This is a genomic window from Streptomyces sp. 3214.6 (assembly GCF_900129855.1).
GTDB lineage: Bacteria > Actinomycetota > Actinomycetes > Streptomycetales > Streptomycetaceae > Streptomyces > Streptomyces soliscabiei.
Map to the genome: position 1 here is coordinate 4,456,134 of NZ_LT670819.1, position 57,671 is coordinate 4,513,804.

Here is a 57,671-nt window from a genome sequence, read left to right on the forward strand (position 1 = left end):
TGCTCAGTGCCCGCTTACGGCGCTCACGTCTTCCGGCTCGGACGGATCCGTGGCCCCACAGGCCCTGGCCGCACCCGCAGCAACCCACTCCGGCCCGTGCTTAGCGTCAGCCGCCAGGGTCTGGTGGCGGAGGACCTTGCCGACTCGGGCAAGCTCGTGGGTCTCGCGGTCCTCCCCAAGAAAAGCAGCATCGTCGAACAGCGGCGTGCCGTGGTCGGAGTCAGGACCTGATCGGCCGTCTGACCGTCGGCGAGTGGCTCGACCGGTGGCTCGACGGGAAGCGCATCCGCAAGTCGGGGCTCAGCCGCTACGAGACCGATATCCGGTTCCGCGAACAGCAGGACGCGGACCGCCAGGAGTGGAGATCAGCCTGGGTCGAGACCGGCATGGTCTTCACCCAGGAAGACGGCTCCTGGCTCCATCCCGGGAAGGTGACCGATCTCTTCGAGCGCCTCGTGGCCGCCTCCGACCTCCCGCCGGTCCGGCTGCACGACCTCCGGCACGGTGCGGCCACGCTCATGCTCGCCGCCGGCATCGACGTGAAGCGTGAAGATCGTGTCGGACACGCTCGGGCACAGTAACACCCGCATCACGCGGGACATTTACCAGAGCGTCCTGCCACAGGTCGGCAAGAACGCGGCCGAGGCCACCGCCAAACTGGTCCCGCTTCAGCGGAAGACCGAGGCGGAGGAGGCCCGTAAGGCCGCCAAGAAGGCCACGGGCAAGGCGAAAGCCGAGGCCAGGGCCAAGAAGAAGGACAAGCGGATGAAGCCCAAGAAGTAGGGCACCGGACCGCTCCCCTCACGCATCGCTCACGCAAGCCATCTCGCGGCACCCCGGCCGTGTGACGCGTCATGCCCGGAGCAACACAAAAGGCCAGGTCACGGCGAGTGAGTCCTGAGGCTTCGGCAGAGCCGCCTTCGGGATTCGAACCCGAGACCTACGCATTACGAGAACGCAAGATCATTACCCCAGGTTTCACTGGCCGTCCCTGTTTTTGTCATCCATGCAGGTCAGCAGGCATGGACGCGGCCGGGGCGCGTTGATCGTTCATGGCGTTTCACCGTCCTTCCGGCCCCATCCTGGCCCCAGGAATGTCCTGACAGCGGGCTGGCCATGCCCCGGCCAGGTGGGGTTCCAGTTCAGAGCCGGGCGGCAAAAGGGCGTCCAACACACCGGCCTGGCGACGCGAAGAGAGGCTCCGCCCCGCTATGGAAGGCATCCTTGACGTTGCAGATGTCCTGCAGGGCCGTCTTCGCGCGGGACCACTCGCCCACTTTGATCGAACTGGCGATAACCGGGCTGGCCATGCCAGCCGGCGGAGAGCCGAAGAGGGCCTCCTCCCCTGCGCCAGGGCGGAGCCGATGACCGTTCTCGCAGGTCAGCCGCGGGGCAGCACCGTAGCGCCTTGGCGCTGACCGGACTCGGTGTCACGAACCCGTCTCCCATCTGGGCACTACAGTCCTGGCGCATCGGCCCGACTCAACAGGGCAGGTCCTTCGCGCCGTCAGAAGCAGGGTTCTGGGGCCCTCGCTCCACTTCCTGTAGCGTCCTCAGGCGCGGAGCTGGGATGCTGGCGGGTAGAAGAAGTCACGAAGGCTGGAGGGGGTGGACCATGGCGTACTCGACTCGTATGGCTGCGGCCCTCTCTGGGGCCACGACCGGGCAGCTGCGATCTTGGCGACAGGACCGTGGCAACGGTCCCGTTCTTTGCCCTGAGCTCGCAGCCAAGCCGGCTCTGTACTCCTTCCGGGACGTGCTGGCGCTACGCGCGTTCGCGATCCTGCGTCAGGACGTGTCGCTGCAGAAGATCCGCAAGGCCCTGGCCACGCTGAAGCGGTTCGGCGAGTTCGAGCACCTGTCGAGTTACTCCCTGGTGGCTGATGGCGACTCCATCGTCCTGGTGGGCGACAGGAACGACGATCATGCGACCGATCTCGTCAAGCATCCCGGGCAGCGGGTGATCGCCACGATGGCTGACATCCTTCAGGAGTTCGCGCCTCGCGCCGGCGTGGTCGTTCCGCACCTTCTACGGCCCAAGCAGCATGTCAGCGTCGATCCTGAGACGCAGGGCGGGCAGCCTGTCATCACCGGCACCCGGGTCCCCTTCGATGCCGTGGCCGAGCTCGTGGAGGACGGCATCCCTCCCGAGAAGATCGCTGACTACTACCCCGGCGTGACGGCCGATGCCGCCCGTGACGCGGTGTCCTTCGCTCTCTACGTGGACAGTTACAGCCCGGGACCCCGCGCTGCCTGATGCGAATCCTCATTGACGAGAACGTTCCGGTGCAGATGCTGGAGATGCTCAGGCGGTTGTTGCCTGGGCATGAGGTGCGCCACGTCAGCGAGCTCAAGTGGTCCGGGAAGAAGGATCTCGCTCTCCTTCCTGACGCCGCGAAGAGAGGCTTCGAGGCCTTCCTGACGAAGGACGGGCGTCAGCTGGAGGACCCGTCGGAGACGGCCGCCATCAAGAAGTCGGGCATGCACCACATCCGGTTCAGTCATGGCCACAAGGGCATGGCGGGCCTGGGCCTGGCCATGGGGGCTGTGATCGCCTCGATGCCGATCCTCATCCGTGAACTCGAAGCAGCGGAGGGCCAGCAGCTCGTTCATGTCAAAGGGCTAAACCCCGGTAGCAAACAGCGGTTCGATCTGGTCGACCCCACGAAGGAACCGCCCCGCTACTGGCCTCGATAGCCCTTTCTGGCGGCGCTGCTCCACGTGCCTGGGTGCCGGCGGTTGCCGCTGCTTACGTCGCGCTCACCACCACCTCTGATCACCACATCCACCGGGAACGCGGAATCCTAATCGCTCGTCCCGCTTCCGCTCTTCTGAGGGTCACCGTGCAGGAGACCCAGCCGAACACAGAAATTGCCCCGAACAGGAGGCCGAGAACTTCCACCGTCACAGGCACCACGTGCAAGTGGCACAGCATCACGGCCAAGCCCTCAATTAGCAGGAAAAATACATTCCAACGTCGCTTTGCACGAACGACGCGCAGGTAGCGGGTAAACGTGTGCTGCGCTTCTGTCCTCTGGGCGTCCTCCGAGTCAAGGACACGTCGTTGACGCTCCTCCCAACGGCGTCGCAGCTCCGCTGACTCCTGGCTCACCGGCGCAGAGGGCGAGTTGAACACCACGTCGCCCTGGATGGCCCCGGACTGCACCACGGGCCCCCGACGTCGTCGCTCAACTCTTTATGTATGGACGGCTGTTCACTCATAGGGCGGAAGATACGCCCGCGACTCGCAAGATCGCCAAACGCGCCGATGTTCACCCCATGGCGGAGGCTACCGCGCAGGACCGGCTCGATGAGCTCGCCGAAGCCGACGGCAGTGCCGTTGCGGCTGTCACCGTTGTTCTTCCCGGCCGGGTCATGCTTTCTCGTAGCCCCAGACAGTCGGTGATCTCGCTATTCAGAGCGAACTCCATCACCCGCTTGGCCAGCTGCTACAACAGCCCGCCATCGTCGGCCAGTTGCAGGCCCTCGCTGCCGACCCGGTCAACCAGCATAGCGACGAGTTGTTCGTCCGCCGTGGCCGACGGCATCACACCGCCGGCTGGCTCCTCGACGGACTCGTGCTCGATCGCCGTCTTCCTCCCTTGGCGCCTCTTCTTGATTAGCAGATCCGCCTTGATTGGAAGCTCCCCACCGACGGCGAAAAACCACCCAATGCAGTCATCCGCTGACGTTGCCTCAACACTCCCACTGCGTCACCTACTGTCGCCAGCCACCCCAGATGGTCCCGCCGGAGAGCACTCCGGCGGGACCATCTATGCGACTACGGAACTTCTGCCTATTCGTTACTTTCGCGATGCCGAGTACCGCTCTTCGCCCAATAGATCATGCGATCCCTCGACCCGATTGACTTCGGCTCCGGTTCGCCAATTTTGATCGTATATTCGATCAATGGATGGTCACCGGAAAAAAGGGAGTCCAGCTCGAACGTAACTTCTGCGGCATCGTCTTCAAGTTCGCTCGATTGGCGATGAGCCCAGAAGATAAGTTCTACGCGCCCCTCCTCAACACGCACAGCCACGGCAATCAAATCATTCGAGATCAAGCCAAGGAGTGCCTGCACCGCAAGAAGCGTGATCTCGTTCTCGCGCTGATGCCTTTGGCTATCGATCACGGTGCACTCGCATTGGGGTTCATCGGCACAACACTCGGACTCTTGGTCCCCTTGATCATGAAAATATTCGTGGGCACTCCGAGACGATTCATCGCTGGATTATTATCGTAGCCCACGACGGAGGGGACTCTAATTTGAATATTTCCCGTCTTGGTTATTCCCATGATCTCCGCCGATCCTGAATGGTAGGCGTCGAGCACAGCCTGCGCGTCTGCGTGAGAATTGAAATAACCACCGCCCCTGTATCCGTTCCCTCCGAGAATGTGTCGATCTTGCTTCTGCTTGCTGATAGTCGATTTAACCTGCGGCAATTCGACGATATTGCCGGAGGAGTCGGCAATGAACCGCGGGCACGACGAGTTATGCACCAGAATCGGCGTAGAGCCTGCGACCACATAGTACGTGTGGATGTCTGCGACGGTGAGGTTGTACATGTCAGCCACACCCGGACGGGACAGCACGCCACTCAGCGTGACCTGGCTGTCGTCGGCGCTCTTGAGGGTGTGGCCCGGGGTGAGCCGGCCGGCCTCGACCCAGCTGTGGGTCGTGTCGTCCCAGAAGGGGTGGTGGGAGGTGGTGTGGATCGTGACGGCCTTGCCCTCCGGGCCGCGGACCTGGAGGTCGATGAGGTCGTTGTCGCGGTGGAGGAGTTCTGCGGTCACCTCACGTGGACTGCTTTTGCCGGTCTTGGGGTCGGTGGCGATGACCTTGTCGCCGATCCTGACTTCGGCGATGGGTTTGGTGGTGCCGTCGGCCATGAGGACTTCGGTGCGGGGGTCGAAGCTGTTCCGGCAAGCGCCGGCCACCTTGCTCTCGGCTCCCAGGGCACCGCCGAGATAGCCTAGGAACGCCTCGTTGACGTAGCCCTCGATGATCTTGCCTCTGGCGACTTCCTTGGCCTCGTCCGCACACTGCTCGGCGTGGTAGACGCAGTAGGTGGCCGCGATCTCCCTGGCCTCCGCGACGTCAGCGTCGTCGCCCTTGTGCAGCACGTAGAGGTATGCCTGACGGCAGCCCTCGCGCCCGTAGCAGGCGGAGCCCTCCATGGACGACTCGTGGACGGGGTTGTACCAGAACTCGTCGGTGAACTCCCCGTCCATCATGCTGGCCCAGTAGTTCTGGAGCTTGTCGATGTCGTTCGTGACGGGGGTGTTGGTCGCCACCCACGTGGCCTTGATGTGGCGGGGTGTGTTGGTGGGAGTGCTGCCCGAGCCGGCGTAGTCGTGCATCGCCGCGTCGGTGCTGGCTTTGTTGCCTGGGGTGGAGTTGAGACAGGAGGGGCAGTTGCGGGTTGGGCAGTCGGGGCCTGCGCACAGCCCGGAGGGGTCGCTGTAAGTGATGGGGTTGTTCTTGGCGTAGGTGTAGCCGTTCATCTGCTGCGGGTCGCCGGCCGTGAAGACCGGGTCGACCGACAGGAAGCGGCCGGTGGCGGAGTCGTACTCGCGGGCGCCGAGGTGGGTGAGGCCCGTGGCAGTGTCGGTGGTGCCGCCGACGAAGCCCTTGGTGCCGGTCCAGGTGGTGGGCTCGGTGCCGCGCAGTCCGCCGAACGGCAGGGTGCGGCGCTGGGTCAGCGCCTGGGTGTCGGCGTTGACGGACAGTTGGGCGGTGCCGTGGTGGTCGGCCAGAGTGAAGGAGACGGTTCCGTCGTTGGCCTGGACGGCCTGGTGGCCGCCGCCGAGGTCGAAGTAGCGGGTGCCCCTGGCTGTCGTGGCGCCCTTCGCCAGGGTGACCTCGGTGGTCCCGAGGTAGAGCGTGGTCTCCGTCGGGGTACGGCCGATCAGACGGTTGCCCCCCGCGTCGTACAGATACTCGGTGACCTTGTCGCTGCCGCCCTCGACCGGCTGGGTGACCTTCGCGAGGTGGCCCTCGGCGTCCCAGTCCAGGGTCTGGGAGGTGCCGTTGCCCAGCAGCCGGGTGTGGGTGTCGCCGGACTCGTCATAGGTAAAGCTGTCGGTGGACTTCACCGTGCCGGTGGTGGTGTCCACCGAGCCCAGCGTGTGCGGCCGGACCGCGCCCGGGTCGGGGTAGTGGTAGGTCCACGCGAGCGTCTGCCCCGAGCGCAAAGACGGAGGGCTGACCTTCACCCGCCCCAAGACGAAGAAGAGCCGCAACGCCGTCCCCATCCCGCCGCCGTTCATCCCCTACCTGCGCGAGCACAAGAAGCAACAAGATGTACAGCGAGCGGAGGCCGGTGACGGGTGGGAGGAACACAAACTCGTCTTCACCCGCCCGGACGGCCGTCCGCTCGATCCCCGACAGGACTGGGAGGAATTCAAGGAGCTACTGGCCGAAGCCGGAATCGACGACCGTCGTCTGTACGACGGAAGCCGTCACACCGCCGGCACGATCCTCAATGAACTCGGGGTCGACATGCCCACGATCATGGAGATCCTGAGGCACACCCAGATCAGCCAGACCCGCCGGTACGTGAAGGGACGGTCTCACCTCTCGAAGGACGCCATGCGCCGCATGGGAGACACCTTCATGCCTGGCCCGGAGCCTGGCCCGAAGCCCCCAGTTGAGACCAGAATTGAGACCACAGACAGCCGCGCGGCACGCGCTCAGCGCCGTCGCCGCATCCGATAAAAGCAAAAGCCCCAGGTCACGGCGAGTGAGTCCTGAGGCTTCGGCAGAGCCGCCTTCGGGATTCGAACCCGAGACCTACGCATTACGAGTGCGTTGCTCTGGCCATCTGAGCTAAGGCGGCGCGCTGTCCGCACCATGGTGCGATCAGCAACGTCGGTAAGTCTACACAGTTTCCGGGGGTGCTCCGAACACACCCCGGAAGCCCCGCTTCCGGGGTGGACGGCGGCGGCTACTTGCAGCGTTTGCCCTGCGTGGGAGGCGTTCCGTGCAGCAGGTAAGTGTCGATCGCGGAGTCGATGCAGGTGCTGCCGCGGCCGTAGGCGGTGTGGCCGTCGCCCTCGTAGGTGAGGAGGCGGGCCGAGGCGAGCTGGTGGGCGAGGGACCGGGCCCAGCGGTAGGGGGTCGCCGGGTCGCGGGTGGTGCCGACGACGACGATCGGGTCGGCGCCCTTCGCTTCGATGCGATGCGGCTCGCCCGTGGGCTTCACCGGCCAGTACGCGCAGTTCAGGGCGGCCCAGGCGAGGCCCTCGCCGAAGACCGGGGACGCCTTCTCGAAGGACGGAAGCGCCTTTTCCACCTGCTCGGGGGTGGCGAAGGCGGCGGGGAGGTCGAGGCAGTTCACGGCCGCGTTGGCCGACATCAGATTGGCGTAGCGGCCGTCGGGGTCCCGTTCGTAGTAGCTGTCGGACAGGGCGAGCAGACCCGCGCCGTCGTTCTCCTTCATCGCCGTGGTCAGCGCCTCGCGCAGCTGCTCCCAGGTGCTCTCGTCGTACATCGCCGCGATCACGCCGGTGGTGGCGAGGGCCTCGCCGAGCCTGCGGCCGTCCGGATCGCCGGTGGGGATCGGGTGCGCGTCGAGCTTCCGGAAGAAGGCCGTGAGGTTCTCGCCGACCTTGGCGGGAGCGGTGCCCTTCCGGCCGAGCGGGCAGTCGGGCCGGCGTGCGCAGTCCTTCGCGAACGACTGGAACGCCGTCTCGAAGCCCGCCGTCTGGTCCAGGTTCAGCGGGAGGGCGGGCAGCGACGGGTCCATCGCGCCGTCCAGGACGAGCCGGCCCACCCGGTCCGGGAACAGGCCCGCGTAAGTCGCCCCGAGGAACGTCCCGTACGACGCCCCCACGTACGTCAGCTTCCGGTCGCCGAGGATCGCCCGCAGGATGTCCATGTCACGGGCCGCCTCCACGGTGGAGACGTGCCGCAGCAGCCGCGGCGAGTGCGCGCCGCAGCCTTGCGCGAACTCCTTGTACGCGTCGACGAGTTCGCCGGTCTCCCGCTGGTCGTCGGGGGTGGTGTCCGTCTGCGTGAACGCGTCCATCTCACGCCCGTCGAGGCACTCCACGGGCTCGCTGCGGGCCACGCCCCGCGGGTCGACGGCGACCATGTCGTAGCGGGCGCGGACCTCGGCGGGGTAGCCGATGCCGGCGTACTGCTGGAGGTAGCCGACCGCCGAACCGCCCGGTCCGCCCGGGTTCACGAGCAGCGAGCCGAGCCGCTTGCCCCGCCCCGTCGCCTTCTTGCGGGCGACCGCGAGCCGGACGTCGCCCGCGCGCGGCTCGGCGTAGTCGAGGGGCGCCTTCATCGTGGCGCACTCGAAGCCGGGGACGCCGCAGCCGCGCCAGCTCAGCTTCTGCCCGTAGTACGGCGACAGCGCCGACGGCGTGGCCCGCGGCAGCGCGGCGAGCGCCGCGACGGCCGTCGAACCGGCGGAACTCGTCGACCCTCCGGCGGAGCAGCCGGAGACGAGCAGCGCGGCGAGCGAGAGCAGGGTGACGCCGGTACGGTGCCTGCGGGGGGAGCGCCTGAAGTACATCCAGCGAGCGTAACTCTGCGCGACGCGCCGAATGCCGTACGTACGGGAACCGCCACGGACGAGCTACCCCGTCAACCCGCCGTGGGCCATCACCCTCCCTCGCCGCCCCATGATCGATCCCTCGGGCGACGTCACCCGGCTCTGAGTGCCATCGTCATCGCCTCCACCGCCAGCAGCGGAGCCACGTTGCGATCGAGGGCATCTCTGCAGGCAGCGATGGCCTCGATGCGGCGCAGGGTGGTCTCCGGCCTGCTGTCGCGGGCGAGCCGCTCCAACACGTCCTCGGCGTCCGCGTTGGCGATCGCGACACGGGAGCCGAGCTGGAGGGCGAGGACGTCGCGGTAGAAGGCGGTCAGGTCGGTGAGCGCGAGGTCGAGACTGTCGCGCTGGGTACGTGTCCTGCGGCGCTTCTGTTTGTCCTCCAGGTCCTTCATCACGCCGGCCGTGCCGCGTGGCATGCGGCCGCCCTGGGCCGCGCCCAGCGCGGCCTTCAGTTCCTCAGTCTCCTTGCCGTCCATCTCCTCCGCGAGCTGCTTGGCGTCCTCGGTGGCCGCGTCGACCAATTCCTGGGCCGCCTTGAGGCAGCCGCCGATGTCACCGATGCGCAGGGGCAGCTTCAGCACGGCCGCGCGGCGCTCGCGGGCGGCGGGGTCGGTGGCCAGGCGCCGAGCCCGGTCGACATGCCCCTGTGTCGCCCGGGCGGCGGCCGCGGCCACGGCCGGCTCGATGCCCTCGCGCCGTACGAGCATGTCGGCGACGGCGTCGACGGAGGGCGTGCGCAGGTTCAGGTGCCGGCAGCGGGAGCGGATGGTGGGCAGCACGTCCTCCAGGGAGGGGGCGCAGAGCAGCCAGACCGTGCGCGGGGCGGGCTCCTCGACCGCCTTCAGGACGGCGTTGGCGGACTTCTCGTTCAGCCGCTCGGCGTCCTCGACGAGGATGACCTGCCAGCGGCCCGTGGCGGGCGAGGTGTACGACTTGCGGACGGTGTCGCGCATGTCCTCGGCGAGGATCTGCGAGCCGACGGCGGCAACGGTGCTGACGTCGGCGTGGGTGCCGATGAGCGCCGTATGACAGCCGTCGCAGAATCCGCAGCCGGGGGCGCCGCCCAGGGCCCGGTCCGGGCTCACGCACTGCAGCGCGGCGGCGAACGCCCTGGCCACCTGGGCGCGGCCGGCGCCGGGCGGGCCCGTGAACAACCAGGCGTGCGTCATCTTCGACGCCTCTGGCGGCGGCATGGCGGAGGTGGCCGCGGTGACGAGCGCGTCGGCGTCCCGAGCGGCAGCGGCCAACTGCTCACTCACCTTCTCCTGCCCGACGAGGTCGTCCCACACGGTCATGCGTCACGCCGCCCTTTCGTCACGTTTCGCGTTGCGGGTTCCATTGTGCGGGGACCCACTGACAATCGAGCGGCGAGCCGCACAACGCTCAGCGCCGACGTCCCCGGCCCCCGCCCCGGCCGCCCCGGCCCCCGTCGTGGCCGTGGTCGTGGCCGTCGTCGTGGCCGTGGCCGTCGTCGTCCCGGTGCGGGCCGAGCAGTTCGTCCGCCAGCGAGGGCAGGTCGTCCAGCGGGGTCTCCTCGGCCCAGTCCCGCCGGGGCCGCTGCCGGGGCGTGCCGCTCTCGTCGATCTGCGGCAGCTCGCGCGTACGGTCGTCGCCGCCGTCCGGCCGCGACCCACTCCGCTCGTCGCGGAAGTACCCCGGCGGCACCCGGTCCGAAGGGCTGTCGTCGCGCACCGGAGGCAGTACGGCCGTCTCGTCCTCGGGGCCCTGACCGCGCACCGGCGGCAGCACCGCCGTCTCGTCCGCCGCTCCCGGCGGCACCGACGGCTGCGGCAGCTCGGCCGTGACCTCGGCGTCGGCGCCCGCGGACGGCCGGGAGGGCTGCGTCCGCTCGGGTTCCTTGTCCATTCGGATCGGCGGCAGCACGGCAGTCTCGTCCACCGGCCCGCCCGACGCGTTGGTCGGCGTCACCACCGGCGTCGGCACCGTCGTCGCCTCCGGCGGGACCGCCGGGATCGCGGGATTCACGGTCGTGGTGGGACGCGGCGGCTTCGGGCCGACCTGCGCCGCCGCCGCGGCCTGCTCCGCCGCGCGCCGGGCCGCCTCGGCCCTCAGCAGCGCCTCCTCGGCCTTGCGCTGCTTCTCCAGACGCAGCGCCTCGGCCTCGGCGCGCAGCCGCGCCTCCTCCTCGGCCTGCTTGCGGCGCCGCTCCTCCTCCGCCCTGCGGCGGGCCTCCTCCTCGGCGCGGGCCTTCTCCTCCGCGAGGAGCCGGACCCGCTCCTCCTCGGCACGCCTGCGTGCCTCCTCGGCGCGCAGCCGGGCCTCCTCGGCCTGCCGTTCGGCCTCGCGCCGCTGCGCCTCCTCCAGCTCGCGCCGCTTGCGCTCCTCCTCCTCGGCGCGCAGCTTGGCGAGCTGCTCCTGGCGCTCGCGCTCCAGGCGCTCCTCCTCGGCCTTGCGGGCGGCCTCTTCCTCAGCCTTGCGGCGGGCCTCCTCCTCGGCCTTCTTGCGCGCCTCCTCCTGGGCCTTGATCTCGGCCTCGGACAGGGGCAGCAACTGGTCGAGGCGGTGCCGGACGACGGCCGTGACGGCCTCCGGCTCCTGAGCCGCGTCGACCACCAGGTAGCGGCCCGGATCACCGGCGGCCAGCGTGAGGAAACCGGAGCGCACGCGCGCGTGGAACTCGGCCGGCTCCGACTCCAGCCGGTCCGGGGCCTCCGTGAAGCGCTCGCGGGCGGCCTCCGGGGACACGTCCAGCAGAACCGTCAGATGCGGCACCAGGCCGTTGGTCGCCCAGCGCGAGATCCGTGCGATCTCGGTCGGGGACAGGTCGCGGCCCGCGCCCTGGTACGCCACGGACGAGTCGATGTACCGGTCGGTGATCACCACCGCGCCGCGCTCCAGGGCGGGCCTGACGACCGTGTCGACGTGCTCCGCGCGGTCCGCCGCATACAGCAGCGCCTCCGCGCGGTGCGAGAGCCCGGCGCTGGAGACGTCCAGCAGGATCGAGCGCAGTCGCTTGCCCACGGGCGTGGCCCCCGGCTCACGCGTGAGGACGACCTCGTGCCCCTTGGCCCTGATCCACTCGGCGAGCGCCTCCGCCTGAGTGGACTTGCCGGCGCCGTCACCGCCCTCAAGGGCGATGAAGAAACCGTTGGCGGCCGGGGTCTGCACCGGGTCGTCGCCGCCCAGTAGCGCGTCCCGCAGGTCCTGTCGCAGGGGGACGCCGGAGCGGTCGTCGACCTTGGCCAGCACCAGGGCGGCCACCGGCAGCAGCAGCGCGCCGACGAGCATCAGGGTGAACGCGGCGCCGCCGTGTGCGAACACGAACTTGCCGTGGTCCAGCCGGTGCGGCCCGATGAGGGCCGCCACCAGCGGGGCGATCACCGCGCCCAGCGCCACGACGACCCGCACGACCGCGTGCAGGTGTTCCGTCGTCCGCGTCCGGCGGTGTTCCTCCGTCTCCTGGTCGAGCAGCGTGTGCCCGGTGTTGGCGGCGACGCCCGCGCCGACGCCGGCCAGGGCCGAGATCAGCAGCACGCTGGTGACGTCCGGGACCAGCCCGGCGGCCAGCAGCGCCACGCCGGTGAAGGCGATGGCCAGCGCGAGCAGCCGGCGCCGGGACAGCGCCACCAGCACCTTCGGCGCCGTACGCACGCCGACGCCGACCCCGCCGGTCAGCCCGAGGACGAGCAGCCCGAACATCACCGGACCGCCGCCCAGGTCCTTGGCGTGCAGCACGGCCACGGCGACGGCGGCGGAGGTCGTCCCGGCGACGGCGGCGCAGGCGAGGACCAGCAGCGGGATCGCGCCCGTGCGGCCCGCGTCGACTCCGGAGGCCGCCCGGGGTCGACGCAGTCCTTCGAGCGGCGACCGCGCGCGCGGGGTGCGCACCGAGGGCAGTTCAAGGAACGTCACGATGGACAGGGAGCCGGCGAACAGCCCCCCGGCGACGTAGGAGGCGAGGGCCGCCTGGTGCTGGCCGAACCAGTCGATCCCGGTGCCCAGAAGATTGTTGAACAATGCCGCGACGACCAGGGTGGCCGCACCCAGCGGGATGGTCACGAAGCCCGTGCGCAGCGAGAGGCGGCGCAGGGCGTCCATGTGGTCCGGCAAGGGGCGTACGGTCGCGCCCTCCAAGGGTGGGGCGGGCAGCAGTGCCGGGGCCGCGCTCTCGCGGGCGACCGTCCAGAACCGCTCGGCGACACCGGTGACGAACACCGTGACGAGCAGCAGGGCCAGTGCGTCGTCCGGCACCCAGTCGATCCACAGGGGCGCGACGATCAGCAGCGCGGCGCGCAGGCCGTCGGCGCCGACCATGGTCCACCGGCGGTCGAGCGGGCCGTCCGGTGAGGTCAGTGACGTCAGTGGGCCCAGAAGGACGGCGCCGAAGAGCACGGTGGCCAGAATGCGCACCCCGAAGACGATCGCCACTGCGAACGCCACGCCCCGGTAGCCGCCTCCGAAGGAGCCCTCGGCGATGGCTGTCTGGAGGACGAGGAGGACGAACACCAGGAGTGCGAGGGCGTCTCCCACGCCGCCCACCAACTGCGCGCTCCAGAGCCGTTTGAGCTGCGGCTCGCGCAACAGGGCGCGCACGGCGCGCTCGCGGGAGTCCGCCACCAGGGCGTTGTCCGGGGCCGGGTGGTGGGCCGTTGGCTGCTCGGCTCGCGTCATGCATTCAGCCTATCGGCCGCGACTGACAGTCCGGGGCCCCCGTCCACGCGTACGACCGCCCCGACACCAAAGTGATGCCGGGGCGTTCGTTTCGCGAACCCGCCGTGAAGGAACCGTGGCTCGGCTCAGCCGTGCGATCAGTCCTCGACGGAGCGATCGGGCGCCAGTCCTTCGACGAGCGGTCGGTCCTTCGACGAGCGCCCAGCCCTTCGACGAGCGGTCAGTCCTCCGAGGGGGACGGGGAAGCCGTCGCCTTCCTCGCGACCGTCTTCTTCGCCGTCGCCGTCGTCTTCTTCGCGGTGGTCGTCTTCGCGGCCGTCTTCTTGGCCGCGGTCTTCTTGGCCGGGGCCGCCTTCTTCGCCGTCGCCTTCTTCGCCGTCGCCTTCTTCGCCGGAGCCTTCTTGGCCGTCTTCTTGGCCGGAGCCTTGGCACGCTTCTCGGCGAGCAGTTCGAAACCGCGCTCCGGGGTGATCTCCTCGACGCTGTCGCCGGAGCGCAGGGTCGCGTTGGTCTCCCCGTCGGTGACGTACGGCCCGAAACGACCGTCCTTGACGACAACCGGCTTTCCGCTGACCGGGTCCGCGCCCAGCTCCTTCAGCGGCGGCTTGGCGGCGGCCCGGCCACGCTGCTTGGGCTGGGAGTAGATCTCCAGCGCCTCTTCGAGGGTGATCGTGAAGAGCTGGTCCTCGGTCTGCAGCGACCGCGAGTCCGTGCCCTTCTTCAGATACGGCCCGTAGCGGCCGTTCTGCGCGGTGATCTCCACGCCCTCCGCGTCGGCGCCGACGACCCGCGGCAGCGACATCAGTTTGAGGGCGTCCGCCAGCGTCACCGTGTCCAGGGACATCGACTTGAACAGCGAGGCTGTACGCGGCTTGACGGCGTTCTTGCCGGTCTTCGGGGTGCCCTCCGGGAGCACCTCGGTGACGTACGGGCCGTAGCGGCCGTCCCTGGCGATGATCTGGTGGCCGGACTCCGGGTCGGTGCCCAGCTCGAAGTCGCCGCTCGGCTTGGCGAGCAGTTCCTCGGCGAGCTCGACGGACAGCTCGTCGGGCGCGAGGTCCTCGGGGATGTCCGCGCGCTGGTGGCCCTCGGAGTCCTTCTCGCCGCGCTCGATGTACGGGCCATAGCGGCCGACCCGCAGCACGATGCCGCTGCCGACCGGGAACGACGACACCTCACGCGCGTCGATCGCACCCAGGTCGGTCACGAGTTCCTTGAGGCCGCCGAGGTGGTCCCCGTCGCCGTTGCCGGCGTCGGCGGCGCCACCGTGGCCCGTACCCGTGCCCTCGCCGAAGTAGAACCGCTTCAGCCACGGCACGGACTGGGCCTCACCGCGGGCGATGCGGTCGAGGTCGTCCTCCATCTTGGCGGTGAAGTCGTAGTCGACGAGCCGCCCGAAGTGCTTTTCCAGGAGGTTGACCACGGCGAAGGACAGGAAGGACGGGACGAGTGCGGTGCCCTTCTTGAACACATAGCCGCGGTCGAGGATCGTGCCGATGATCGAGGCGTACGTCGACGGGCGGCCGATCTCGCGCTCTTCGAGCTCCTTGACCAGCGACGCCTCGGTGTAGCGGGCCGGGGGCTTGGTGGCGTGCCCGTCGACCGTGATCTCCTCGGCGGACAGCGCGTCGCCCTCGCCGACCTGGGGCAGGCGGCGCTCGCGGTCGTCCAGCTCGGCGTTCGGGTCGTCGGCGCCCTCGACGTAGGCCTTCAGGAAGCCGTGGAAGGTGATCGTCTTGCCGGAGGCGCTGAACTCGACGTCCCGGCCGTCGGCCGCCGTGCCGCCGATCTTCACCGTGACGCTGTTGCCGACCGCGTCCTTCATCTGGGAGGCGACCGTCCGCTTCCAGATCAGCTCGTAGAGCTTGAACTGGTCGCCGGTCAGGCCCGTCTCCGCGGGCGTGCGGAAACGATCACCCGAGGGGCGGATCGCCTCGTGCGCCTCCTGCGCGTTCTTGACCTTCCCGGCGTACGTACGCGGCTGGGCCGGCAGATAGTCGGCGCCGTACAGCTGCGTGACCTGGGCGCGGGCGGCGGAGATCGCCGTCTCGCTCAGCGTCGTGGAGTCCGTACGCATGTACGTGATGTAGCCGTTCTCGTACAGCTTCTGCGCGACCTGCATGGTGGCCTTCGCGCCGAAGCCGAGCTTGCGGCTGGCCTCCTGCTGCAGCGTCGTCGTACGGAACGGGGCGTACGGCGAGCGGCGGTACGGCTTGGACTCGACGGACCGGACGGAGAAGTTCGTGTTCTCCAGGGCGGCGGCCAGGGCGCGGGCGTTCGCCTCGTCGAGGTGAAGGATGTTCGCGCTCTTGAGTTGTCCCAGGGAGTCGAAGTCGCGGCCCTGCGCGACCCGCCTGCCGTCGACGGTCTGCAGGCGCGCGACCAGCGACGACGGGTCCGACGGATCACCGGCGCGGCCGGTCGCGAAGGTGCCCGTCAGGTCCCAGTACTCAGCAGAACGAAACGCGATGCGCTCGCGTTCCCGCTCGACGACGAGTCGCGTCGCGACGGACTGGACGCGGCCGGCCGACAGGCGCGGCATGACCTTCTTCCACAGGACCGGCGAGACCTCGTAGCCGTAGAGACGGTCGAGGATGCGGCGGGTCTCCTGGGCGTCGACGAGCTTCTGGTTGAGCTGGCGCGGGTTGGCGACGGCGGCCCGGATCGCGTCCTTGGTGATCTCGTGGAAGACCATCCGCTTGACGGGGATCTTGGGCTTGAGGACCTCCTGGAGGTGCCAGGCGATCGCCTCGCCCTCCCGGTCCTCATCGGTGGCGAGGAAGAGCTCGTCGGACTCCTTGAGCAGGTCCTTGAGCTTCTTGACCTGGGCCCGCTTGTCGGCGTTGACCACATAGATCGGCTGGAAGTCGTGTTCGACGTCCACACCGAGGCGGCGGACCTCACCCGTGTACTGGTCCGGCACCTCCGCGGCGCCGTTGGGAAGGTCGCGGATGTGCCCGACGCTGGCCTCGACGATGTAGCCGGGGCCGAGGTAACCCTTGATCGTCTTCGCCTTGGCAGGCGACTCGACGATCACGAGTCGGCGGCCGCCCTTCGCGGTCTCGCTGGTCGGGGACAACTTCGCTCTTCTCTCCGGTCGACTCTGGGGCCTCCCCAGGCCTTGCTCCCGGGGTCGGGTCATAGTGACGCTGCGGAGTGTGACGGTACATCCCGCCCCCGTGTCAAACGGGAAAAGCCCGCAACGGCCACTCGAACGGTAACCCGACTACCGCCATTCCTGCCGCCCGGAGTACCGACCGGCCCTTTTCCGTACGACCGGAACGCGTCCTCTCCTTTACCGGCGTGACCACGCTCACTCGGTCCGCACGGCGTCCGGCGCGATCTTCGAAGTCCGGCGCGAAGTCGGTCTCGGAAACGGCCCCGAAGACGCTCGGGACGTGGTCCCGGTGGTGGATTCAGAGGCGGGTGAAGCACCAGGTTCCGAGGGCCAGCGCGGCGATCGCGGCCACGGTCGCGAAGGTCGCCGATGCGACGGGGCTCACACCGTGGGCCACGGGTTCGCGGTGCCGCACCCGGACCGCGGTCCACATCAGCAGCGCGCCCCCGAACAGCACGAACGCCGTTCCCGCGAAGATCGCCGGCCCACTCTCCATGATCGTCTGCGCCCCTTCTCTCCCACCCGCGCATGCCCCAGCCCCGCGAGGCTGTCACGCGCGGGCGGCGCCCCGGCGAACCCGAGGTGAACGCGGCAACCACGGGCGGGGTCGGGGGTTGAGGGTCGGGGGTTGAGGGTCGGGGGTTGGTCGAGGGCTCCCTGGTGCTCTGGTTCCGTGGTTCTCTGGTTCTGGGCCGGACCCGGCGGACCCGGTGGACCCGGTGGACCCGGCAGAATCCGGTCGGTCACTCCGCCGGTTCGAGGAACCCCTGCTCCACCAGCAGGCGGATCTGGGCCGGAGTGCGGTCCCGCAGCAGCACCGGGTCCTCCCCCACGAGTTGGGCGATGGCGTCGAGAATCCGGCCGGCGGTCAGCGAACCGTCGCACACGCCCGCGAAGCCGGCGCCGACCGTGTCCACCTTGGTGGCCCGGCGCATGCCGCGGTGCTGGCGCAGCACGACGTGCTCCGGGTCCTCGGCGCCGGGCAGCCCGACCTGCTCCTGCACGACTTCCGTGACCAGCCGGAAGCGGCCTGCGAGCAGGGCCGCGTCGTCGTGCGCGCGCAGGTAGTCGAGCCGTTCGAAGTGCGCCACGACCGTGTCACCGAGCGGCTGTTCGACCGGATGCGGCCACTCCTCCACCGTGATCACGGGCTCCGCGGCCGTCGTCCTGCGCAGCGTGATCCAGCCGAAGCCGACGGCCTTCACCTTGCGCGCCTCGAACTCGTCCAGCCATGCGTCGTAGTGCGCCTGGTACGCGGCCTCGTCGCCCCGGTGGTCGCCGGCGTCCCTGAGCCAGAGCTCGGCATACTGCGTGATGTCCTGCACCTCGCGCTGCACGATCCATGCGTCGCACCCGCGCGGCACCCATGACCTGAGCCTGTCCTGCCAGTCCTCCCCTTCCACGTGCTGCCAGTTGGCGAGGAACTGCGCGAACCCGCCGTCGTTCAGCCGTTCCCCCGCCCCTTGAACGAGCGAGCGGCACAGATCGTCCCCGCCCATCCCGCCGTCCCGGTAGGTCAGGCGGGCGCCGGGCGAGATCACGAAGGGCGGGTTCGACACGATCAGGTCGTACGTCTCGTCGTCCCGGACCGGCTCGAAGAGCGAGCCCTCGCGCAGATCCGCGGCCGGGGCTGCGGACAGCGCGAGCGTGAGCGCGGTGATGTGCAGGGCGCGTGGGTTGACATCGGTCGCCGTCACGCGCGTGGCGTGCTGGGCGGCGTGCAGCGCCTGGATGCCGGAACCGGCGCCGAGGTCGAGGGCAGCGGAGACAGGCGTGCGGACGGTGATGCCGGCGAGGGTCGTCGACGCGCCGCCCACACCAAGGACGACGCCCTCGTCCTTGCTGCCGATGCCACCGGCGCCGCCGACCGCGCATCCCAGGTCGGAGACGATGAACCAGTCCTCGCCGGCCGGCCCGCCGTACGGCCGCACGTCCACGGTCGCGGCCACCTCGTCCTCCCCCGTGGGGAGGAGCCAGCCGCTCTCCACGCACGCGCGTACGGGCAGGAACGCCTCCACGCGCGCGTGCGGCACGGGCTGCTGGAGCAGGAAGAGGCGGACGAGTGTCTCCAGCGGAGTGTCCCCGCGGGTCGCGCGCAGCGCGGGCACGGTCTCGCTGCGGGCCAGGGCCGCGTAGGCGGGGGCGCCGAGTAGTTCGAGGAGACCGTCCGCGGTGAAGGAGGCCGCGAGCAGGGCCTCGCGCAGCCGCATGGCGACGTCGGGGCGGTCGACGGAGGGCAGGGAAGACAGGGTGGCGTTACTCACGCCCCCATTGTCTCCCGGCCCCCCTCACCCGTCCGGACGCCGGCCCCTGTCGTCGGGGCGTGGCCTCAGATCGTCATGGCGTCTCAGCTCGTCGTTGCGTCTCAGCTTGTCCGTTGCGTCTCAGCTTGTCGTCGCGTCTCAGCTTGTCGTGGCGCGGGCCGAGGCGGAGGTGGCCACCTTCTTGCAGCTGTCCTGCTTGGCCATGGCGTCCTTGACGTCGCCCTGCTCGAGGTTCTTCAGCGCAGTGTTTCCGCTCTTGCTGAGCTTGCCGAGGTCGGTGGCGATGTCCTGCAGGCCGTCGGCGAACTTCCCCTGGTCCTTCGTGTCCAACGCGTCGACCTGCTTCTTCAGGGCGGCGTAGGAGGTCGAGAGGGTGGTGAGCGCCGAGACGGCGTCCTTCTGCTTCTTCTCGCCCTCGTCGACGCCGGGCGGTGCCCCGGCCTTCTGGACGGCCTGGGCGAGCGCGCTGTAGGCGTCGGACATGTCCTGGAAGGCCTGCGAGTCGGTCTTCTGGACGTTCGCCGGGGCGTTGTTGTCCGTGGCGGCCTGCTTGATCGCGGCGTTCGCCGCGTCGACCTTCGCGTCCTGCGCGGGGAGCGCGTCGCAGACCTGCTTGGCCCAGGCGTCGAGCTCCTTGTTTCCGTCGTCACTGCTGCATCCGGACAGCGCCAGTACCAGTACCGCACCGCCGGACAGTGCGGCCGCGAGCTTCTTGTTCACCGGATTGGTCCCTTCCATGGCCCTCGGCCCCGGAACATACACGCCAACCGGGCGACACCCCCAGGACGAATGTCCTCTATGCAGCCTTTTGAAGCCATTTGCACCAAGAGAGAGAAGGCTCACGACACGGGCACACAAGCGACACAGCGGGCGGACGACGCGTCAACACGCGCCGTCCGCCCGCCGTTTGAACTGGGAAGGGGTGAGCGGATCTACGAAACCACCGCCGGATCGGGCGACTTGGACGCCGTTCCCGCGTTGTCTTCGTCACCTACGGCGATGCCGCGCCGCTTGGACACGTACACCGCGACCACGATGACGGCGAGCGCGAGGACCGCGATCACGATCCGCACGCCGACGCTCTTGTCGTCGCCGTAGCTGAACTTGATCACCGCGGGCGCGATGAGCAGCGCCACCAGGTTCATGACCTTCAGCAGCGGGTTGATCGCGGGACCGGCGGTGTCCTTGAACGGGTCGCCGACCGTGTCCCCGATCACCGTGGCCGCATGGGCCTCGCTGCCCTTGCCTCCGTGGTGACCGTCCTCGACGAGTTTCTTGGCGTTGTCCCACGCGCCGCCGGAGTTCGCGAGGAACACCGCCATCAGCGTGCCCGAGCCGATCGCGCCCGCCAGGAACGCGCCGAGCGCACCGACACCGAGCGTGAACCCGATGAAGATCGGCGCCATGACAGCTAGGAGTCCGGGGGTGGCGAGCTCGCGCAGGGCATCCCGGGTACAGATGTCGACGACCTTGCCGTACTCCGGCTCCTCGCTGTAGTCCATGATCCCGGGGTGCTCGCGGAACTGCCGCCGCACCTCGTACACCACGGAACCCGCCGACCGCGACACCGCGTTGATCGCCAGCCCCGAGAAGAGGAAGACGACCGCCGCGCCCGCGATGAGGCCGACGAGGTTGTTGGGCTGCGAGATGTCCATCATCAGGCTCATCGGCGCGCCGGCCCCGGAGAGCTTCTCGCCGACGTCCTGCGCGCCGGTCGTGATCGCGTCCCGGTAAGACCCGAAGAGCGCCGACGCCGCCAGCACGGCGGTGGCGATGGCGATGCCCTTGGTGATGGCCTTGGTGGTGTTGCCGACGGCGTCGAGGTTGGTGAGCACCTGCGCACCCGCGCCTTCGACGTCGCCGGACATCTCGGCGATGCCTTGTGCGTTGTCGGAGACCGGCCCGAAGGTGTCCATCGCGACGATCACACCGACCGTGGTGAGCAGACCGGTGCCGGCCAGCGCCACCGCGAACAGCGCGAGCATGATCGACGTACCGCCGAGCAGAAACGCACCGTACACGCCCAGCCCGATCAACAGGGCGGTGTAGACGGCCGATTCGAGCCCGACGGAGATCCCGGCGAGGACTACGGTGGCGGGGCCGGTCAGCGACGACTTGCCGATGTCGCGCACCGGGCGGCGGGTGGTCTCGGTGAAGTAGCCGGTCAACTGCTGGATGACGGCGGCCAGGAGGATGCCGATCGCGACCGCGACGAGGGCGAGGACGCGCGGGTCGCCGCTCTTGCCCTGGATCGCGGCGTCGGTGACACCGTCGAGGTCGGCGTACTTGCCGGGCAGGTAGACGAAGACCGCGACGGCCACCAGCACCAGCGAGATCACCGCGGAGATGAAGAAGCCCCGGTTGATCGCGGACATGCCGCTGCGGTCGGCGCGACGCGGGGCTACCGCGAAGATGCCGACCATGGCGGTGAGCACGCCGATCGCGGGCACGAGCAGCGGGAAGGCAAGCCCGGCGTCCCCGAAGGCCACCTTGCCGAGGATCAGCGCGGCGACCAGGGTCACGGCGTACGACTCGAAGAGGTCGGCCGCCATGCCCGCGCAGTCGCCGACGTTGTCGCCCACATTGTCGGCGATGGTCGCGGCATTGCGCGGGTCGTCCTCCGGAATGCCCTGCTCGACCTTGCCGACCAGGTCGGCGCCGACGTCGGCGGCCTTGGTGAAGATGCCGCCGCCGACCCTCATGAACATGGCGATGAGGGCCGCACCGAGTCCGAAGCCCTCCAGCACCTTCGGCGCGTCGGCCGCGTACACCAGCACCACGCAGGCGGCGCCGAGCAGACCGAGCCCCACCGTGAACATGCCGACGACGCCGCCCGTACGGAATGCGATCTTCATTGCCTTGTGCGAGACGGTGGTGAGATCCTTTTCGGGTTCTCCTTCTGCCGGCGTCGCTTCTCGGGCCGCCGCGGCGACGCGCACATTACTGCGCACGGCGAGCCACATGCCGATATAACCGGTGGCCGCGGAGAACGCCGCGCCGATCAGGAAGAAGATCGATCGTCCGGCGCGCTGTTTCCAGTCGTCCGCGGGCAGAAGCATGAGCAGGAAGAACACCACGACGGCGAAAACGCCGAGTGTGCGCAACTGCCTGGCCAGATAGGCGTTGGCGCCTTCCTGGACCGCCGCCGCGATCTTCTTCATGCTGTCGGTGCCCTCGCCGGCCGCGAGCACTTGACGCAGTAGCACGCCCGCGACCACGAGCGCAGCCAGCGCCACGACCGCGATGACCACCACGAGCAGGCGGTTGCCGTCGGTCAGCACGGCGGCTGCGAGGGTTGTGGGGTGGTCCAACCGCTGAGGGGTAGAAAGCCCCGCCATTCGTCCTCCTTGACGCTTGGGCTGAGCTCAAGATGTGGACGGATTGTAGGTACCGCAACCTGATCAAAACAGTGCGCGGTAAACGGAATTCGCCGTCGCACGCAAAACCCGCACGATCGCGTGCGGTAATGCCTTCAAGGCATTGTCGTTCGTGAATTGGTTCACGATATTCGTGGCGAAGATTCACTCGTCAAGATTCACTCCGCCAAGATTCACGCACTTCACTCACCGAGATTCCAAGATTAACTTCACGGAACCACTGTAAGCGCGGTCTTCAAGGTCCGCACATGCCGAAGGGCCCTACGAGGTAGGGCCCTTCGGGTGAACCGTTGCGCGTGACTCGGTCGGCCGGAGTCAGGCCAGCGTCGCGGCAGCCGACGCGCTCGGCCAGGTCATGCGGATGAGTCCGCCGTGTTCCCCGGCGGTGACCTCGACGTCGTCGACGAGGCCGCTGATGACCGCGAGGCCCATCTCGTCCTCCTCGGTCTCCGCGTCGGCCTCCCCGCCGGAGCCGGGCACCCGGTCGCCGGGAGCCGAACGCGGCGCCTCGTCGCCGACCTCGATGGAGAACTGCTTCTCCTCCTCGATCAGCAGCACCTTCACGGGCGCGGTGATGCCGCCGCTCTGGTGCAGTCCGACGGCACGGGTGCAGGCCTCGCCGACGGCGAGCCTCACCTCGTCGAGGACGGCCTCGTCCACTCCGGCCCTGCGCGCCACCGCTGCCGCCACCAGTCGGGCGGTCCTGACGTGCTCGGGCAGCGCGCTGAAGCGGAGTTCAACGGTGGCCATGCGTCCCCCTCGGAACTACGGGCGTGCTGTCGGGGGGCCGGACCACCGAAGCCCGGCCCCCCATGTTGTTCGACCAGCCGTGCCCGGGCCGCGCTCGGCGGCCCGGGACGGAGTGGTCAGTCGGTGGCAGCGACCGCTTCGTCGACCGAGGTGTGAATCGGGAACACCTTGGTCAGACCAGTGATGCGGAAGATCTTCAAAATACGCTCCTGGTTGCAGACCAGCCGGAGCGAGCCCTCATGGGCACGCACCCGCTTCAGTCCGCCGACCAGCACGCCGAGCCCGGTGGAGTCGAGGAAGTCCACGCCCTCCATGTCGACGACGAGGTGGAAATTGCCGTCGTTCACCAGCTCGACCAGCTGCTCGCGCAACTTGGGCGCGGTATATACGTCGATTTCGCCACCGACCTCGACGACCGTACGATCGCCGACGGTACGGGTCGACAGGGACAGGTCCACGGATCCTCCAGCACCTTGCTATCGAGCGGTCGCCCCTCGGGACACCTGGGCAGGAGCCCCCGGGACGGTACGCCAGCCGCGATGGCATTCAATCACTTACCGGCAGGCGTGCACGACGCCTTGGCTCCATTGTCCGTCACGCCAGTGACACACTCGGTGCCGATGGCCAAGAATCACCGATCCGATCGAACCTCGCCCGAGGCCGCGCCGCGCCTGTCTCCGGGCGCGATCCTGGACCGGCTCGCCCCGGGGCCGAACCGGGCGTCGCGCATCACTCATACGGAGCACTTGCCCCCGCGTGCGGGCCGCCATGCCGTCTGGCCCGACCGGATTCGTTCTGAGGTCATCGCGGCCGTGCAGGCCTGCGGCATCGAACACCCCTGGGCCCACCAGGCCCGCGTCGCCGAGCACGCCCTGGACGGCGACTCGGTGGTCGTCGCCACGGGCACCGCCTCCGGCAAGTCCCTGGCCTACCTCGTACCGGTCCTCTCGGCCCTCCTGGACGGCTCCGAGGCCCCGAACGGCCGCGGGGCCACCACGCTCTACCTCGCCCCCACGAAGGCCCTGGCGGCCGATCAGTGCCGCTCTGTGAAGGAACTTTCACAACCTCTCGGCAACGCCGTACGGCCGGCCGTGTACGACGGCGACACTCCGTTCGAGGAACGGGAGTGGATCCGCCAGTACGCCAACTACGTCCTGACCAATCCGGACATGCTGCACCGGGGCATCCTGCCGTCCCACCCCCGCTGGTCCTCCTTCCTGAAGTCTCTGAAGTACGTCGTCATCGACGAGTGCCACACCTACCGCGGCGTGTTCGGCTCGCACGTCGCCCAGGTGCTTCGCCGACTGCGCCGACTGTGCGCCCGCTACGGCGCCTCGCCGGTCTTCCTGCTGGCCTCCGCGACGGCCGCCGAGCCCGCGGTGGCCGCCGGCCGGCTCACCGGCCTCCCGGTGGTCGAGGTCGCCGACGACGCCTCACCCCGCGGTGAACTGGTGTTCGCCCTCTGGGAGCCTCCTCTCACCGAGATGCTGGGCGAGAAGGGCGCGCCCGTCCGGCGTACCGCCACCGCCGAGACCGCCGACCTGCTGACCGACCTCGCCGTCCAGGGCGTGCGCACCGTCGCCTTCGTCCGCTCCCGGCGCGGCGCCGAGCTGATCTCGGTGATCGCCCAGGAGCGCCTCACAGAGGTCGACCGCTCACTCGCCCGGCGTGTCGCGGCATACCGCGGCGGCTACCTCCCCGAGGAGCGGCGCGCCCTGGAGCAGGCCCTGCACTCGGGCGAACTCCTCGGTCTGGCCGCCACGACCGCCCTGGAACTCGGCATCGACGTCTCCGGTCTGGACGCCGTCCTCATCGCCGGCTACCCGGGCACGCGCGCGTCCCTGTGGCAGCAGGCGGGCCGGGCCGGCCGCTCCGGGCAGGGGGCGCTGGCGGTGCTGATCGCCCGGGACGACCCCCTGGACACCTTCCTGGTCCACCACCCGGAGGCGCTGTTCGACCGCCCCGTCGAGTCGACGGTCCTCGACCCCGACAACCCCTACGTCCTCGCCCCGCACCTGTGCGCGGCGGCCGCTGAACTCCCGCTGACCGACGAGGACCTGCCCCTGTTCGGCCCCGAGACCGAGGCGCTGCTGCCGCAGCTGGAGGCCACGAAGCTGCTGCGCCGCCGCACCAGGGCCTGGCACTGGACGCGCCGGGAACGGGCGGCCGACCTGGCGGACATCCGCGGCGAGGGCGGCCGACCGGTCCAGGTCGTCGAGTCCGGCACGGGCCGACTGCTCGGCACGGTCGACGCGGGCGCCTCCCACACGACCGTCCACGAGGGCGCGGTCCACCTCCACCAGGGCCGCACGTACCTCGTGCGTTCCCTGGACCTGGAGGACTCCGTCGCCCTGGTCGAGGAGGCCAACCCGTCGTACTCGACGGTCGCCCGCGACACGACGTCGATCTCCGTCCTGGAGACGGACCTCGAAATCCCCTGGGGCCAGGGCCGGTTGTGCTACGGCTCGGTCGAAGTCACCAACCAGGTCGTCTCCTTCCTGCGTCGACGTGTCATCACCGGTGAAGTCCTGGGCGAGTCGAAGCTCGACCTCCCTCCTCGTACGTTGCGCACCCGCGCGGTGTGGTGGACGGTCACCGAGGACCAGTTGGACGCCGCCCGGATCAACCCCGAGATCCTCGGCGGGGCCCTGCACGCCGCCGAACACGCCTCGATCGGCATGCTGCCCCTGTTCGCGACCTGCGACCGCTGGGACATCGGCGGCGTGTCGGTCCCGCTTCACCCCGACACGCTGCTGCCGACGGTCTTCGTCTATGACGGCCATCCCGGCGGCGCGGGCTTCGCGGAGCGCGCCTTCCACACCGCCCGCGCCTGGCTGACCGCCACCCGTCAGGCCATCGCCTCCTGCGAGTGCGACGCCGGCTGCCCGTCCTGCATCCAGTCCCCCAAGTGTGGCAACGGCAACGACCCGCTGCACAAAAAGGGAGCCGTACGCCTGCTCACGGAACTGCTGCGGGAGGCTCCCGAGGAGAAGGCCGAGACGGGGGAACATGAGGCGAAAGGGACACGGGGGACCCGGGAGCCGTAGGGGGCACAGGGGACGGGCCCGGCGGCGCCGGCGGCACCGCGTCCGCCGGGCCCGCCCGCGCCCTGACCTCGGCCGCGAACAGTCCCCGTCCCGACGCCGCCGTCACGTCCGAGATCTCGCCGACGACGGCGCACCGCACCAGTCGCGCGCCCTGTGCCCGGGCCACCCGGTCCGCCCGGGCACAGGCCTGCTCGACGCCGTCCGGCCAGTGGTCGGCTGCCGCGAGCGCCGCGAGGTCGGCGCCGCCCGCGGCCCGGTGCCGGGCCACCACGGCCTGGCCGAGGGCGAGCACGGCCCCGAACACCACACACAGCACGGCGATCGCACCGACGCTCCACACGCTGGCGGAGCCGCGGTCCCCACGCCCACGGCGCCCGCGACGGCCACGGCCCTTCATGACCCCGTCTCCGCGCCCGGCGCCGCTCCCACGGCCTCCTCCGCCGCCGCCACGGCCTCTTCCCGCACCTCGAAGGGCAGCATCCCTCGCAGCACCGGCGGCTTCGCCACGACCACCACGCGGACCTGGTCGCCCTCGCGGCCGACCGTCACCTGAGCCCCGCGCGGCGCCGTCTCACGGGTCACCTTCAGGACCACGTCGGCGGGGTCCTGCCGGGCCGCCGCCCGAGCGCCGGTCCTGGCCGCGTCCACACACTGGATCTGAACGGCCATCGCGAGCAGCCCCCACACCAGCGCCAGCGCGAACGCCGCCAGCACCGGCAGCGCGACGGCCGACTCCGCCGTCACGAACCCCCGGTCCCCGCCGAACGCCCGTCGGCCCGCGCGCCGGGGCTCTGGCCGAGGCTCACGCGCCCGCACTGAGCGCCCGTTTCACGATGTCCTGGAGCTGGGCGTCGACCGCGTCGCTCGTCACCACCTGGTAGAGGAGCACCGCGAATCCCACGGCCGCCACGATCCCCATCGCGTACTCGGACGTCACCATCCCCGCGTCCTTGCGCGTCGCACGCGCCCTGCACACCAGGGCGCACATCCGCGCCCGCATTGCCTTGTACATCTCAACCCCCGTGAGGTTCAGTCGTGTTGGTCTGTCGTGTTGGTCTGTCGTGTCGGTCTGTCGTGTCGGTCTGTCGTGTCGGTCTGTCGTGTCGGTCTGTCGTGTCGGTCTGTCGTGTCGGTCTGTCGTGTTGATCCGTTGCGTTGATCTGCGTCTCGCGCCGCTGCTGTCCCCGCGTCACTGCTGTTCTCGCGTCACTGCTGTTCTCGCGTTACTGCTGTTCTCGCGTTACTCCCGTTTCGGCGTTCGCCGGTATCGCGCCGTCATCGCCCACCCCCTTCCAGAACGCCGCCCGCGAGCCCGATCACGATGGGCAGCACGCCGATCGTGATGAAAGCGGGCAGAAAGCACAGGCCCACCGGCGCGGTGACCATGACGGCCGCCCGGCGCGCCCGCGCCGTCGCGGCACGCGCCCACTCGGCGCGGGTGTCGGCGGCGAGTCGCGCGACGGGTCCGGCCGCCGGCAGCCCCGACACATCGGCCCGCTCCAGCAACCGGGCCAGGGCCGCCGAGCCCGGCAGCGAGGCCAGTCGCCGCCACGCTGTGCCCGGTTCACCGCCCAGCCGTACCTCTGCGGCACCCTTCGCCAGTCCCTCCCCTACGGGACCGCCCAGAGCCTCGCCCACGGCCTGCGCCGCGATGACCGGACCGGCGCCGGCCGCGATGCATGCGGCCAGCAGGTCGGCGGCGAGCGGGAGTTGCCGCGCGGCGAGCCTGGCGTCGGCCTCGCTCACCGCCCCCGCCGCCTGTTGCCGGCGACGCCAGCGGCCGAGCCCCACCGCGCCGATCAGCCCGAGCAGGAGACCGGCGACACCGCCGACCACCACCCATCCGGCGCCCACCACCGACACCTCGGGAAGCCATCGCCGTACGGCCTCCCGCACGGGCGAGGTCCGGACCTCCGCCGCCGTCTCCGCGGCCAGCAGCTCGGCCAGGCGCCGCCGTGCCCTGCGTTCGCGTCGCACGGTCTCCAGCCACCGCCCCAGCCACCAGAGGACCGCCGCGATCCCCACGGCCGCCCCCAGCCTGTGGACAACTTCCGCACTCATGCCACCTCCGTCCATGTCACCCATCCGTCATCGCCGCCGTCCACGCCGTCCACGCCGTCCGCCCGCCCCGTCACGTCGCCTCCGCGGTGCGTACGATCCGCAGCGCCCACCACATCCCCGCGGCCTCCAGCACACCGCCGACGAGCAGGCAGCCCAGCCCCGCTCCGGTGTGCAGCAGGACGCGCAGCGGATCGGCGCCGAGCGCGGCCCCCAGCAGGAGGCCCAGGACCGGCAGGCCGGCGAGCATCACCACCGTGGCCCGCGGGCCCGCCAACTGAGCGCGCAGATCGGCCCGTTGGTCGCGTTCCGCACGCAGCGCCTCTTCGAGACGGTCGAGTCCGGCCGCCAGGCCCGCGCCCTGGTCCACGGCCACCCGCCAGCAAGCGGCGAGCCCCAACAGCCCGTCGGCCCCCGGTTGCCGGGCAGCGACGGAGAGAGCCTTGGGTACGTCCCCACCGAACCGCGCCGCCGCCAGCACCGGCGCCTGCGCCGCGCCCAGCCCTCCGGAGTCCCGCGCGGCCCGCTGCAACGCCTCCCCGGGCTGCCGGCCGGCGAGCACCTCCCCGGCCAGTGCCGCACACAGCGCGATCACCGCGTCTCCTCGGCTCTCTCCGGCCCGTCGTTCCTGGGCGGCCCGCCGCGCCCGGCGCAGCAGCGGGACCCCGGCCGCCCCCGCGAGGACCGGCAGCACCGAGCCGCCCAGCACCGCCAGGACCAGTCCGGCCACCGGCGCCCACCACTCCGGCCGCCACCGTCCCCGGAGCCTGAGCAGTTCGCCGGTCAGGCACCGCCACGACGGGGGACCGCTGCCGACCACCCCGCCTCCGGCCAGCAGCAGCTGCGCCCGCCTGGCCCCCGAGTAGGGTCCGCCCAGCAGCCAGGCCGCCGCCCCGGCACAGGCCACCGCCGCGGCCATCGGCACCTCACTCATCCCACTCACCCGTGCCTTCGTCGTTCTCGTCGCTCAGCAGCTCCCGCAGCCGCTCCCAGCCCCGTTCGCGGGCGAAGGCGTCCGCCCGCCACCGCAGGGCCGGTACGGTCCGCACGAGCCCTGACGGGTCCCGTTCCAACACGTGCACCTCGGCGATCCGCCGCCGCCCGGCCGGGTCGCGTACGAGGTGCAGGACCACCGACAGGGCGGCCGCCAACTGGCTGTGTAGCGCCGCCCGGTCGAGCCCGGCCGCCGTGCCGAGCGCCTCCAGCCGGGCGGGGACGTCCGCGGCGGCGTTGGCGTGGACCGTGCCGCAGCCGCCCTCATGGCCCGTGTTGAGCGCGGCCAGCAGGTGGACGACCTCCGGCCCGCGCACCTCGCCCACGACGAGCCGATCGGGCCGCATCCGCAGGGCCTGCCGCACCAGGTCCTCGAGCGTGACGAGCCCCGCTCCCTCCTGGTTGGCGGGTCTGGTCTCCAGGCGGACGACGTGCGGATGATCCGGGCGCAGCTCCGCCGAGTCCTCCGCGAGCACGATCCGCTCCCCCGGCCCGACCATGCCGAGCAGCGCGCTCAGCAGGGTTGTCTTGCCGCTGCCGGTGCCGCCGCTGACCAGGAAGGACAGCCGTGCCCGCACCAGGGCCCGCAACACCCGGTCGCCGCCCGGCGGAACGGTGCCAGCGGCCACCAGTTCGTCGAGCGTGAACGCGCGCGGCCGTACGACGCGCAGTGCCAGGCAGGTGCAGCCGACGGCGACCGGGGGCAGCACGGCGTGCAGTCGTGTCCCGTCGGGCAGCCTGGCGTCGGCCCAGGGCCGGGCGTCGTCCAGGCGCCGTCCGGCCACGGCGGCCAGGCGCTGTGCGAGGCGTCGTACGGCCGCGGCGTCGGGGAAGGAGACGCCGGTCAGTTCCAGGCCGCCGCCCCGGTCGACCCAGACCCGATCCGGGGCCGACACCAGCACGTCGGTCACCCGGGGGTCGGTGAGCAGCGGCTCGAGGGGCCCGCTGCCGATCAGTTCGGAGCGCAGTTGCTCGGCCGCTCCGAGGACTTCCGCGTCGCCGAGGACCCGCCCCTGTTCGCGCAGCGCCTGGGCCACGCGCGCGGGTGTCGGCTCTGCCCCGCTCTCGGCGAGCCACTGCCGTACGCCGTCGAGCAGGGTCCCGGACGCCCGGATGCGTTCAAGCCCGAGCGGGGTGTTCATGAGCCACCCGCCTCGGTCAGCGCGCGCTCCCAGAACTCCTTGCAGAAGCGGGCGAGGGGCCCGCGTGCGCTCGCGCCCGGCGGTGCCTTGCCGCCGTCCGGGCGCAGCAGTGCCGACTCGACGGGCACCTCACCGGCCAGTGGCAGTCCGAGCAGCCGGGCCACCTCACTGTCGTCGAGGCCGGGCGCGTAGGGGCCGCGCACCGCCACCCGCAGGTCGCGCAGGACCATGCCGACGGCGGAGGCCACGCGTCCACCCGCCGCGACGGCGCGCAGTTCGGCGGGGACCACCAGGAGCCCGAGGTCGAGTTGGGCCAGGACCTCGGCGACTGCGTCGTCGACGCGGCGCGGCAGGTCGACGACGACGGTGCCGCCCCTGCGCCGGGCCGCCGCGAGCACCGCGCGCACGGCCTGGGGCGCGATGGCGACACAGTCGCCCCGGTCCCAGCTCAGCACCCGCAGCGAGTGCAGGCTCGGCAGGGACTCCTCTAGAGCGCCGCCGCCGACCCGGCCGCGCGAGGCCGCGAACGCGGGCCAGCGCAGGCCTTCCGCGCTTTCGCCGCCGAGGAGTACGTCGAGTCCGCCGCCCAGTGGATCGGCGTCCACCAGGAGGCTGCGCAGCCCCTCGCGCGCGGAGGTGACGGCGAGGGCGCACGCGAGCGTGGACGCTCCGGCGCCGCCGCGGCCGCCGATGACGCCAACGGTGAGCGCGGGCCTGCCGACTCCTTCGGCGACGTCGGCGATGCGGTCGACCAGCCATTGTTCGCCGTCGGGGAGCATCAGGACGTGGTCGGCGCCGATCTCCACGGCGCGCTGCCACACCCCGGAGTCGTCCTGGTCGCGTCCGACGAGGACCACTCCTCGTCTGCGGGCGGCCCCGCGCACCCGGCGTGCCGCGTCGTCGCCGACGAGGATGAGCGGCGCGGACTCCCAGCCGCCCCGCTGGTGCGGCACCGAGTGGTGCACCTCGGGTGTGGCACCGGCCGCGGCGCACAGGCGCAGCAGGTCGTCGAGGAGTTCCGCGTCCTCCGTGACGATCAGTGGCTTGCCCGGCCGGCCTCCGGCGGTGGGCGGCGGGTCGTGTGTGACGGCTCCGGTCACGATTTCCATCCCCCTTCGCTGCGGGTCGCGCAGTCCCTGCGGCCCCGCGATTCCCAAACGTGTGAAGAACCGCATCCGGTCTCCATATGAACGGCCGGCAGAAACCGACCGCACACGTCCGGCAAACGGAACCGGTCATGTGAAGTCGGCACGAGCGGACGTGTCGGAATCACGGTGCAGCGAACCCGGAAATCGTGTGGATCTTGGTGGAAAACTGTGGATGAGTGGGCTGTTGTGAATATCGCCATCACCCACACCGGTGAGCCCTGCATCAGCCTGTGTACAACTCCCACAGAGCAGCCCGACGACTACGCACAGTGAAGATAGGCGGGCATGCGAAAGAGGCGGCCGGAGCCGCCTCGGTGCGGCGCCACGACCGCATACAGAAGGAGAAAACCCACCCGGACATGCGACGACCCCCGCCGGGGGGGAGAGCGGGGGTCGTCTCCACGGCCGACTCGGGGGGGGAGGAGCCGGACCGGGTTAGCACGGTCGCGAACGATCCGTGACTTCCATGGTGTACCCGAGAGCCCTCTCAGGCAAACCCACACGCCCACCTTACGCCGAATGGGCTGCCCCTATGCTCTTGCTTGTGGAAAACCACTCCTTGCCTCGCACAGCTGCCTTCTTTGACCTGGACAAGACGGTCATTGCGAAGTCGAGCACGCTCACCTTCAGCAAGTCGTTCTACCAAGGCGGCCTGATCAACCGCAGGGCCGCCTTGCGGACCGCATATGCCCAGTTCGTCTTCCTCGTGGGCGGTATGGACCATGACCAGATGGAGCGGACCCGCGAGTACTTGTCCGCCCTCGTGCGCGGCTGGAACGTCCAGCAGGTGAAGGAGATCGTCGCCGAGACCCTTCACGACCTGATCGACCCGCTCATCTACGACGAGGCGGCCTCCCTGATCGAGGAGCACCACACCGCCGGCCGTGACGTCGTCATCGTGTCCACGTCCGGCGCCGAGGTGGTCGAGCCGATCGGCGAACTGCTGGGCGCGGACCGCGTGGTCGCCACCCGGATGGTCGTGGGCGAGGACGGCTGTTTCACCGGCGAGGTGGAGTACTACGCCTACGGGCCGACGAAGGCGGAGGCGGTCAAGGGGCTGGCGGAGTCCGAGGGATACGACCTCTCACGCTGCTACGCGTACAGCGACTCGGCGACGGACCTGCCCATGCTGCAGGCCGTGGGGCACCCGCACGCGGTGAACCCGGACCGGGCCCTGCGCCGCGAGGCCGTCGCGCGTGGCTGGCCGATTCTCGACTTCCACCGGCCGGTGCGCCTCAAGCAGCGCATCCCCAGGTTCTCCGTACCGCCCCGCCCCGCGCTCGTCGCGGCCGCGGCCATAGGCGCGGCGGCGGCCACCGCGGGTCTCGTCTGGTACGCCAGCCGGCGTCGAGCGGCAACGCTGCCCGTTTAAAACCCGTTTGGACGCAAAAGCAAAGAACTGGTGCCGCCACTTCCGCTTGTCCGGGTCCTGGAGTACAAAGGAGTTAACGGCCCGCGAGACCAAGGACATCCGAGAGGATCACCTTAATAACGCATTTGGCCCCACGGACCGCGCATGACCACTGGGCACCCACGCGACGTCGACCCGTCGATTACGGGCCAGCCGCACCAGGTCACGGGCGAAGTTCCCGGCCTGATGGGCAACATATCGAGGACGCTTGGTAACCGGGTGAGCATGCCAGCGGCGGTACGAGGACTCGTACCGCCGCAACCCTTTGTGAGGCCCCTGCGCGGGGGCCTTTCTCATGGCTTTGCGGTGGATTTTCCGTGACCGTGCTCAACGCGCGCGTGGAGTCCTATGCCGCCCCGCGTTGCAGTGCCTCGCAGACCGCCGTCGACTCGCGGGCGCCCAGCTCGACCGCCCTCCCGCAGTGCGTGATCCAGGCCGCCATGCCGTCCGGGGTACCGGAGACATAACCGTCGAGTGCGGCCAGATAGGCCGCCCGCCCCAGCTCCGCGTGCCCCACCTCGGCGGGGCAGACCGACTTGGGGTCGAGGCCGCTGCCGATGAGCACGATGCGCTCGGCGGCCCGCGCGACCAGGCCGTTGTGGGACGTGAAGGGGCGCAGGGCCAGCAGCTCGCCGTGCACGACGGCGGCCGTCACCAGGGCGGGAGCGGACCCTCCCGCGATGATCAGCTCGGACAGCCCTTCCAGGCGTCCGGCCAGCTCGGCAGCGCTGGGCAACGAAAGCTCGACCAGCGGCTCGTCGACCACCTCGCCGGACTGCCGCGGACGTCCGACCTCGTCATCGTTGCTCGCCGCGGCCACCAGGTGCAGCCGCGCCAGCACGCGCAGCGGCGACTGCCTCCAGATGGACAGCAGCTGGCCCGCCTCGGCGGTCAGCCGCAGAGCGGCGCCCATGACCCGCGCCTCGTCGTCGACGCCGAAGTCGGTGCGCCGGCGCACCTCTTCCAGCGCCCAGTCCGCCCCGGAGAGCGCCGCCGAGCCGCGGGCGCCGCGCAGGGCCGCCTCGGAGGTGATCTCGGTGCTGCGGCGGCGCATGACCCGGTGGCCGTAAACCCGGTCCACGGCCTTGCGCACGGACTCCACGGACTCGGCCACACCGGGCAACGAGCCCAGGGCCGCAAGCGGATCGGCGGACGCGCCTGTCGTACTCATGAGTACGACATTACGCACCCCGGGCGCGCGCCCCACGAAGGAGTGGTCTTCTTCACGCCCGCCTGCCACATACAGCTATCACCCCACTACCCTTGGTGAACATGAAAATTGCTTTCGTCGGGAAGGGCGGCAGCGGCAAGACCACCCTGTCCTCCCTGTTCATCCGCCACCTCGCCGCCACCGGCGCCCCCGTGATCGCGGTCGACGCGGACATCAACCAGCATCTGGGGCCCGCCCTCGGCCTGGACGAGGCGGCGGCCGCCGCACTGCCCGCGATGGGCGACCGGCTGTCACTCATCAAGAACTACTTGCGCGGCTCCAACCCCCGCGTCACCTCCGCCGAGACGATGATCAAGACGACACCGCCCGGCGAGGGCTCCCGGCTGCTGCGGGTGCGCGAGAACAACCTGGTGTACGACGCCTTGGCCCGGCCGGTGGAACTCGACGGCGGCGCCGTCCGTTTGATGGTCACGGGCCCCTTCACGGACGCCGACCTGGGGGTCTCCTGCTACCACTCCAAGACGGGAGCGGTGGAGCTGTGCCTGAACCACCTGGTGGACGGGCGTGACGAGTACGTCGTGGTCGACATGACGGCGGGCTCGGACTCCTTCGCCTCCGGCATGTTCACCCGCTTCGACGTCACGTTCCTCGTCGCCGAGCCGACCCGGAAGGGGGTCTCCGTCTATCGCCAGTACAAGGAGTACGCCCGCGACTTCGGCGTCGAGCTGAAGGTCGTCGGCAACAAGGTGCAGGGCCAGGACGACATCGACTTCCTCCGCGCCGAGGTCGGGGCCGACCTGCTCGTGACGGTCGGGCACTCCGACTGGGTACGCGCCATGGAGAAGGGCCGGCCGCCCCGGTTCGAGCTCCTGGAGGACACCAACCGCCACGCCCTGCGCCTGTTGCGGACGACCGTCGACTCGGCGTACGAGCGGCGCGACTGGAAGCGCTACACACGGCAGATGGTGCACTTCCATCTGAAGAACGCCGAGTCCTGGGGCAACGAACGCACCGGGGCCGACCTGGCGGCGCAGGTCGACCCCGGGTTCGTCCTCACCGAAGCGGTCACGGCCTCGTGTGACGGCTGCGTGACCGCTACCGCCTGACCGCCGGTGCCCCCGGCGCGCCCTTCGGTGCCGGGGCGGGGCCGCCGGGCAGGAAGGACGCCCAGCCCTGCTTCGGGGCCTCGCCGACCTCCAGCGTGCGCAGCCTGGCCAGGGTCTGCGGGTCCTGGGCGTCCAGCCAGTCGGCCAGCTGGCGGAAGGAAACGCAGCGCACGTCCGGTTTGTTGCAGACCTTCTCGACGACCTCCTCGATGGCGCGCATGTACGTGCCGCCGTTCCAGGACTCGAAGTGGTTGCCGATGATCAGCGGGGCGCGGTTGCCGTCATAGGCCCGGTCGAAGCCCTTGAGCAGGCCGTCCCGCATCTGGTCGCCCCAGAACCCGTACTTGTCGGGGTCGCCCTGGGTGGCGGTGCCGGACTGGTTGACCATGAAGTTGTAGTCCATGGTGAGCTGCTCGTAGGTGTGGCCGGGGAAGGGCACGAGTTGCATCGACAGGTCCCACAGGCCCTCCTTCTTGCCGGGCCAGACCTGGTTGTCGACGCCGCTGGTGTCGTAGCGGAAGCCCAGCTCGCGGGCGGCCCTCATGAAGTTCCTCTGGCCTTCCAGACAGGGGGTGCGGGCGCCGACGAGTTCCTTGTCGTAGTCGAAGGGCAGCGGAGCGGCGTTCTTCATGCCGGTGTTGCTCTTCCAGGTCTTCACGAACTGCTTGGCCTGGGCGATCTCGTCCTTCCACTCCTCGACCGACCACTCGCCGACGCCGCCGTTCTTCCCGCAGAAGTGGCCGTTGAAGTGGGTGCCGATCTCGTTGCCCTCCAGCCACGCCAGGCGCAGCTGCTTCACGGTGTCGGCGATGCCCTGCTCGTCGTTGAATCCGATGTCGGAGCGGCCCGGCGAGTGCTGCGGCGGCTTGTACAGGTCGGCCTTCTCCTCCGGCAGCATGTACACGCCGCTGAGGAAGTACGTCATCGTCGCGTGGTTGGCCTTGGACACCTTGCGGAAGTGGGAGAACAGCCGCTGGCTGTCCTCGCCCGCGCCGTCCCAGGAGAAGACCACGAACTGCGGCGGCTTCTCGCCCGGCTTCAGACGCTCCGGTCGCGGCAGGTGGGGCTGTGCCCCGGTGTAGGCGGTGGAGCCGTCGCCGATCAGGCGGACCGCGCTCTTGGGCGCCGGGGCGGGCTTCGCCTGCTGCGGGCCCGGTACCCCCGGCTTGGAACCATGGGAACCGTCGGTTCCCGTCGCGCAACCGGCGAGCGATGCGGCGACAGCCGCTGCGACCACTGCGCCCGCGGCGATCCTCTGGGTGGCGGCCATCCGGCGCCCACCTTCTTCCTTCTCTCGGCCAACGCCGACGAGGGCGTTCTCTGATGACGCGCCGGAACGAGCCGGCGGCGTCGTCAAGGTCGCACGAGACCGAGAAGGAATTAGTACGACAAGCCGATAAAAGGACCGCTTCACCCTTGCGAGTGATTAACTGCCCCATTTGCCACAAAAATCCATGCTTGACCTTTACTCTGCATTACGATTCGTTTACCGAGCGTTGATTTTCATCCCGCCGCTGCACGCCGTGACCCACGGCCGCGACCGCCCCCGCCACAGCCGGGGGACCCCCAGTTCCGCGACCGCGCTGCCCCGGAGGAGACGGGAAACATGTCTGCCTGCGCCCCCACCCGCACTGCCCACTCGACGCGCACCGAGCGCACCCACTCACCCCACAGCCCCCCACCGGCCCCGCACCGCCGCTTCCGCATCGCGGGCGCCGACCTGTCCGCCTCGATCGCGGTCTTCCTGATCGCCCTGCCCCTGTCCCTCGGCATCGCCCTCGCCACCGGCGCCCCTCTCCAGGCCGGCCTTGTCGCCGCTGCCATCGGAGGGATCGTGGCCGGCTGGGCAGGCGGTTCACCACTCCAGGTCAGCGGCCCCGCAGCGGGCCTGACCGTCGTCACCGCCGACCTCATCCAGCGCTACGGCTGGCGGACGACATGCGCCATCACCGTCCTCGCCGGACTCGCCCAACTGGGCCTCGGCTGTCTGCGCGTGGCGCGCACCGCCCTCGCCGTCAGCCCCGCCATCGTGCACGGCATGCTCGCCGGCATCGGCGTCACCATCGCCGTCGCCCAAGTGCACATCGTCCTCGGCGGCAGCCCCCAGAGCTCCGTCCTCGACAACCTCCGCGCCCTGCCCGCCCAGTTGGCCCGACTGCAGCCCGCGGCCGTGGCCGTGAGCGCACTGACCCTGACCCTGCTGCTGCTCTGGCCGCGCATCCCCGGCCGGCTGGGCCGTCTGCTGCACCACGTGCCGGCCGCGCTCGTCGCCGTCACGGGCGCCACCGCGACCGCCGCGCTCACCGGCCTCACCCTGCCCAAGGTCGACCTGCCCTCCTGGAGCAGCCACGCCCTGGCCGGGCTGCCCGACGGGCCGGTGCTCGGGATCGCCGCCGCCGTCCTCACCACCACCCTGGTGTGCAGCGTGCAGTCACTGCTCGGCGCGATCGCCGTGGACAAGCTGATCGCCTCGCGCCCCGGTCTGCTCGGCTCCCGCTCCACCCGCGTCGGCCGCTCGGACCTGGACCGCGAGCTGCTCGGTCAGGGGGCGGCCAACATCGTCTCCGGCGCACTCGGCGGACTGCCGGTGGCAGGTGTGGCCGTGCGCAGTTCGGCAAATGTCCAAGCCGGTGCCGTGAGCCGGAACTCCACGATGCTGCACGGCGTTCTCGTAGTAGTCGCCGCGCTGCTGATGGTCCCGATCCTGGATCTCATCCCGCTCGCCTCACTCGCCGCCCTGGTGATGGCCGTCGGCATCCAGATGGTGTCCCTGCACCACATTCGCACGGTGACGCGCCACCGAGAGGTGCTGGTGTACGCCGTCACCACCCTCGGCGTGGTGCTCCTCGGCGTCCTGGAGGGCGTCATGCTCGGCATCGCCGTGGCCGTAGCCGTCGCCCTGCACCGCCTTACGCGCACCCGCATCACGCACTACGAGAAGGAAGGAGTCCATCACGTACACGTACGAGGCCAGTTGACGTTCCTCGCCGTGCCGCGGCTCAGCCGCATGCTGCACCTCGTGCCCCAAGGCACCCAGGTCGTGGTCGAGTTGGACGGCTCCTTCATGGATCACGCGGCGTACGAGTCCCTGCAGGACTGGCAGAAGGCGCACACCGCGCACGGTGGCTCCGTGGAGCTGACCGGCCGCCGCACCGGCACGGCGCTCGGCACCGGAGCCGCATTCGAGCCACACGTCGATACCGACACCGACACCGACATCGACACCGGCACCGGCACCGGCACCGGCAGGGGTGACGGCTCCAGAGCCGAGGAGAGCGAGTCGACCGCTCCCCGAGGTCTCGGCCAGGTTCCCACCGCAGACACCGCCATCGCCGACTGCCGGTGCCGCCCCTGGACGCCGTGGCGCAACCACCAGTGCGAGGTGCCACGGGAAATGACGACGACAGCGGCGCCCCGGCCGCCCATGACGGCGGACTCCACGGACACGCCGAGCTCGACAGAGCCGCCGGACACGGCCCAGAGGAAGAGAAAGGAGAGGACCGAGCCCGAGGAGACAACCGAGCTCGCCGGACATGCCGGTCAGGCCACGCACGCCGGGCATGCTGGGCACGCCGAGAGCGCCCAGCACGTCGAGCAGACCATGAACGCCGAGCTTGCCGGTCATGCCGGGCACACCGAGAACCCCAAGCACGCCGGGCCTGCCGGGCCTGCCGGGCCTGCCGGGCCTGCCGGGCCTGCCGGGCCGAGTGGACATCAACTGGTGCGTGGCATCAGCGCGTTCCAGCGCAACACCGCGCCGCTGGTACGGGGCGAGCTGGCGCGGCTGGCGCGGGAGGGGCAGCAGCCCACCCAGCTCTTCCTCACCTGCGCCGACTCACGACTGGTCACCTCGATGATCACTTCCAGTGGTCCCGGCGATCTGTTCGTGGTCCGCAACGTGGGCAACCTCGTGCCCCCACCCGGCGAGGAGAGCGGGGACGACTCGGTGGGGGCGGCCATCGAGTATGCGGTGGACGTGCTGAAGGTGCGGTCCATCACGGTGTGCGGGCACTCCGGGTGCGGTGCCATGCAGGCGCTGCTCGCCTCCGAACCCGGCGGCCCCCGGACCCCGCTGAAGCGGTGGCTTCGGCACGGCTTGCCCAGCCTGGAGCGGATGGGCGACGACAGCCGCCCCTGGGCCCGGCTGGCCGGGCGGGCACCGGCGGACGCGGGCGAGCAGCTCTGCCTGACCAACGTGGTACAGCAGTTGGAGCACCTGCGGGCCCATGAGTCGGTGGCCCGAGCCCTGCGGGCCGGGGCGTTGGAGCTGCACGGGCTGTACTTCCACGTGGGCGAGGCACAGACGTACCTGCTCACCGGAGGGAACGGCGGCGAGCTGTTCGACCATGTGGGAGTGACGGACCTGACGGCGTGACGACGGGCGGCGTCCGCCGAACCCCTCTCCTCGGCCGGCGCCGCCCAAACCCAAGCCCAACCCTCAACCCCGCCCCCACCCACGCCCACACACCCTCACCCCCCACGCACACGCACACGCACACGCACACCCGCACACGCACCCGCACCCGCACCCGCACCGGGGAACGGGTGTGAAAGGCGTTACACCGGCTGAACTCCGATCGGTCGCCGTCCGTGGGTATCAATGGCCCCGGGTACCGGTTACCGCTGCCCCGGACGCCCACCAACAGGTCTAAACCAATTTTTCGTCGGCCCTTGTCACCGGGCCCCTGGGTCTGATGAGCTGTGGCCTGGGACACAACGGACACGGACACCCTTCGAGAGGGAGATGTCGTGAGCAACGAAAGCCTGGCCAACCTGCTGAAGGAAGAGCGCAGGTTCGCGCCGCCCGCCGAGCTGGCGGCCGACGCCAACGTCACGGCGGAGGCGTACGAACAGGCCAAGGCTGACAGGCTCGGCTTCTGGGCCGAGCAGGCCCGCCGACTGACCTGGGCCAAGGAGCCGACGGAGACGCTGGACTGGTCGAACCCGCCGTTCGCCAAGTGGTTCAAGGACGGCGAGCTCAACGTCGCCTACAACTGCGTCGACCGGCATGTCGAGGCCGGGCACGGCGACCGGGTCGCCATCCACTTCGAGGGCGAGCCCGGCGACAGCCGCGCCATCACCTACGCCGAGCTCAAGGACGAGGTGTCCAAGGCCGCAGGCGCCCTGCTGGAACTGGGAGTTCGCAAGGGCGACCGGGTCGCGGTCTACATGCCGATGATCCCGGAGACGGCGATCGCGATGCTGGCGTGTGCCCGGATCGGCGCCGCGCACTCCGTCGTCTTCGGCGGTTTCTCGGCGGACGCGCTGGCCACCCGGATCCAGGACGCGGACGCCAAGGTCGTCATCACGTCCGACGGCGGCTACCGGCGCGGCAAGCCGTCCGCGCTGAAGCCGGCCGTCGACGACGCGGTCGCGCGCGTGGACAACGTCGAGCATGTGCTGGTGGTCCGGCGTACCGGCCAGGAGGTCGCCTGGGACGACAGCCGTGACGTCTGGTGGCACGAGATCGTGGAACGGCAGTCCACCGAGCACACGCCCGAGGCGTTCGAGGCCGAGCACCCGCTGTTCATCCTCTACACCTCCGGAACCACGGGGAAGCCGAAGGGCATCCTGCACACCTCCGGCGGCTACCTCACGCAGGCCGCGTACACGCACCACGCCGTCTTCGACCTCAAGCCGGAGACCGACGTCTACTGGTGCACCGCCGACGTCGGGTGGGTGACCGGGCACTCGTACATCGTGTACGGCCCGCTGGCCAACGGCGCGACGCAGGTCATGTACGAGGGCACGCCCGACACCCCGCACCAGGGCCGCTTCTGGGAGATCGTGCAGAAGTACGGGGTGACGATCCTGTACACGGCGCCGACGGCCATCCGTACGTTCATGAAGTGGGGCGACGACATCCCCGCGAAGTTCGATCTCTCCTCCCTCCGCGTGCTCGGCTCGGTCGGTGAACCGATCAACCCCGAGGCCTGGATCTGGTACCGCAAGCACATCGGCGCCGACCGGACCCCCATCGTCGACACCTGGTGGCAGACCGAGACGGGCGCGATGATGATCTCGCCGCTGCCCGGCGTCACCGAGACCAAGCCCGGTTCCGCGCAGACTCCGCTGCCCGGCATCTCCGCGACCGTCGTCGACGACGAGGCGAACGAGGTGCCGAACGGCGGAGGCGGTTACCTGGTCCTCACCGAGCCGTGGCCGTCGATGCTGCGCACCATCTGGGGGGACGACCAGCGGTTCCTCGACACCTACTGGTCCCGCTTCGAAGGCAAGTACTTCGCCGGGGACGGCGCGAAGAAGGACGACGACGGGGACATCTGGCTCCTCGGGCGCGTGGATGACGTCATGCTCGTCTCGGGGCACAACATCTCCACCACGGAGGTCGAGTCGGCCCTCGTCTCCCACCCGTCCGTCGCCGAGGCGGCCGTGGTGGGCGCCGCCGACGAGACGACCGGGCAGGCCATCGTCGCTTTCGTCATCCTGCGCGGCACGGCGAACGCGGAGGACGAGAGCCTCGTCGCCGATCTGCGCAACCACGTCGGCGCCACGCTCGGGCCCATCGCCAAGCCGAAGCGGGTCCTGCCGGTCGCGGAGCTGCCGAAGACCCGCTCCGGCAAGATCATGCGTCGGCTGCTGCGGGACGTCGCGGAGAACCGCCAGCTCGGTGACGTCACCACGCTGACCGACTCCACGGTCATGGACCTCATCCAGTCGAAGCTCCCGGCAGCGCCGAGCGAGGACTGACAAGGGCCGAGCGAGGACTGAGTACGTCGTTGCAGGGCACCCGGTGGCAGATGCGCGCCGGGTGCCCTTTTCGCACCTAACGTAGGAATCACCGGATTCCTCCCAGCGCACTTTAGGTAGACTAAACAAAATAGGTGCGCCGGGAAGTCTGGTCGGCATGTGCTCAGTCCTGCCCACCGACCGGAGGTCCCCACCGTGCCCGCGCCCCGCACCCCAAGTCCCCGCAAGGTCCTGGGACGGCTGTCCCTCCCCGAACGGAACTTCGTCGCGGAGGCGTTGCGTGCCGAGACCGTCGGCGGTGTCCTGCTCCTCGTAGCCGCCGTCACCGCGCTGATCTGGGCGAACATCCCGGCGCTGCACGACAGCTACGAGAGCGTCGGCCACTTCCACCTCGGGCCCCATGCCCTCGGGCTGAACCTCTCCGTCGCACACTGGGCCGCCGACGGCCTCCTCGCGGTCTTCTTCTTCGTCGCCGGTATCGAGCTCAAGCGCGAGCTGGTGGCCGGTGACCTCAAGGACCCCAAAGCCGCCGCGCTGCCCGTGGTGGCCGCGCTCTGCGGGATGGCCGTACCGGCGCTCGTCTACACGCTCACCAACCTCACCGGCGGCGGCTCCCTGGGCGGTTGGGCGGTGCCCACCGCCACCGACATCGCGTTCGCGCTCGCCGTGCTCGCCATCATCGGCACCTTCCTGCCGAGCGCGCTGCGCGCCTTCCTGCTCACCCTCGCCGTCGTCGACGACCTGTTCGCCATCCTGATCATCGCGGTGTTCTTCACGAACACCATCGACTTCGCGGCGCTGGGCGGCGCTGTCCTCGGGCTCGTCGTCTTCTGGCTGCTGCTGCGCAAGGGCGTGCGCGGCTGGTACGTCTATGTGCCGCTCGCGCTGGTGATCTGGGCGCTGATGTACAACAGCGGCGTCCACGCCACGATCGCCGGTGTCGCGATGGGCCTGATGCTGCGCTGCACCACGCGCGAGGGCGAGGAGCGCTCCCCCGGCGAGCGGATCGAGCATCTCGTCCGGCCGCTCTCCGCCGGTCTCGCGGTGCCGCTGTTCGCCCTGTTCAGCGCGGGTGTGGCGGTCTCGGGCGGCGCGCTCGCGGATGTGTTCGCCCGGCCGGAGACGCTGGGCGTGGTCCTCGGTCTCGTCGTCGGCAAGACGGTCGGCATCTTCGGCGGGACCTGGCTGACCGTCCGGTTCACCCGGGCCTCGCTCAGCGAGGACGTCGCCTGGGCGGACGTCTTCGCCGTCGCGTCCCTCGCGGGCATAGGCTTCACCGTCTCGCTGCTGATCGGGGAACTAGCCTTCGAGGGCGACGCCGCGCTCACCGACGAGGTCAAGGCCTCCGTCCTGCTGGGCTCGCTGATCGCGGCGACCCTGGCGACGGTCCTGCTGAAACTGCGCAACGCCAAGTACCGGCGGATGTGGGAGGCGGAGGAGCGCGACGACGACCTCGACGGCATCCCTGACGTCTACGAGCAGGACGACCCGGCGTACCACCTGCGGATGGCGGAGATCCTCGACCGCAAGGCCGCCGAGCACCGCCGGATCGCCGCGGAGATCGCCCGGCGGAGCGCCCAGGGGGAGGCCGAAGCGCGCCACGGGCTTGCCGAAGTGGCGGGCGGGGCGGGCGAGGAGGGCGACCGTCCGGCATGATCTGACGGGACGGTACAAAAGAATCCAGAACGAGTGCAGCAGCGGATACACGTAGCAGCAGAAAAGGGAGAACGCGATGAGCGCACCCGACGGCAGCCCGGTCGGCGCCGAACGCAGCATCGGCCAGCTGTTCGCCTCGGCGACGACCGAGTTGTCGGCGCTGGTGCACGACGAGATCGCGCTGGCGAAGGCGCAATTGAAGCAGGACGTCAAGCGTGGCGCGATGAGCGGCGGGGCGTTCTCGGTGGCCGGCGCGGTCCTGGTGTTCTCCCTGCCGATGCTGAACTTCGCGCTGGCGTACGGCATCCGGACCTGGAGCGACTGGAACCTCGCGGTCTGCTTCCTGCTGTCGTTCGCGGCGAACGTGCTCGTCGCGCTCGTGCTGGTGCTGATCGGCGTGCTCTTCGCGAAGAAGGCGCAGAAGGGCAAGGGCCCCCAGAAGGTCGCGGCGTCCATGAAGGAGACCGCGGGCGTCCTGCAGAACGCCAAGCCGCACCCGCGGCCCGAGCTCCCGCAGGATCGGGTCCCGGCGGCCATCGAGGCTGTGGGACGCTCGTCGTCATGACGGACCCCGCCACTCCATCGGCCCAGCCCGCTTCGGTCGTACGGCCGGACACGGTCTTCGGCGTCCAGGTCACCCACCGCGAGGTCGCCGCGAACGGCGCGCGGTTCCACATCGCGGAGCTGGGCGACGGTCCGCTGGTCATGCTCGTCCACGGTTTCCCGCAGTTCTGGTGGACATGGCGGCACCAGCTGGTCGCGCTGGCCGACGCGGGCTTCCGGGCCGTCGCGATGGACCTGCGGGGCGTGGGCGGCAGCGACCGTACGCCCCGCGGCTACGACCCGGCCAACCTCGCCCTCGACATCACCGGCGTGATCCGCTCCCTGGGCGAGCCGGACGCCGCACTGGTCGGCCACGACCTGGGCGGCTATCTGGCGTGGACGGCGGCCGTGATGCGCCCCAAGCTCGTGCGGCGGCTCGCCGTCGCCTCGATGCCGCATCCCCGGCGCTGGCGCTCGGCGATGCTCGCCGACGTGCGGCAGACGACCGCGAGCTCCCACATCTGGGGGTTCCAGCGGCCTTGGATCCCCGAGCGGCAGCTCACCGCCGACGACGGCGAACTGGTGGGCCGACTGATCCGGGAGTGGTCCGGGCCGCGACTGCCGGAGGACGAGACGGTGGAGACGTACCGGCGTGCGATGTGCATCCCGTCCACGGCGCACTGCGCGGTGGAGCCGTACCGCTGGCTGGTGCGCTCGATGGCCCGCCCGGACGGCATCCAGTTCTACCGGCGCATGAAGCGGCCCGTGCGCGTGCCCACGCTCCACTTGCACGGCTCCCTCGATCCGGTGATGCGCACCCGCAGTGCGGCCGGCTCCGGCGAGTACGTCGAAGCGCCGTACCGCTGGCGGCTGTTCGACGGTCTGGGCCACTTCCCGCACGAGGAGGATCCGGTCGCTTTCTCCACGGAACTGGTCAATTGGCTGAAGGATCCCGAACCCGATCGGTGACCACGCCATCGCGCCCGGTATCCGGACCTGAACAGCTGTACTACGAACAGCCAAATGCCCGGCGCATAGGCCAATTGGCGGGCCCGAGGGCGGTTATCGACCTTGGGGCAGGGGCAGACGTCGGGGTATGGGCTGGACGCACGACTACAGTGACGCAGCACGCAACCGCCGCTCGGCCAGTGGCCTGAGCCCCCACCAACGAGGTGCCGACCCGCAACTGCCGGGTTCCGACCTCCGGGTGGGCATTCCGCGCATCCTGCGCCGCCGTGCCCGCTGGGTGTCGGTCCGCCTGCGTCACCCACGAGGCTGACCCGCCCAAGGGCCTGCGGGACCGGTCGGAGGACGCAACAGGCGCTCCGAGAGCGCAATCTTCGCCTCCGAGAGCGCAATCCTCGCCAACCCTCAGAGAGAGCAGCCTTCGCTCAGAGGGCGCAGCTGTCGCTGTCCACTTCCTGGCCCGCGGTACGTCCCGTGTCGATGTCCTGCTGGATCTCGTCCGCGGTGAGGGCGTAGCCGGTGTCGGCGTCGTCGAGGGACTTCGCGAAGACCACGCCGTACACCTTGCCGTCGGTGGTGAGCAGCGGGCCGCCGGAGTTGCCCTGACGGACGGTCGCGTACAGCGAGTACACGTCACGGCGCACGGTGGTGCGGTGGTAGATGTCCGGTCCGTTGGCCGTGATGCGACCGCGTACGCGCGCGGCACGGACGTCGTACGACCCGTTCTCCGGGAACCCGGCGACGATCGCGTCGTCGCTGCTCGTCGCGTCCTTCGTGGTGAACTGCAGTACGGGCGCGTCGAGATCCGGTACGTCAAGGACGGCGATGTCGCGCTTCCAGTCGTACAGCACGATCGTGGCGTCGTACTTGCGGCCCTCGCCGCCAATCTGGACGGTGGGCTCGTCGACGCCGCCCACGACGTGCGCGTTGGTCATGACGCGGCGCTCGCCGAAGACGAAGCCGGTGCCCTCCAGGACCTTGCCGCAGCTCTCCGCGGTGCCCATGACCTTGACGATGGAGCGCTGCGCGCGCCTGGCCACCGGGCTGTTCGCCAGGGCCGGGTCGGGCGGCTGGACATCGGTGATCGGCTCGTTGGAGAACGGGCTGAAGACCTGCGGGAAGCCGTTCTGCGCGAGGACGGAGGAGAAGTCGGCGAACCAGGTGTCGGCCTGGTCGGGCAGCGCCTCGGACACCCCATGGAGCACCTTGGAGCTACGGACCTCCTTGCCCAGCGTGGGCAGGGTGGTGCCGGCGAGCGCGGAACCGATCAGCCAGGCCACCAGCAGCATCGCCACGACGTTGACCAGCGCGCCGCCCGTGGCGTCCAGCGCGCGGGCCGGGGACCAGGTGATGTAGCGGCGCAGCTTGTTGCCGAGGTGCGTGGTGAGGGCCTGGCCGACCGAGGCGCAGACGATCACGACGATGACCGCGACGACGGCAGCCGTGGTGCTCACCTCGGAGTTGTCGGTCAGGGCGTCCCAGATCACGGGCAACAGGTAGACGGCGACCAGGCCACCGCCCAGGAAGCCGATCACTGACAGGATGCCGACGACGAAGCCCTGGCGGTAGCCGACGACCGCAAACCATACGGCCGCGACCAACAACAGGATGTCCAGCACGTTCACCGCTTCGCGCCTCGCCTCATCAATTCACGGTCACCACAGGTCGGCCGGGGGTCTGGCCCGCCGCGAAGCGGCAGCGGGACAGAGCATCCCCCAAGCAGACACAGCACGGTGGACACCCTGTCATGACCGCCAGTCGAGCGGGACCTGCTTCTCGCGGTCCCAGGGGTGCTCCCAGCCCGCGAAGTGCAGCAGACGGTCGATGACGCCGGCCGTGAACCCCCATACAAGGGCGGATTCGACCAGGAATGCAGGGCCGCGGTGGCCGCTGGGGTGCACGGTCGTGGCCCGGTTGTCCGGATTTGTGAGATCCGCCACGGGGACCGTGAAGACGCGGGCCGTCTCGCCGGGGTCGACGACGCCCACCGGGCTCGGCTCGCGCCACCAGCCCAGCACCGGGGTGACGACGAAACCGCTGACCGGGATGTACAGCTTGGGCAGCACACCGAAGAGCTGGACGCCGGACGGGTCGAGGCCGGTCTCCTCCTCGGCCTCGCGCAGCGCGGCGCGCAGCGGCCCGTCACCGTGCGGGTCGCCGTCCTCCGGGTCGAGGGCGCCGCCCGGGAACGAGGGCTGGCCCGCGTGGGAGCGCAGGGAGCTGGCGCGCTCCATGAGCAGCAGCTCGGGGCCTCGCTCGCCGTCGCCGAACAGGATGAGGACGGCGGACTGGCGCCCCGCGCCGTCCGCCGGGGGCAGGAAGCGGCTGAGCTGGAGCGGCTGGACCGTCTCCACCGCGTGCACCACCGGATCGAGCCAGCCCGGCAGGCCCTCCTTGCTGAGCGTCACCGGACCGCCCTGGGTATTGCTCGCACGCGTCATCGCCACACCACCCCCCGTTCTGCCCAGTCCAACGCCCGAGCACCGACAGATCGTTCCGGGGACCGTCTCACGGTCGTTCGTGCACGGTCGACGGGCTGCCCCGCCGCCGTCGGCCCTCCCGTCATCCGGCCCCCAGCGGCGGGGCCGGCCTGCCGCCCGCGTCCAGGTAGGACTGGGGCGGGTTCAGGCGTTGGCCGGGGAAGCCGCCCTTCTCGTACTTCAGGAGCTTCCGCGCCTTCTCCGGGTCCGTCTCGCCCTCGCCGTACGCCGGGCAGAGCGGGGCGATGGGGCAGGCTCCGCAGGCGGGCTTGCGGGCGTGGCAGATGCGGCGGCCGTGGAAGATCACATGGTGCGAGAGCATCGTCCACTCGCTCTTGGGGAAGAGCGCGCCGACGGCGGCCTCGATCTTGTCGGGCTCGGTCTGCTCGGTCCACTTCCAGCGCCGTACGAGCCGCTGGAAGTGCGTGTCCACGGTGATGCCGGGGCGGCCGAACGCGTTCCCCAGGACCACGAAGGCCGTCTTGCGGCCGACGCCGGGCAGCTTGACCAGGTCCTCCAGCCGGCCGGGGACCTCGCCGCCGAACTCCTCCACGAGGGCCTTGGAGAGGCCTATCACCGACTTCGTCTTGGCCCGGAAGAATCCCGTGGGGCGGAGGATCTCCTCGACCTCCTCCGGGTCGGCGGAGGCCAGGTCCTCGGGGGTGGGGTACTTGGCGAATAGGGCGGGGGTCGTCTGATTCACCCGGAGATCGGTGGTCTGGGCGGACAGGACGGTGGCGATCACCAGCTGGAACGGGTTCTCGAAGTCCAGCTCGGGGTGGGCGTACGGATAGACCTCGGCGAGCTCGCGGTTGATGCGGCGGGCTCGGCGCACGAGGGCGGTACGGGACTCGGGCTTCCTGGCCGCCGTCCTCCTGACGACGGCGGCGGCCTCTTTCTCGCTGCCCGCCGTCTTCTCCGTGCCGGCTGCCCTCTCACTGCTCGCCGGCTTCTCCGTTCCGGCCGTCTTCCCGGTGCCGGCCGCTTTTTTCGCAGGCATCTCTTTTGTCACCTTTGCCGTTTTGTCACCACCGCCGGAATCCTGTTCGCCCACAGCGGAAACGCGACGTACAACCACCCGTCCAGCCCCCTTGGCCTGTGCTCTCACCGGCGATTTGGACACCCGGCCAGCCTAAAGCCCGGCACCGACATCCGCCCCGGACCCCGAAGATCAGCCCCCAATTGGACCCCTGCCGCTTACCTCGGGACACGTGTGCGGCATCCTTGTGACAGATCACACTGTTTGGACCGTCCGGCAAAATGGGGAACACGGTCCCCTGGTAAGCGGGGAGCAAGATCCCCTGAGCAGGTCGACAAGGAGAGAACTCGTGGACGACGTCCTGCGGCGCAACCCGCTCTTCGCGGCTCTCGACGACGAGCAGGCCGCAGAACTGCGCGCCTCCATGAGCGAGGTGACCCTGGCCCGTGGCGACTCCCTGTTCCACGAGGGCGACCCGGGCGACCGGCTCTACGTCGTCACCGAGGGCAAGGTCAAGCTCCACCGCACCTCCCCGGACGGCCGGGAGAACATGCTGGCCGTGGTGGGCCCCAGCGAGCTGATCGGCGAGCTGTCGCTCTTCGACCCGGGCCCGCGCACGGCGACGGCCACCGCGCTCACCGAGGTCAAGCTCCTCGGCCTCGGCCACGGCGACCTCCAGCCCTGGCTGAACGCCCGCCCCGAGGTGGCCACCGCGCTGCTGCGCGCCGTCGCCCGGCGCCTGCGCAAGACCAACGACGCCATGTCCGACCTGGTCTTCTCGGACGTCCCCGGCCGGGTGGCCCGCGCCCTGCTGGACCTCTCGCGCCGCTTCGGCGTGCAGTCCGAGGAGGGCATCCACGTCGTCCACGACCTGACGCAGGAGGAGCTGGCGCAGCTCGTCGGCGCCTCGCGCGAGACCGTGAACAAGGCGCTGGCGGACTTCGCCCAGCGCGGGTGGCTCCGCCTGGAGGCGCGCGCCGTCATCCTGCTGGACGTGGAGCGGCTCGCCAAGCGGTCGCGCTAGGCGCCGGCCGCCGGCTGAGCGGTGAGGCAGGTCAGTGTGACCGTCACTGGGGGCTGACGCCCCCAGGCCCCCGCTTCGGCCCTCAAAGAGCCTCGTCCTCAAACGCCGGACGGGCTGATTCACCGTGGCCGACGCTGAAAATGCGCTGCCCACCGCTGCCTTGCCATGCACAGTGGGCCCATGAGCGAAACGGTTCCCCTGCGGGGGCTCGACTCCCAGGGCTACATCGCCCGTGAGGGCTCCCTCGCGCGCGTGCCGCATGCGTTCAGGCCCGTCGTCGCGGCGGCTCGGGAGCGGATCCTGGACGTCTTCGGGGGCCGGCTGCACAGCGCCTACCTCTACGGGTCGATCCCTCGCGGCACCGCGCGCGTGGGCCGCAGCGACCTGGACCTCCTGGTCGTCCTGCGCGAGGAGCCCACCGACGCGGACCGGGCCGACGGCCGGGCGCTCGACGAGTCCCTCGACAAGGAGTTCCCGCAGATCGACGGCGGCGGGACGCTTCTCGTCGGCCACGCGTGCGTGCTGAGCGAGCTGGAACGGCACGACCTGGGCTGGTTCGTGGCCTGCCTGTGCACGCCCCTGCTCGGCGAGGACCTCGCCGAGTACCTCCCCCGCTACCGTCCCGACTCGCTGCTCGCGCGCGAGACCAACGGCGACCTCGCGCTGGTCCTGCCACGCTGGCGTGACCGCGTCTCCGCGGCGGACGACTCCGAGGAGGCCCGGCGGCCTCTCGTCCGGTTCATGTCCCGGCACCTCGTGCGCACCGCGTTCACCCTCGTCATGCCCCGCTGGAACGGCTGGACGAGCGACCTGCACGAAATGGCGGCGGCGTTCGGCGCGTACTACCCCGCGCGCGCGGAGCAGGTGCGGGCGGCGGCCGTCCGCGGCTACGACCCGACGGGGGACGGGGCCGTCCTGCAGTCGTACGTCGACGACCTCGGCCCCTGGCTGGTGCAGGAGTACGCGCGCGTACACGGCGTCAAAGCGCCGCGCCTGTAAGGACGACCCAGGTGTGTCGACCACCTGGGGGAACTAGATGAGGCCGTGCTCGGTCAGGTATTCCAGCTGGGCCCGTACCGACAGCTCCGCCGCCGGCCACAGGGAGCGGTCGACGTCGGCGTACACGTGGGCGACGACCTCGGCGGGGGTGCGGAAGCCGTTCTCGACGGCCGTCTCGACCTGGGCGAGGCGGTGGGCACGGTGGGCGAGGTAGAACTCGACGGCGCCCTGGGCGTCCTCCAGGACGGGCCCGTGGCCCGGGAGGACCGTGTGGACTCCGTCGTCGACCGTGAGGGACCTCAGCCGTCGCAGGGAGTCCAGATAGTCGCCCAGGCGGCCGTCGGGGTGCGCCACGAGGGTCGTGCCGCGGCCAAGGATCGTGTCGCCGGTCAGGACGGCCCGGTCGGCCGGGAGGTGGAAGCAGAGCGAGTCGGCGGTGTGGCCGGGCGTCGCAACGACCCGCAGCTCCAGGCCGCCGACGGTGACCACGACACCGGCGCCCAGGCCCTCCTCGCCCAGCCGCAGCGCCGGGTCCAGGGCCCGTACCTTCGTGCCGGTCAGCGCGGCGAAGCGGACGGCGCCGTCGGCGTGGTCGGGGTGACCGTGGGTCAGCAGGGTCAGGGCGACGCGTTTGCCGGCCTGCTCGGCGGTGTCGACGACCGCGCGCAGGTGGCCGTCGTCCAGGGGGCCCGGGTCGATCACGACAGCCAGCTCGGAGTCGGGCTCGGAGACGATCCAGGTGTTCGTGCCGTCCAGGGTCATCGCGGAGGCGTTCGGCGCCAGAACGTTGACCGCGCGCGGGGTGGCGGGCCCCGTCAGGACCCCGCCTCGCGGCTGGCCGGGGAGGGCGGCTGCGTCGGTCATACGAGGGAGCCTTCCGTCGGGCGGGGCTGTCGGGGGCCCGTCACGTCTGTCACCTCTGTCACGGCTGTCACGTCTGTCACGCGGATCCGCCGCCTGTCGGGTCGACGGGGATGTGCCTGGTGAACTCGTCGTGCCCCGGCCAGGACAGCACGACCTCGCCGCCCTCCAGGCGGGCCTGCGCCAGGACGGGGGTCAGGTCGAGGTCGGGGGCCGCGGCGAGCACCTCGGCGGCCGTGGCGTAGGGGGCGAGCCGGCGCAGGGTCGCGATGGTGGGCGGCATCATCAGCAGCTCGCCCTTGTCGTACGAGGCGGCCGCGTCGGACGGGCGGATCCACACTGTGCGGTCGGCCTCCGTGGAGGCGTTGCGGGTGCGCTGGCCCGCGGGGAGCGCGGCCACGAAGAACCAGGTGTCGTAGCGGCGGTGCTCGAACTCCGGGGTGATCCAGCGCGTCCAGGCGCCGAGGAGGTCGGAGCGCAGGACCAGGCCGCGGCGGTCGAGGAACTCGGCGAAGGACACGTCGCGGGCGGACACCGCGGCCCGGTCGGCCTCCCAGTCGGCTCCCGTGATGTCGCCGACGACGGAGTCGGGGGTCGGCCCGGCGAGCAGGACGCCGGCCTCCTCGTAGGTCTCGCGCACCGCCGCGCAGACGATCGCCTGGGCCGCGGTCTCGTCGACGCCGAGCCGCTCGGCCCACCACGCGCGCGTGGGGCCCGCCCAGCGGACGTGCAGGTCGTCGTCGCGTGGGTCGACGCCGCCGCCGGGATAGGCGTACGCGCCTCCGGCGAAGGCCATGGAGGCGCGTCTGCGCAGCATGTGGACGACGGGGCCACCGCTGTCGGTGTCCTTCAGGAGCATGACGGTGGCCGCGCGCTTCGGGACGACCGGAGTGAGGGCGCCGTCCGCGAGCGCGCGGATGCGTTCCGGCCAGTCCTGGGGAAACCACTGCCCATTCGCCATGGGCGCGAGGCTATCCCGTGGTGAGCGAATGTTCGAGAGGTCCCCGAGGTCAGAGCATGCCTGAGGGACCTCGGCAGGGCGTGCGGAGCGCGCCTAGGGGACGAGCTCGACCTGGATCTCGACCTCCACCGGCGCGTCCAGCGGCAGCACCGCGACGCCCACCGCGCTGCGCGCGTGTACGCCCTTGTCGCCGAGGACCTCGCCCAGCAGCTCGCTCGCGCCGTTGAGGACGGCGGGCTGGCCGGTGAAGTCGGTGGCCGACGCCACGAAGCCGACGACCTTCACCACGCGCGCGATGCGGTCCAGGTCGCCCGCGACCGACTTGACGGCGGCCAGGGCGTTCAGTGCGCAGGTGCGGGCCAGCTCCTTGGCCTCCTCGGGGGTGACCTCGGCGCCGACCTTGCCGGTGACGGGCAGTTTGCCCTCCACCATGGGCAGCTGGCCGGCCGTGTACACGTACGGGCCGGACTGCACGGCGGGCTGGTAGGCCGCGAGGGGCGGCACGACCGCCGGCAGGGTCAGCCCCAGCTCGGCGAGCCTCGCCTCGACCGCGCTCACGCCTTCGCCCGCTTCAGGTACGCGACGAGCTGCTCCGGGTTGTTCGGCCCGGGCACGACCTGGACGAGTTCCCAGCCGTCCTCGCCCCAGGTGTCCAGAATCTGCTTCGTGGCATGGACGAGCAGCGGCACGGTTGCGTATTCCCACTTGGTCATGGGGCCGACTGTATCGGCTGTTGCCCGAGGGGCTGTTCCACGGGCCATGTGGCCGATTGCCGACTGCGTTGTCCACAGCCTCCCGGTTGCCTCGGGCGCCGACTGGTTACGCTCGAAGACGTGAGCAGGCTCCAGGTCGTCAGCGGCAAGGGCGGGACCGGTAAGACGACGGTCGCCGCGGCCCTTGCGCTGGCCCTCGCCACGGCAGGGAAGCGCACGCTTCTCGTCGAGGTGGAGGGCCGGCAGGGCATCGCGCAGCTCTTCGAGACGGAGGCGTTGCCCTATGAGGAACGCAAGATCGCCGTCGCCCCGGGGGGCGGTGAGGTGTACGCCCTCGCCATCGACCCCGAACTGGCCCTACTGGACTACCTCCAGATGTTCTACAAACTGGGGGGCGCCGGACGGGCCCTGAAGAAGCTCGGCGCCATCGACTTCGCCACCACCGTCGCACCCGGCCTGAGGGACGTGCTCCTCACCGGCAAGGCGTGCGAGGCGGTACGGCGCAAGGACAAGAACGGGCGGTTCGTGTACGACTACGTCGTCATGGACGCCCCGCCCACGGGCCGTGTCACGCGCTTCCTGAACGTCAACGACGAGGTCGCCGGGCTGGCCAGGATCGGCCCGATACACAATCAGGCGCAGGCCGTGATGCGGGTGCTGAAGTCGTCGGAGACGGCGGTACACCTGGTGACGCTGCTCGAGGAGATGCCGGTCCAGGAGACCGCCGACGGCATCGCCGAACTGCGGGCGGCGAAGCTGCCGGTGGGGCGGGTCATCGTCAACATGGTGCGGCCCGAGGTGCTGGACGAGGACGGGCTGGAACTCGTCCGGACCGTGACGCGTTCTTCTGTTGCCCGCTCGTTGTCCGCCGCCGGGCTCGGCGGGGCGCGGCGCGGCGGGCACGCCGAGCGGCTGGTGGATCCGCTCCTGAAGCAGGCCGGGGAGTACGCCGAGCGGTACGCGCTGGAGCACGAGCAGCGCGCGGTCCTGGGCGAGCTGGACCTGCCGCTGCATGAACTGCCGTTGCTCGCCGAGGGCCTGGACCTCGCGGGCCTGTACCAGCTCGCCACGGAACTGCGGAAGCAGGGGATCGCATGAGTCCGGACCAGGCTCACGCCCAGGGCAGCAAGGCCCGAGGCACGGCCGACGCCAAGGCCCACGACACGGGAGGCGCCCGGCGCCGCCTCTCCCCCGCGCCCCTGCTCGACCTCGATCCGCTGCTCGACGATCCGGCGACCCGCATCGTGGTCTGCTGCGGCTCGGGCGGCGTCGGCAAGACGACCACGGCGGCGGCGCTGGGGCTCAGGGCGGCCGAGCGCGGCCGCAAGGTGGTGGTCCTCACCATCGACCCGGCGCGCCGGCTCGCGCAGTCCATGGGCATCGACTCGCTCGACAACACCCCGCGCCGCGTCAAGGGCGTCGAGGGGGACGGCGAACTGCACGCGATGATGCTCGACATGAAGCGCACCTTCGACGAGATCGTCGAGGCGCACGCCGATCCGGGGCGGGCCGCCGCGATCCTGGGCAACCCGTTCTACCAGTCGCTGTCGGCGGGCTTCGCGGGCACGCAGGAGTACATGGCGATGGAGAAGCTGGGCCAGCTCCGCGCGCGGGACGAGTGGGATCTGATCGTCGTCGACACCCCGCCCTCGCGTTCGGCGCTGGACTTCCTGGACGCGCCGAAGCGGCTGGGGTCGTTCCTGGACGGCAAGCTGATCCGCGTCCTGCTGGCGCCCGCCAAGGTCGGCGGACGCGCGGGGATGAAGTTCCTGAACGTCGGGATGTCGATGATGACCGGCGCGCTCGGCAAGCTGCTGGGCGGGCAACTGCTGAAGGACGTGCAGACGTTCGTAGCGGCGATGGACTCGATGTTCGGCGGCTTCCGCACCCGCGCGGACGCCACGTACAAGCTTCTCCAGGCGCCCGGTACGGCGTTCCTGGTGGTGGCGGCTCCCGAGCGGGACGCGCTGCGGGAGGCCGCGTACTTCGTGGAGCGACTGGCCGCCGAGGACATGCCGCTGGCCGGTCTGGTGCTCAACCGCGTCCACGGCAGCGGCGCCGCCCAGCTGTCCGCCGAGCGGGCGCTCGCCGCTGCGGAAAATCTTGAAGAGCCCGGCATTGTCGATCAGGACGGCGGGAAAGCTGGACTTCGTAACTCTCCCGACACGTACGGCAGTTCAGAATCTCCAGCACTCGAGTCTCCAGCACCCGATCCGGAGCGCGACACCCCCACAGACGCGGACCGGACCGTGGACGATCTCACCGCGGGCCTGTTGCGGCTGCACGCGGAACGCATGCACCTGCTCTCCCGAGAGCAGCGCACGCGTGACCGCTTCACCGCGCTCCACCCCGAGGTGGCGGTAGCCGAAGTGGCCGCGCTGCCCGGCGACGTGCATGACCTCACGGGGCTGCGGGACATCGGGAACCGGCTCGCGGCCAACCGGCCGGAGCTGCCCGAGGCTGCCGACGCCTGAGCCGAGGGTTCTCCTCAGCTCACCGCCGCGTAGTTCTCGTACATCTGGTCGTCGTCGAGCGGCAGGATGCCCACCCCACGCTCGTACTCCGAACGCGCCGTCTCCAGGAGCCGACGCCAGGAGGTCACCGTCGGCCGCCTGCGCAGCAGTGCGCGGCGCTCGCGCTCCGTCATGCCTCCCCACACGCCGAACTCGACGCGGTTGTCGAGCGCGTCGGCCAGACATTCGGTGCGTACCGGGCATCCGGTGCACACCGCCTTGGCCCTGTTCTGCGCTGCTCCCTGAACGAACAGTTCATCCGGATCGGTAGTGCGGCAGGCAGCCTGCGCACTCCAGTCGGTTACCCAGCCCATACCGGCGCCGTCCTCTCCCGAATCGAGGCTCCCCCACGGCGGCAGCGGCATATTCACCGCCGCCAGTTGAGGACGTTACGGAAGGTGGGCACAGCGCAACACCCCCTTCGGGCCCAATCTTGAATGGCCCGAACGGACTATGGGTAAGCGGCAGATCACCCGGGGGAGTGAGCCTGCGACATACATCACTTTCCCGGTAAAACGGGACAGTTCAGTTGGGTCACAACGGACGCCGGGTGACACTCAAGGCGGATTCGGGCACGCCCCCAACAAAAAAGTTGAGGAACCTCCGGAACGATTCGGGGTCGCCGGACGTATTGATACGTAGCCCTGCTGCTGTGACAGTTGAGAGCAGCTTAGGCCAAGGCATTGACGTGTGTCCGGCGAATGAGAACGTAGGCTGCCCCCATGCCAAAAAAGCGCTCGGGCGGTGGTCTGTCGCCAACGCAGCAGGCCGCCAAGTTCCTCGGTGTCAGTGTGCTCGCGGGAGCGGTGCTGGCCGGTATCGCCCTGCCCGCGTTCGGCGCGCTGGGCCTGGCCGCCAAGGGGTCGGTGGAGTCGTTCGACGAACTCCCGGCCAACCTGAAGACGCCGCCGCTGAGCCAGCGCACCACGATCCTCGACGCCGAGGGCGGTCAGATCGCCACGGTCTACTCCCGTGACCGCACGGTCGTCGACCTGAAGAACATCTCGCCGTACATGCAGAAGGCGATCGTCGCGATCGAGGACTCGCGTTTCTACGAGCACGGCGCGATCGACCTGAAGGGCGTCCTGCGCGCGCTCAACAAGAACGTGCAGAACAGCGGGGTCTCCCAGGGCGCCTCGACGCTCACGCAGCAGCTCGTGAAGAACGTCGCCATCGAAGAGGCGGGCGACGACCCGACGAAGGTCGCACAGGCCACGCAGCAGACCATCGGCCGCAAGATCAAGGAACTGAAGTACGCGATCCAGCTCGAGGAAGAGCTCGGCAAGAAGAAGATCCTCGAGAACTACCTGAACATCACGTTCTTCGGCGAGCAGGCCTACGGCGTGGAAGCCGCCTCCCAGCGCTACTTCTCCACGCACGCCAAGGACCTCACCCTCCCCCAGGCGGCCATGCTGGCCGGCCTCGTCCAGCAGCCGACCGTCTACGACCCGGTCAAGGACGACGTCACCGCCACCAACCGCCGCAACGTCGTGCTGAAGCGCATGGCCGAGGTCGGTGACATCACCGAGGGCGAGGCCGCCAAGGCGCAGCGGGCCCCGCTGGGTCTGAAGGTCAAGCAGCCGAAGAACGGCTGCATCACCGCCGTCCAGGGCGCCAGCTTCTTCTGCAAGTACGTGGAGCGCGTCTTCCTCAGCGACCCGGTCTTCGGCAAGACCAAGGAGGACCGGGCGAAGGTCTGGAACCAGGGCGGTCTGACGATCCGGACGACGCTCGAACCGCAGTCCCAGAAGGCCGTCCAGGACTCGCTCAAGGAGCACGTCTACCAGTCGGACAAGGTCGCCGCGGCCGCCACCCTCGTCGAGCCCGGCACCGGCAAGATCCTCGGCATGGGCCAGTCGAAGCCGTACGGCTACGGCAAGAACGAGACCGAGTACAACTACTCCGTCAACTCCTCCATGGGCGGCTCGAACTACGGCTTCCCGACCGGTTCGACGTTCAAGCCGTTCCTCGCCGCAGCGGCGCTGGAGGAGGGCCGCCCGCCGAACCAGTCGTACCCGGCGCCGTACCAGATGCCGTACCCGGAGACGGTCCAGACGTGCAGCAGCAAGCCCTGGACCAACAAGGACAACGACACGGTGGAGAACGAGAGCGAGTCGGAGAAGGGGCCGTACCAGCTGAAGAAGGCCATGGAGCTGTCGGTCAACACCTACTTCGTGCAGATGCTCGCCGACATCGGCATGTGCCCCGTGGTGAAGATGACCGACAAGCTGGGCGTCGTCCAGGGCAACGGCGACAAGGTCCCCGAGGTCCCCTCGTCCATGACCCTCGGCTCGACCGGCCTCTCCCCCCTCACCATGGCGAGCGCGTACGCCGCCTTCGCCAGCCGGGGCATGTACTGCACCCCGATCGCCATCGAGTCGATCACCCAGACCGTGGGCGGCGCGAAGAAGTCGCTGGAGGTCCCGAAGTCGACCTGCTCGCGCGCGATGGACGAGAAGACCGCGGACACCATCAACACGCTGC

Annotated in this window: 46 protein-coding genes, 2 tRNA genes and 2 pseudogenes (1 of these 50 only partly in view); 19 read left to right on the forward strand and 31 right to left on the reverse strand. The window is 70.2% G+C overall.

Going from position 1 to position 57,671, the window contains the following annotated elements; genetic code table 11:
• The first annotated feature begins 96 nt into the window (after positions 1 to 96).
• Both B5557_RS45725 and B5557_RS20005 read left to right on the forward strand, forming a co-directional pair.
• Positions 97 to 231 (forward strand): hypothetical protein, encoded by a 135-nt coding sequence (locus B5557_RS45725; RefSeq protein ID WP_269460216.1) that lies wholly within the window; start codon positions 97 to 99, stop codon positions 229 to 231.
• Between the two features lie 92 nt (positions 232 to 323).
• Positions 324 to 783, forward strand: a pseudogene (locus B5557_RS20005) (tyrosine-type recombinase/integrase); the annotation flags it as partial.
• Between the two features lie 129 nt (positions 784 to 912).
• On the opposite strand, the gene B5557_RS43760 reads toward B5557_RS20005, so the two are convergent.
• Positions 913 to 986: transfer RNA gene (locus B5557_RS43760), tRNA-Thr, on the reverse strand.
• 770 nt (positions 987 to 1,756) lie between these two features.
• Between B5557_RS43760 and B5557_RS20010 the strand changes: the two genes are divergently transcribed.
• Both B5557_RS20010 and B5557_RS20015 read left to right on the forward strand, forming a co-directional pair.
• Positions 1,757 to 2,257: a DUF433 domain-containing protein gene (locus B5557_RS20010; RefSeq protein ID WP_231976413.1), complete on the forward strand. Its 501-nt coding sequence runs from the start codon at positions 1,757 to 1,759 to the stop codon at positions 2,255 to 2,257.
• On the forward strand, positions 2,257 to 2,697 hold the full coding sequence (locus B5557_RS20015; protein ID WP_079660761.1) for a DUF5615 family PIN-like protein: 441 nt from the start codon (positions 2,257 to 2,259) through the stop codon (positions 2,695 to 2,697). Before B5557_RS20010 ends, B5557_RS20015 begins: the two co-directional genes overlap by 1 nt.
• Positions 2,698 to 3,796: 1,099 nt before the next feature.
• Here the strand turns inward: B5557_RS20015 and B5557_RS43765 are convergent.
• On the reverse strand, positions 3,797 to 4,132 hold the full coding sequence (locus B5557_RS43765; protein WP_143688199.1) for a hypothetical protein: 336 nt from the start codon (positions 4,130 to 4,132) through the stop codon (positions 3,797 to 3,799).
• The gene (locus tag B5557_RS20025; RefSeq protein WP_099936251.1) at positions 4,129 to 6,270 is read right to left on the reverse strand and encodes a polymorphic toxin-type HINT domain-containing protein; all 2,142 of its coding nucleotides are present in this window, start codon (positions 6,268 to 6,270) and stop codon (positions 4,129 to 4,131) included. The genes B5557_RS43765 and B5557_RS20025 overlap by 4 nt, the downstream gene beginning before the upstream one ends.
• On the opposite strand from B5557_RS20025, the pseudogene B5557_RS20030 reads away from it, so the two are divergent.
• Positions 6,170 to 6,718, forward strand: a pseudogene (locus tag B5557_RS20030) (tyrosine-type recombinase/integrase); the annotation flags it as partial. The gene B5557_RS20025 and the pseudogene B5557_RS20030 overlap by 101 nt on opposite strands.
• 47 nt (positions 6,719 to 6,765) lie before the next feature.
• Here B5557_RS20030 and B5557_RS20035 read toward each other — a convergent pair.
• The 11 genes from B5557_RS20035 to bldG all read right to left on the reverse strand — a co-directional run bounded on the left by B5557_RS20035 (position 6,766) and on the right by bldG (position 23,166).
• Positions 6,766 to 6,839 (reverse strand) — tRNA-Thr (locus tag B5557_RS20035).
• A gap of 108 nt (positions 6,840 to 6,947) precedes the next feature.
• Positions 6,948 to 8,525: an alpha/beta hydrolase gene (locus B5557_RS20040; RefSeq protein ID WP_079660764.1), complete on the reverse strand. Its 1,578-nt coding sequence runs from the start codon at positions 8,523 to 8,525 to the stop codon at positions 6,948 to 6,950.
• 131 nt (positions 8,526 to 8,656) lie between these two features.
• The gene (locus B5557_RS20045) at positions 8,657 to 9,862 is read right to left on the reverse strand and encodes a DNA polymerase III subunit delta' (RefSeq protein WP_079660765.1); all 1,206 of its coding nucleotides are present in this window, start codon (positions 9,860 to 9,862) and stop codon (positions 8,657 to 8,659) included.
• Positions 9,863 to 9,950: 88 nt separating this feature from the next.
• Positions 9,951 to 13,199, reverse strand: a complete 3,249-nt coding sequence (gene tmk, locus B5557_RS20050; RefSeq protein WP_079660766.1) for a dTMP kinase — start codon at positions 13,197 to 13,199, stop codon at positions 9,951 to 9,953.
• Positions 13,200 to 13,419: 220 nt separating this feature from the next.
• Positions 13,420 to 16,278, reverse strand: a complete 2,859-nt coding sequence (topA, locus tag B5557_RS20055; RefSeq protein ID WP_079660767.1) for a type I DNA topoisomerase — start codon at positions 16,276 to 16,278, stop codon at positions 13,420 to 13,422.
• Positions 16,279 to 16,615: 337 nt separating this feature from the next.
• Entirely contained in the window at positions 16,616 to 16,813 is a 198-nt protein-coding gene (locus B5557_RS20060; protein WP_079660768.1) for a hypothetical protein, read from the reverse strand.
• 247 nt (positions 16,814 to 17,060) lie between these two features.
• Entirely contained in the window at positions 17,061 to 18,581 is a 1,521-nt protein-coding gene (locus tag B5557_RS20065) for a DUF7059 domain-containing protein (RefSeq protein WP_079660769.1), read from the reverse strand.
• A 138-nt stretch (positions 18,582 to 18,719) separates the two neighbouring features.
• Positions 18,720 to 19,319, reverse strand: coding sequence for a small secreted protein (locus B5557_RS20070; protein WP_079660770.1), 600 nt, complete (start codon positions 19,317 to 19,319; stop codon positions 18,720 to 18,722).
• Between the two features lie 194 nt (positions 19,320 to 19,513).
• Entirely contained in the window at positions 19,514 to 21,919 is a 2,406-nt protein-coding gene (locus B5557_RS20075) for a sodium-translocating pyrophosphatase (RefSeq protein ID WP_079660771.1), read from the reverse strand.
• Positions 21,920 to 22,273: 354 nt separating this feature from the next.
• On the reverse strand, positions 22,274 to 22,708 hold the full coding sequence (locus B5557_RS20080) for an ATP-binding protein (protein ID WP_079660772.1): 435 nt from the start codon (positions 22,706 to 22,708) through the stop codon (positions 22,274 to 22,276).
• Between the two features lie 116 nt (positions 22,709 to 22,824).
• Positions 22,825 to 23,166: an anti-sigma factor antagonist BldG gene (gene bldG, locus B5557_RS20085; RefSeq protein WP_009189842.1), complete on the reverse strand. Its 342-nt coding sequence runs from the start codon at positions 23,164 to 23,166 to the stop codon at positions 22,825 to 22,827.
• Positions 23,167 to 23,247: 81 nt separating this feature from the next.
• Between bldG and B5557_RS20090 the strand changes: the two genes are divergently transcribed.
• Positions 23,248 to 25,755 carry a DEAD/DEAH box helicase gene (locus B5557_RS20090; RefSeq protein WP_079660773.1) on the forward strand — a complete coding sequence of 836 codons (2,508 nt, stop codon included), beginning with the start codon at positions 23,248 to 23,250 and terminating at the stop codon, positions 25,753 to 25,755.
• Here B5557_RS20090 and B5557_RS20095 read toward each other — a convergent pair.
• The 7 genes from B5557_RS20095 to ssd form a co-directional block, all read right to left on the reverse strand.
• On the reverse strand, positions 25,667 to 26,152 hold the full coding sequence (locus B5557_RS20095; RefSeq protein WP_079660774.1) for an Rv3654c family TadE-like protein: 486 nt from the start codon (positions 26,150 to 26,152) through the stop codon (positions 25,667 to 25,669). The genes B5557_RS20090 and B5557_RS20095 overlap by 89 nt on opposite strands.
• Positions 26,149 to 26,499, reverse strand: coding sequence for a TadE family type IV pilus minor pilin (locus B5557_RS20100; protein WP_079664887.1), 351 nt, complete (start codon positions 26,497 to 26,499; stop codon positions 26,149 to 26,151). Before B5557_RS20100 ends, B5557_RS20095 begins: the two co-directional genes overlap by 4 nt.
• 58 nt (positions 26,500 to 26,557) lie before the next feature.
• Entirely contained in the window at positions 26,558 to 26,767 is a 210-nt protein-coding gene (locus B5557_RS20105; protein ID WP_079660775.1) for a DUF4244 domain-containing protein, read from the reverse strand.
• Positions 26,768 to 27,030: 263 nt separating this feature from the next.
• Entirely contained in the window at positions 27,031 to 27,816 is a 786-nt protein-coding gene (locus tag B5557_RS20110) for a type II secretion system F family protein (RefSeq protein WP_079660776.1), read from the reverse strand.
• 70 nt (positions 27,817 to 27,886) lie between these two features.
• Positions 27,887 to 28,747: a type II secretion system F family protein gene (locus B5557_RS20115; protein WP_079660777.1), complete on the reverse strand. Its 861-nt coding sequence runs from the start codon at positions 28,745 to 28,747 to the stop codon at positions 27,887 to 27,889.
• A complete protein-coding gene (locus B5557_RS20120) occupies positions 28,740 to 29,948 on the reverse strand; it encodes a TadA family conjugal transfer-associated ATPase (protein WP_079660778.1) in 1,209 nt (402 codons plus the stop codon). The genes B5557_RS20115 and B5557_RS20120 overlap by 8 nt, the downstream gene beginning before the upstream one ends.
• Positions 29,945 to 31,057 carry a septum site-determining protein Ssd gene (gene ssd / locus B5557_RS20125; protein WP_079660779.1) on the reverse strand — a complete coding sequence of 371 codons (1,113 nt, stop codon included), beginning with the start codon at positions 31,055 to 31,057 and terminating at the stop codon, positions 29,945 to 29,947. The genes B5557_RS20120 and ssd overlap by 4 nt, the downstream gene beginning before the upstream one ends.
• A gap of 571 nt (positions 31,058 to 31,628) precedes the next feature.
• Here ssd and B5557_RS20130 point away from each other — a divergent pair.
• Complete coding sequence (locus B5557_RS20130) at positions 31,629 to 32,468, forward strand: HAD family hydrolase (protein ID WP_079660780.1); 840 nt, start codon at positions 31,629 to 31,631, stop codon at positions 32,466 to 32,468.
• 385 nt (positions 32,469 to 32,853) lie between these two features.
• Here the strand turns inward: B5557_RS20130 and B5557_RS20135 are convergent, their stop codons facing one another.
• On the reverse strand, positions 32,854 to 33,678 hold the full coding sequence (locus B5557_RS20135; RefSeq protein ID WP_079660781.1) for a Fic family protein: 825 nt from the start codon (positions 33,676 to 33,678) through the stop codon (positions 32,854 to 32,856).
• Positions 33,679 to 33,779: 101 nt separating this feature from the next.
• Here B5557_RS20135 and B5557_RS20140 point away from each other — a divergent pair, with 101 nt between their 5' ends.
• Entirely contained in the window at positions 33,780 to 34,784 is a 1,005-nt protein-coding gene (locus B5557_RS20140; RefSeq protein WP_079660782.1) for an ATP-binding protein, read from the forward strand.
• Here the strand turns inward: B5557_RS20140 and B5557_RS20145 are convergent.
• Positions 34,774 to 36,054, reverse strand: a complete 1,281-nt coding sequence (locus B5557_RS20145; RefSeq protein WP_079660783.1) for a hypothetical protein — start codon at positions 36,052 to 36,054, stop codon at positions 34,774 to 34,776. The two genes, B5557_RS20140 and B5557_RS20145, sit on opposite strands and share 11 nt — an antisense overlap.
• A gap of 336 nt (positions 36,055 to 36,390) precedes the next feature.
• Between B5557_RS20145 and B5557_RS20150 the strand changes: the two genes are divergently transcribed.
• The 6 genes from B5557_RS20150 (at position 36,391) to B5557_RS45230 (ending at position 44,970) form a co-directional block, all read left to right on the forward strand.
• Positions 36,391 to 39,159, forward strand: coding sequence for a bifunctional SulP family inorganic anion transporter/carbonic anhydrase (locus B5557_RS20150; RefSeq protein ID WP_079660784.1), 2,769 nt, complete (start codon positions 36,391 to 36,393; stop codon positions 39,157 to 39,159).
• Positions 39,160 to 39,533: 374 nt separating this feature from the next.
• Positions 39,534 to 41,492 (forward strand): acetate--CoA ligase, encoded by a 1,959-nt coding sequence (gene acs, locus B5557_RS20155; RefSeq protein WP_079660785.1) that lies wholly within the window; start codon positions 39,534 to 39,536, stop codon positions 41,490 to 41,492.
• A 195-nt stretch (positions 41,493 to 41,687) separates the two neighbouring features.
• Positions 41,688 to 43,148, forward strand: a complete 1,461-nt coding sequence (gene nhaA / locus B5557_RS20160) for a Na+/H+ antiporter NhaA (protein WP_079660786.1) — start codon at positions 41,688 to 41,690, stop codon at positions 43,146 to 43,148.
• A gap of 76 nt (positions 43,149 to 43,224) precedes the next feature.
• The gene (locus tag B5557_RS20165; protein WP_079660787.1) at positions 43,225 to 43,713 is read left to right on the forward strand and encodes a phage holin family protein; all 489 of its coding nucleotides are present in this window, start codon (positions 43,225 to 43,227) and stop codon (positions 43,711 to 43,713) included.
• The gene (locus B5557_RS20170) at positions 43,710 to 44,660 is read left to right on the forward strand and encodes an alpha/beta fold hydrolase (protein WP_079660788.1); all 951 of its coding nucleotides are present in this window, start codon (positions 43,710 to 43,712) and stop codon (positions 44,658 to 44,660) included. The genes B5557_RS20165 and B5557_RS20170 overlap by 4 nt, the downstream gene beginning before the upstream one ends.
• Before the next feature lie 127 nt (positions 44,661 to 44,787).
• On the forward strand, positions 44,788 to 44,970 hold the full coding sequence (locus tag B5557_RS45230; protein WP_078890568.1) for a hypothetical protein: 183 nt from the start codon (positions 44,788 to 44,790) through the stop codon (positions 44,968 to 44,970).
• A gap of 112 nt (positions 44,971 to 45,082) precedes the next feature.
• Here the strand turns inward: B5557_RS45230 and B5557_RS20180 are convergent, their stop codons facing one another.
• The 3 genes from B5557_RS20180 to nth form a co-directional block, all read right to left on the reverse strand.
• A complete protein-coding gene (locus B5557_RS20180) occupies positions 45,083 to 46,282 on the reverse strand; it encodes a MarP family serine protease (RefSeq protein ID WP_079660789.1) in 1,200 nt (399 codons plus the stop codon).
• 120 nt (positions 46,283 to 46,402) lie between these two features.
• The gene (locus tag B5557_RS20185; RefSeq protein WP_079660790.1) at positions 46,403 to 47,098 is read right to left on the reverse strand and encodes an NUDIX hydrolase; all 696 of its coding nucleotides are present in this window, start codon (positions 47,096 to 47,098) and stop codon (positions 46,403 to 46,405) included.
• A gap of 121 nt (positions 47,099 to 47,219) precedes the next feature.
• A complete protein-coding gene (gene nth / locus B5557_RS20190; RefSeq protein WP_079660791.1) occupies positions 47,220 to 48,137 on the reverse strand; it encodes an endonuclease III in 918 nt (305 codons plus the stop codon).
• A gap of 328 nt (positions 48,138 to 48,465) precedes the next feature.
• Here nth and B5557_RS20195 point away from each other — a divergent pair, with 328 nt between their 5' ends.
• Together B5557_RS20195 and B5557_RS20200 are read left to right on the forward strand one after the other, a co-directional pair.
• Complete coding sequence (locus tag B5557_RS20195) at positions 48,466 to 49,140, forward strand: Crp/Fnr family transcriptional regulator (RefSeq protein ID WP_020129286.1); 675 nt, start codon at positions 48,466 to 48,468, stop codon at positions 49,138 to 49,140.
• A 180-nt stretch (positions 49,141 to 49,320) separates the two neighbouring features.
• Positions 49,321 to 50,139: a nucleotidyltransferase domain-containing protein gene (locus B5557_RS20200; RefSeq protein ID WP_079660792.1), complete on the forward strand. Its 819-nt coding sequence runs from the start codon at positions 49,321 to 49,323 to the stop codon at positions 50,137 to 50,139.
• 33 nt (positions 50,140 to 50,172) lie between these two features.
• Here B5557_RS20200 and B5557_RS20205 read toward each other — a convergent pair whose 3' ends face one another.
• The 4 genes from B5557_RS20205 to B5557_RS42980 form a co-directional block, all read right to left on the reverse strand.
• The gene (locus B5557_RS20205; protein ID WP_079660793.1) at positions 50,173 to 51,003 is read right to left on the reverse strand and encodes an MBL fold metallo-hydrolase; all 831 of its coding nucleotides are present in this window, start codon (positions 51,001 to 51,003) and stop codon (positions 50,173 to 50,175) included.
• A 76-nt stretch (positions 51,004 to 51,079) separates the two neighbouring features.
• Complete coding sequence (locus B5557_RS20210; protein ID WP_079660794.1) at positions 51,080 to 51,961, reverse strand: NUDIX hydrolase; 882 nt, start codon at positions 51,959 to 51,961, stop codon at positions 51,080 to 51,082.
• Positions 51,962 to 52,054: 93 nt separating this feature from the next.
• Positions 52,055 to 52,519, reverse strand: a complete 465-nt coding sequence (locus B5557_RS20215; RefSeq protein ID WP_079660795.1) for a RidA family protein — start codon at positions 52,517 to 52,519, stop codon at positions 52,055 to 52,057.
• Positions 52,516 to 52,674, reverse strand: coding sequence for a DUF4177 domain-containing protein (locus tag B5557_RS42980; protein WP_020129281.1), 159 nt, complete (start codon positions 52,672 to 52,674; stop codon positions 52,516 to 52,518). The genes B5557_RS20215 and B5557_RS42980 overlap by 4 nt, the downstream gene beginning before the upstream one ends.
• Before the next feature lie 120 nt (positions 52,675 to 52,794).
• Between B5557_RS42980 and B5557_RS20220 the strand changes: the two genes are divergently transcribed.
• The gene (locus B5557_RS20220) at positions 52,795 to 53,772 is read left to right on the forward strand and encodes an ArsA-related P-loop ATPase (RefSeq protein ID WP_079660796.1); all 978 of its coding nucleotides are present in this window, start codon (positions 52,795 to 52,797) and stop codon (positions 53,770 to 53,772) included.
• Entirely contained in the window at positions 53,769 to 55,148 is a 1,380-nt protein-coding gene (locus B5557_RS20225; RefSeq protein WP_079660797.1) for an ArsA family ATPase, read from the forward strand. The genes B5557_RS20220 and B5557_RS20225 overlap by 4 nt, the downstream gene beginning before the upstream one ends.
• A gap of 14 nt (positions 55,149 to 55,162) precedes the next feature.
• Here the strand turns inward: B5557_RS20225 and wblA are convergent, their stop codons facing one another.
• Positions 55,163 to 55,501: a transcriptional regulator WblA gene (wblA, locus tag B5557_RS20230; protein WP_173877846.1), complete on the reverse strand. Its 339-nt coding sequence runs from the start codon at positions 55,499 to 55,501 to the stop codon at positions 55,163 to 55,165.
• Between the two features lie 408 nt (positions 55,502 to 55,909).
• On the opposite strand from wblA, the gene B5557_RS20240 reads away from it, so the two are divergent.
• Positions 55,910 to 57,671, forward strand: partial view of a transglycosylase domain-containing protein gene (locus B5557_RS20240; RefSeq protein WP_079660799.1) — the 5' portion only. It continues 524 nt past the right edge of the window; only the first 1,762 of its 2,286 coding nucleotides appear in the window; it begins with the start codon at positions 55,910 to 55,912; its stop codon lies off the right edge, out of view.

Coding starts and splice junctions, on each gene's coding strand:
- B5557_RS20015 (WP_079660761.1), top strand. CDS start 2,257: ATGCGAATCCTCATTGACGAGAACGTTCCGGTGCAGATGCTGGAGATG.
- B5557_RS20025 (WP_099936251.1), bottom strand. CDS start 6,270: ATGAACGGCGGCGGGATGGGGACGGCGTTGCGGCTCTTCTTCGTCTTG.
- B5557_RS20040 (WP_079660764.1), bottom strand. CDS start 8,525: ATGTACTTCAGGCGCTCCCCCCGCAGGCACCGTACCGGCGTCACCCTG.
- B5557_RS20045 (WP_079660765.1), bottom strand. CDS start 9,862: ATGACCGTGTGGGACGACCTCGTCGGGCAGGAGAAGGTGAGTGAGCAG.
- tmk (WP_079660766.1), bottom strand. CDS start 13,199: ATGACGCGAGCCGAGCAGCCAACGGCCCACCACCCGGCCCCGGACAAC.
- B5557_RS20060 (WP_079660768.1), bottom strand. CDS start 16,813: ATGGAGAGTGGGCCGGCGATCTTCGCGGGAACGGCGTTCGTGCTGTTC.
- B5557_RS20070 (WP_079660770.1), bottom strand. CDS start 19,319: ATGGAAGGGACCAATCCGGTGAACAAGAAGCTCGCGGCCGCACTGTCC.
- B5557_RS20075 (WP_079660771.1), bottom strand. CDS start 21,919: ATGGCGGGGCTTTCTACCCCTCAGCGGTTGGACCACCCCACAACCCTC.
- B5557_RS20080 (WP_079660772.1), bottom strand. CDS start 22,708: ATGGCCACCGTTGAACTCCGCTTCAGCGCGCTGCCCGAGCACGTCAGG.
- B5557_RS20090 (WP_079660773.1), top strand. CDS start 23,248: ATGGCATTCAATCACTTACCGGCAGGCGTGCACGACGCCTTGGCTCCA.
- B5557_RS20095 (WP_079660774.1), bottom strand. CDS start 26,152: ATGAAGGGCCGTGGCCGTCGCGGGCGCCGTGGGCGTGGGGACCGCGGC.
- B5557_RS20105 (WP_079660775.1), bottom strand. CDS start 26,767: ATGTACAAGGCAATGCGGGCGCGGATGTGCGCCCTGGTGTGCAGGGCG.
- B5557_RS20110 (WP_079660776.1), bottom strand. CDS start 27,816: ATGAGTGCGGAAGTTGTCCACAGGCTGGGGGCGGCCGTGGGGATCGCG.
- B5557_RS20115 (WP_079660777.1), bottom strand. CDS start 28,747: ATGAGTGAGGTGCCGATGGCCGCGGCGGTGGCCTGTGCCGGGGCGGCG.
- B5557_RS20120 (WP_079660778.1), bottom strand. CDS start 29,948: ATGAACACCCCGCTCGGGCTTGAACGCATCCGGGCGTCCGGGACCCTG.
- ssd (WP_079660779.1), bottom strand. CDS start 31,057: ATGGAAATCGTGACCGGAGCCGTCACACACGACCCGCCGCCCACCGCC.
- B5557_RS20130 (WP_079660780.1), top strand. CDS start 31,629: ATGCTCTTGCTTGTGGAAAACCACTCCTTGCCTCGCACAGCTGCCTTC.
- B5557_RS20135 (WP_079660781.1), bottom strand. CDS start 33,678: ATGAGTACGACAGGCGCGTCCGCCGATCCGCTTGCGGCCCTGGGCTCG.
- B5557_RS20140 (WP_079660782.1), top strand. CDS start 33,780: ATGAAAATTGCTTTCGTCGGGAAGGGCGGCAGCGGCAAGACCACCCTG.
- B5557_RS20145 (WP_079660783.1), bottom strand. CDS start 36,054: ATGGCCGCCACCCAGAGGATCGCCGCGGGCGCAGTGGTCGCAGCGGCT.
- B5557_RS20150 (WP_079660784.1), top strand. CDS start 36,391: ATGTCTGCCTGCGCCCCCACCCGCACTGCCCACTCGACGCGCACCGAG.
- B5557_RS20165 (WP_079660787.1), top strand. CDS start 43,225: ATGAGCGCACCCGACGGCAGCCCGGTCGGCGCCGAACGCAGCATCGGC.
- B5557_RS20170 (WP_079660788.1), top strand. CDS start 43,710: ATGACGGACCCCGCCACTCCATCGGCCCAGCCCGCTTCGGTCGTACGG.
- B5557_RS45230 (WP_078890568.1), top strand. CDS start 44,788: ATGGGCTGGACGCACGACTACAGTGACGCAGCACGCAACCGCCGCTCG.
- B5557_RS20185 (WP_079660790.1), bottom strand. CDS start 47,098: ATGACGCGTGCGAGCAATACCCAGGGCGGTCCGGTGACGCTCAGCAAG.
- nth (WP_079660791.1), bottom strand. CDS start 48,137: ATGCCTGCGAAAAAAGCGGCCGGCACCGGGAAGACGGCCGGAACGGAG.
- B5557_RS20200 (WP_079660792.1), top strand. CDS start 49,321: ATGAGCGAAACGGTTCCCCTGCGGGGGCTCGACTCCCAGGGCTACATC.
- B5557_RS20205 (WP_079660793.1), bottom strand. CDS start 51,003: ATGACCGACGCAGCCGCCCTCCCCGGCCAGCCGCGAGGCGGGGTCCTG.
- B5557_RS20210 (WP_079660794.1), bottom strand. CDS start 51,961: ATGGCGAATGGGCAGTGGTTTCCCCAGGACTGGCCGGAACGCATCCGC.
- B5557_RS42980 (WP_020129281.1), bottom strand. CDS start 52,674: ATGACCAAGTGGGAATACGCAACCGTGCCGCTGCTCGTCCATGCCACG.
- B5557_RS20225 (WP_079660797.1), top strand. CDS start 53,769: ATGAGTCCGGACCAGGCTCACGCCCAGGGCAGCAAGGCCCGAGGCACG.
- wblA (WP_173877846.1), bottom strand. CDS start 55,501: ATGGGCTGGGTAACCGACTGGAGTGCGCAGGCTGCCTGCCGCACTACC.